The sequence below is a fragment of the Arthrobacter sp. 10L430 genome (genome assembly GCF_056395245.1).
This window is the reverse complement of the sequence record NZ_JBFTJD010000023.1, coordinates 1-57671: the sequence shown is the minus strand read 5'-3', so window position 1 is coordinate 57671 and position 57671 is coordinate 1. Positions and strand designations below refer to the sequence as shown.

Here is a 57671-nt window from a genome sequence, read left to right as displayed (position 1 = left end):
TGGGTGCGGGAGTGTGGCTGATCCTGGAAAGTTTAGGTACAAACATCCTAATGTCAGGACAAACTATTGACATCTGTGAGCCGAATCACGATGATCGGTGTAGAAGGCGTGGTGACCCCGCAACGTGGCGCCGGTCCCAGCCCCCAAATCAAAGGAGATTCATCGTGACCAAGTTTTCGTGGCGCAAGACGGCCGTGCTCGCCGCCGTTGTTCCCATGCTGGCTCTCAGCGCGTGTTCCAGCCAGGGCGGACGGGCTCCCGAAGCCAACAGCGCAGGCGGCGCAGGCCAAGTCGCAACCACGGACCGCATTAAGATCGCCCTTATCACCCACGCCGCGGCCGGCGACACGTTCTGGGACATTGTCCGCAAGGGCGCCGAGGAGGCGTCGGCGAAGGACAATGTTGAGCTTCTCTACACCAGCGATCCCGAGGCCGGACGGCAGGCCCAGCTTGTCCAGCAGGCCATCGACCAGAAGGTTGACGGCATCGCCGTCACCCTCGCCACGCCCGACGCACTGAAAGACGTCCTGAAGAAGGCAAGCGACGCCGGGATTCCGATCGTGAGCCTCAACGCTGGAGAGGGTGTCGCGGCGAAGCTCGGTGCCTTCACACACTTCGGCTCGAACGAGCAGCTCGCCGGTGAAGCGGTTGGCACCAGGCTCGCGGCGGAGGGCTTCAAGCACCCCGTCTGCGTGATCCAGCAGCAGGGCCACGTCGGCCTCGAAGCCCGTTGCGCCGGCGTCAAGGCGAAGGTTCCCGGAACGGAGATCCTCTACGTCGACGGCAAGGACATGACCGCTGTCCAGTCCACCGCGACTGCCAAGCTCCAGGCGTCCAAGGACGCCGACGTCATCATTGGTCTCGGCGCCCCCATCACCCTCACGCTCCTCAAGTCGGTTACGGACGCCGGCAGCTCCTCCAAGGTCGCAAGCTTTGATCTGAACGCGGATCTCGCCCAAAAGATCGTTGACGGCAACGTCCTGTTCACGGTGGACCAGCAGCCATGGTTGCAGGGCTACATGTCAGTTGACGCGCTCTGGCAGAACAAGCGCGGCGGCTTCAAGCTAGGCGGCGGCCAGTCGGTCCTCACCGGCCCGAGCCTCGTCGACAAATCAAATGCGGCCGACGTCCTGAAGTTCGCCAAGCAGGGTATCCGCTAACAGTCCGCTGGCCCGGGCCGGCCCACGCCGGCCCGGCAGCAAGGAGAAATATCATGACTATGACCCAGACAATTACCAAACCGACGGCACCAGACGAGCGCGTCGTCAAACGCAACCCGTTGCAGCAACTTCTCGGTCGACCCGAGTTCGGTGCCCTGGTGGGCGCCATCGTTCTGTTTGTTTTCTTCGCACTGGTCTCCCCGACCTTTACGCAGCCCAATGCCTTCGCTACTGTCCTCTACGGCAGTTCCACCATCGGCATCATGGCGGTGGGTGTGTCCTTGCTGATGATCGGCGGCGAGTTCGACCTTTCCACGGGCGTCGCCGTCATTACGTCCGCACTGACGGCGTCGATGTTCAGCTGGTACTTCAGCATGAACGTCTGGGTCGGCGTGATCCTGGCCCTGGTGGTATCGCTGAGCATCGGGTTCATCAACGGCTGGATCCTCATGAAGACCAAGCTCCCCAGCTTCATCGTCACCCTCGCCACGTTCCTGATGCTGACCGGGTTGAACCTGGGCCTGACCCGCCTGATCGGCGGCGGCGTGTCCTCGCCGTCCATCTCTACCATGGACGGTTATGCGTCGGCGCAGGCCATCTTCTCCTCGTCCGTGAATATCGGCGGCGTGGACGTGAAGAACACGGTCTTCATCTGGATCGCTCTGGTTGCTGTGGCGTCCTGGGTGCTGCTTCGCACCAAGGTGGGCAACTGGATCTTCGCCGTCGGCGGCGACGCCAACGCCGCCCGCGCCGTCGGCGTCCCCGTCAAGGCCACGAAGATCGGCCTCTTCATGGCGGTCGGGTTTTGCGGCTGGATCCTGGGCATGCACAACCTGTTCGCCTTTGACGCCGTCCAGTCCGGCGAGGGTGTGGGCAACGAATTCCTCTACATCATCGCCGCAGTTATCGGCGGCTGCCTGCTCACCGGTGGCTACGGCTCCGCCGTGGGCGGCGCGATCGGCGCCTTTATTTTCGGCATGGCCAACAAGGGCATCGTCTACGCCCAGTGGAACCCGGACTGGTTCAAGTTCTTCCTGGGCCTGATGCTTCTCCTGGCCACAATCGTGAACCTGATCGTCAAGCGCCGCGCAGATTCAAGTAAAGGCTGAATATCATGAACGCCAAGCAGATCGACCAGCAACAGCTCCTCAAAGACGAAAAGGATCCACTCACCCACACCCCGGTGCACCTGCTTTCCCTGGACAAGGTCGGCAAGCACTACGGCAACATCGTTGCCCTGACCGATGTCACCATGGCCGTGGACAACGGCCGCGTCACCTGCGTCCTGGGCGACAACGGCGCCGGCAAATCCACCCTGATCAAGATCATCGCAGGCCTGCACCGGCACGACGAAGGCGTGCTCCACATCATGGGCGAGGAACGGAAGTTCGATTCTCCCCGGGACGCGCTGGATGCCGGCATTGCCACCGTCTACCAGGACCTCGCCGTCGTTCCCCTGATGCCCATCTGGCGCAACTTCTTCCTCGGCTCGGAGCTGACGTCCGGTTTTGGCCCGTTCAAGAGCCTGGACGTCCAAAAGATGAAGGACATCACCAAAAAGGAACTTGCCGAGATGGGCATCGACCTGCGCGATGTGGAGCAGCCCATCGGCCAGCTCTCCGGCGGTGAACGGCAGTGCGTCGCGATCGCACGCGCCGTCTACTTCGGCGCCAAGGTCCTGATCCTGGACGAACCGACGGCCGCCCTGGGCGTGAAGCAGTCCGGCGTCGTCCTGCGCTACATCCTGCAGGCCCGCGACCGCGGACTGGGCGTCATCTTCATCACCCACAACCCCCACCATGCCTTCCCCGTCGGGGACCGGTTCCTGCTTCTCAAGCGCGGCAAATCAATCGGTTACTACGACAAGAAGGACATCACCCTCGACGAACTCACCGCCCAGATGGCCGGCGGCGCCGAACTCGCCGAACTCGCCCACGAGCTCGAACAGCTCGGCGGCCACGGCGACGTCGTCAAGGAAGTCCAGGCCGAAGTCGCCGGCACCGCAAGCCAGCTGCCGGCATGACCCCTGAAATCGGACTGACAACCAAGCAAAAGGAAAGCATGAAGGACATAACGCTCGGGCTCGTCGGCGTCGGCCGCATCGGGGTGATGCACGCCGGCAACATCGCGTCGCTGAACAGCGTGCTGCAGCCGCAGGGGATCAACGTCCGGCTCAGGCTGACGGATGTTGCCGCGGACCACGCGCGCACCATCGCCCAGGGTCTGGGCGCGGAGTTCCTGCCGTCTGTGGAGGAGCTGATCGGATCCGGGATCGACGGCCTGGTCATCGCCACCGGCACGGGCACGCACCCGGAGCTGATCAGGGCGGGCGTGGACGCCGGCATTCCGGTGTTCTGCGAGAAGCCGGTGGCCATGAACGTGGCGGATTCGCTGCCCGTCCTGGACTACATCCGGGCAAATCAGGGAACCGTCCAGATCGGCCACCAGCGGCGGTTCGACGCCGGCTATCTCGAGGCCAAGCGCGCCTTCGAGGCAGGCGAGCTTGGCTGGATCCACTCGCTGCGGGCCGTCACCTGTGACATGACGCCGCCGCCCGTGGAGTTCCTGGCGACCTCGGGCGGGTTGTTCCGCGACTGCTCAGTCCATGATTTTGACATTCTGCGCTGGCTCACCGGCCGGGAAATCGTGGAGGTCTATGCCAAGGGCTCCAACAACGGGGACCCTGCCATCGGGGCAGTGGGGGACGTGGACACCGCACTTGCCGTGGTGACGTTCGACGACGGCACGCTGGGTTCCGTAGGGGCCTCCCGCTACAACGGGGCCGGGCACGACGTACGCCTGGAAATCCAGGGTTCGGCCGGTTCCCTCATGGTGGGCCTTGACGAGAAATCAGCAGTGACCTCCGCGGAAGCCGGGATTGGGTTCCCGTCGGGAGCCTCCCACAAAACGTTCGCGGAGCGCTTCGACCAGGCCTACCGCTCCGAGCTGGAGGCCTTCGTGGAACTGGTGCTCGGCCGGCGGGAAAACCCCTGCACGCCGGAGGACGCCGTGGCGGCCTCCCGGGTTGCTGACGCCGCCCAGGAGTCGCTCGAAACCGGGCTGCCTGTGCGGCTGGCTGCCGCCGTGGCGCACTAAGGGCGGAGCTTCTCAGGGTGGTGCCGGAAACCTGCCGGGACCGTACAGCTAGCGGTTTTGCCGGCAGACGTCCACGAAGGCGCGGAACGGCGCCAGCCGCTGGACCTCTGGCAGTTCGACCGCCTCGGGATGCCACTGAACCGAGGCCACCCACCGCTCAGGGTCCTCAAGTGCCTCCACGGTGCCGTCCTCCGCCACCGCGGTCACCACCAGGCCTGGTGCCACCTGCGCCACGGCCTGGTGGTGGCCCGACGCGATCTTCACGCTGCTTGCACCTGCGGTGCCGGGGGCGGGATCTGTGACGGCGCCGTACAGGCACGCCACCTTGGAGCCCGGCGTCATCGCCACGTCGTGCCAAGCCCACAGTCCGCCGCCCTCGGCGGGGCTGTCGCGGTGCGGCACGGTGCCCGGTGCCATGTCCTGAATCAGCGTTCCGCCGTAAAGGACGTTGAGCAGCTGGTGGCCGCGGCAGATGCCCAGCAGGGGGAGCCCTGCGTCGATTGCCTGGCGCGCCACCGCAATGTCCAGCCTGTCCTGTTCCGGGTTGACGTCGTAGCAGGTGTCGCCCGGAACTTCGCCGTAAAGCCGCGGGTCGAGGTCGCCGCCGCCGGGGAGTACGACGCCGTCAAGCGCCTCAGGCGCGCCGGCGCGCCTGTCGCCGTCGAGCACGCCGCCCTCCACCAGATCGGGGGTCAGCAGCACCGGTTCGCCGCCGCCGTCGCGCACGAGGTCCACGATGTAATCGAAGAGGCCGTTGGCCTCTGCCACCCGGACGTCTGGATCGGCTGAACTGCTGAGCCGGACAGGGATGCCGATGCGCGGGCTGCCGGCAGGCGATGAATTCTGCATGCTCAAATTCTGCACCAATTTTTAGCGGCTAGGCTGGCCGGATGAACAACCGATATCTCGTGTCCAGGGACCGCTTCATCGCCGCCGCGCCGGCCCGGATCTTCGAGGTCCTGGCCACTCCGGCCCTGCATAGCGAAATCGACGGTTCGGGCACGGTGAGGGGCACCCAGCCCCGCGGCCCGGAACGGCTTGGGCCGGGGGTTAAGTTTGGTATGGAAATGAACGTCAAGGTGGACTACAAGATTCTGAATACCGTGACGGAATTCGAAGAAGGGCGCAGGATCGGCTGGCGCCACTTCTACGGGCATGTCTGGCGCTACCTGCTGGAGCCGGCCACGGACGACGCCGGAATCCCCGGCACGCTTGTCACAGAGCAGTGGGACGCACGCCAGGTCCGCGGCAAGTTCTTCCTCCGGCTGGCAGGGTACCTCCGGCGCCACCCCGACAATATCGAAAACACCCTCGCCAGGCTGGATACCTACGTTACGGACTCACACGCAGCCGGCCGACGCGCTGCCGGCTGACGCGTAGCCGGCTGACGTTCAGCCGGGGCATTTTCCGCGGTCCGCCGCCGTTTCTGTAGTGTTAGGCCCATCGAGGGCAGCATGCAAGGCGAAAGTGGGTCGTTCCAATGGGTCGCAGGACACTGGTTGACGACCTCGTCGACGGCCTGCTGGACGACATCCTTGACGGTAGGTTGAAGCCGCACGATGCGCTGCCCCCGGAGGCCGACATCGCCAAGGCCTACGACGTCAGCCGCCTGACGGTCCGCGAGGCGCTCAAGGCCCTCCGGGCGCAGAACATCCTTTACGTCAAGGCGGGCCGCGGAACCTTCGTGAATCCCGCGGACAACTGGACCGGCCTTGACGCGATCATCAAGGCGGCGTCATACGGCAACGCGGAGGACCAGGTCTCGAGGGGACTCATCGAAGTGCGGCGCATGGTGGAGACCGGCGCGGCCGCGCTCGCCGCCCGGCGCCACACACCGGAGCACGCCGAGGACATGCGCCGGTCGATTGCGGACATGAAGCGGTTTCACGAGTCCGGCGACCTTGATGGCTTTGTGACAGCTGACATCGCGTTCCATGACGTGGTGCTGAAGGCTTCGGGCAACCCGTTCGTGCGTGCCTTGCTCGCCCAGCTCGGCCAGTCCCTGTACCGCGCCCGCCGCGAGACTTCCGCGGTCGAAGAGATCCAGCGCCACGCCATCGCCTTTCACCAGCGCGTGCTGGACAGCATCCTCACCGGCGACTCCGAGCTTGCCCGCCGGGCGATGGACGAGCACATGGACCAGACGTTCGAGGACTACGAACGCTACGTCCACGGCACGAAATCCTGAGCCGAACCCACCGGCCTTGACGTAATGCGCGTCACCCTTCTATGCTTTTGCTCATGTTCTTCCGTCAGATGTCTGACATCAGATTCAAATAAGAATCAAAAAAACGCTCTGATCTGGAGCGGACAGAACCCCCATAAAAGCATCGGATTCCTCCGCGCGAAGCCGCCGGCCCGGAACCGTCAGATAGAAGGTCGATGATGACTTCATTAACCACAAAGTCCGGACTCGGCGAGCTTGGCGACCGCACACTCCGCAAAGTCCGCCGCCGCGTCATGCCCCTGATCGTTCTCCTGTACTTCGTTGCGTACCTTGACCGCAACAACGTGGGCTTCGCCAAGCTCACCATGAGTGAGGACATCGGCCTCACCTCTGCAGCCTACGGGCTGGGCGCAGGCATCTTCTTCCTCGGCTACGCGCTGCTCGAAATCCCGAGCAACGCCGGAATGTACCGGTTCGGAGCCCGCAAGTGGCTGGCCCGCATCCTCATCACGTGGGGCATCTTCGCCGCGGCCATGTGCCTCGTGAACGGTGAGACCACCTACTACATCATCCGGTTCCTGCTGGGCGCAGCTGAGGCAGGGTTCTTCCCCGCCATCCTGTTCTACCTGACCCTGTGGTTCCCCGCAGCTCAGCGCGTCACCGTGCTGGGCATCTTCATCCTCGCCCAGCCGGTCTCCAACGCCCTCGGCGCCCCGGTTTCCGGCCTGCTGCTCCAGATGGACGGAGTCCTCGGACTGCACGGCTGGCAGTGGCTCTACATCCTCGAAGGCATCCCGGCCATCCTCCTCGGCCTGCTCACCCCGATCCTCATGACTGACCGTCCGCGGGACGCCAAGTGGCTCAACAACGACGAGCGCGAATGGCTCGCCACCACCATGGACGCCGAACTGGCAGCCAAGTCCCAGGGCGGCAGCCATAACTTCCTGGCCGGCCTCAAGGACAAGCGCACCCTGGTCTACTCTGCCCTGTATTTCGGCCTGGTCTGCGGCATCTACGGCCTGGGCCTCTGGATGCCCACCATCGTTGCCGCGCTGGGCAAGTTCTCCACAGCGGAGGTCGGGTTCATCGTCCTCATTCCGTACGCCATCGCAGCGGTGTTCGTGTACTTCTGGAGCAAGCGTGCAGACAAGACCGGCAAGCGGGCCTGGCACAGCGCGGTCAGCATGGTGCTCGCCGGCGTGGGCCTGCTGGCCGCAGGCTACCTGCTCCCGGTCAACCCGGTTCTGGCACTCATCGGCCTGACGGTCTCGGCCATGGGCATTTACGGCGCCATCGCCCCCTTCCTGTCCATGCCGTCCGCGGCGCTGACCGGTGCGGCAGCAGCCTCCGGCCTTGCCATGGTCAACTCCCTCGGCAACCTCGGCGGCTTCGTGGCCCCGTACGCAGTCGGCCTCCTCAAGGACGCCACCGGCAACAACCAGAGCGGTCTGTTGTTCCTGTCCTTCTGCCTCTGCGTCACGGCAGTGGCCACGTACTTCTATGCGCGGAAGCGCCCCGAAGGCGATGCCGCTCTGGACCCCGCCGTCGCGGCTGCAGCCAAAGCCACCACCTCCCGCTAAGAACCACCCAGCGAACCACCTGAAGGAATATCTGCAATGAACTCAACCACTGCTTTCCCCGCCGACCGCACAGTCGTGCTGACCGGTGCGGCCTCCGCCCGCGGCATCGGCCGCGCAGCTGCCGACCGCATGGCCAGCGAAGGCTGGTCCATCGCGATCCTGGACATCAACGCCGAAGACGCGAAGGCTGCAGCTGCAGAGATTGGCTCCAACCGTGCGGTGAAGGCCATCGGTGTCGGCGCGGACGTCTCCGACGCTGCCTCGGTGGACCGTGCGATCAGCGAAATCGAAGAGTCGCTGCCGCCGATCGTGGCTCTGGCCAACCTCGCGGGCATCAGCTCTCCGACGACGTTCATGGAAACCACCGTGGAGGAGTGGGACAAGGTTTTCGCGATCAACATGCGGGGAACGTTCATCGTCTCCCAGCGTGTCCTCAAGGGCATGATCGAGCGCAAGCTCGGACGCATCGTGAGCATTTCCTCGATCTCGGCGCAGCGCGGCGGCGGCACCTACTCCAAGGTTGCCTACAGCGCCTCCAAGGCCGGCATCATCGGATTCACCCGGGCGCTGGCCCGTGAGGTGGGCGAGTTTGGCGTGACCGTCAACGCCATCGCCCCCGGCCCCATCGACACCGACATCATGGGCGGCACGCTGTCCGATGAGCGCAAGGCGCAGATGTCCGAAGGCATCATGATGGGCCGCGTCGGCACAAGGGAAGAAGTTGCTGCACTCATCTCCTTCCTGCTGGGCCAGGACTCCGGCTACATCACCGCCGCCACCTATGACATCAACGGCGGTCTCCAGGTCTCCTGACCTGATCCCACCAGCAACACCGGTGAAGTGCCCCGCAGCCAGCTGCGGGGCACTTCCGCGTTCCAGCCCGCTTGGCTGGCTTCGCTGGCACGGCCCGCTTCGCTGGAACAGCCCGCTACGCTGGCACCATGAACCCCTCCGGCAGCCTGAACCCCAGCCCGCGGACCCTCGAGGTGGAGAGCGTCACCCGCTTTGACCAGCTCGTCAGCGCCGGAGCGAAGACCATGCATGGCTGGCACGCACAGTCCCTCGACCTGCGCGGCAGGGCTCCGGTCCTCGCCGCCATGGAGGCGGAAGGCGCCATCTTCCTGGGCTGCACGTTCGATCCCGGGGTGGAAGACTCGCTCCGCCGGCGCGGTGCCCTGATATTTCCCAAGCTGGCCGGCGTGCCGTTCGATGCCTACCGCGGTGAGCTGTACACGCCCCAGGAGCTCTACGCCGGCATCCTGGACGTGCCGTACGAGGAAACGCCGGATGCCCTCGTGTACCAGTGGAGTATCCGCCCCGGCCAGCGCCGGCACCTCGATGCCACCCTGGCGGCTGCCCTGCATGACCACGCGATCGGCGACGCCCTGGAGGAGCTGGCCCGCTCCGTCCTGCGCGGGGGACGCGCCATCGTCGGGGTCATGGGCGGCCACGCGTCGCAGCGGGGAAGCGCGGGATTTGCCGAGGCCGCAACGCTGGGCAGGCTGCTGGCCCGCAGCGGCAGGATGGTGGCCACGGGCGGCGGCCCTGGGGCGATGGAGGCAGCAAACCTGGGCGCCTACCTCAGCGAGGCACCAGACCAGGATTTCCGGGATGTTCTCACCGAACTGGCTTCCGTCCCCGGCTTCCGGCCCTCGGTGTCAGCGTGGGCACGGGCCGCGGCGGCCGTCGTCACGCGTTTCCCTCACGGAACGTCGTCGCTGGGCATCCCCACCTGGTTTTATGGCCACGAACCGCCCAACTTCTTCGCGACACGCATTGCCAAGTACTTCGCCAACGCGGTCCGCGAGGCCGTCCTCCTGGAGCTGTGCAAGGGCGGCATCGTGTTCCTGCCGGGCTCGGCCGGGACCATCCAGGAGATCTTCCAGGATGCATGCGAGAACTACTACGGTGCACCGGAAACCGTGACCCCCATGGTGCTGGTGGGACGGGAACACTGGGAGCGGCAGTATCCTGCCTGGCCCATGCTGCAGAGCCTGGCTCACGGGAGGGCGATGGAGCAGCGGATCTTTTTGGTGGACAGCGTGGACGAGGCACTCGCGGTTTTGGGCGGCTGATGACTGGAGACGCCGGGTCCTGAAAGCCGAGCCCGCTTAGAGGTCCTTCCGGCACGGGGCCTTGCCAAGAGCCTGCAGTCCGTTGAGGTCCCCTGCCGCCAGACCGTCGGGCGCGCCGATCTCCGGGTACATCAGCTGGACGGGGTCATCCACGTGTTCAAGCCCCATGACGTGGCCGAGCTCGTGCAGGATGACGGCGGTGGCATATCCGGGACCGTCCGGACGGTTGAGTTCCGCGGCAATCTGCGGGGCGTCGAGCTCGAGGCTTCCGGTGACGAAGCTCTTGGGCCCGTCCCCATAGCTGTAGTGCGTGCTGCCCCCGGTGCCGATGATCTTGCCCTTGAGCTTGGGGGCCGCCCCCGGAGTGGTCCAGCTGATGAGCAGCGGAGCCCACCTCTCGCCGTAGGTCTCGGGCTGGAAGGGGGCGCGCGATTCCGAGGGCTGTTCGTCGGTGGCCCCGTCGTTAACGAAACGGATGCCCGTGGCCCGGGACACCGTCTCGATCGCCGCGGGGACCAGCCCGGCCGCGCCCTCCGGCGCCAGGCCGGCGTTCACTACGTAGTGCAGCGGCCGGCAGGGTGAATATCCAACCGGAGTGCCGTCGTCGTTGGTGGCCAGGAACTTATACGAATCGCTCGGTTCCGGCGGCACTGCCGGCGTTCCCAGCGGTGCTGCTGCCTCTTCGACGCCGGGAGGCGGTGCGCCTGCGGCCCGCTCACCCGTGCCAGGCTGCCCTGCCTGGCCGGCCCCCTGCGCCAGGCCGGGCCCCCCGGCCCGGTCCGTCTGACCAGGCTTGGGCTGGGCAGGATGTCCGTTGCCGGCCCCGAGCCGGAACTCCAGGAGGCTGGCAAAACGGGGGTCCCCGTAGGCGAAGCCCGCCGCCACGAATGCTGCACACCCGATGGCGGTTATCAGGACGAGGTTGCGGATGAACCTGCTGGCTGCGCTGGCGGTCCCGGAATGGCGCGGGTGCTTCCGGTGCCGCTGCCCGTAATCGGTGTCACGGCGTTCATCGTGAGGTGCGCGCAGGCCGGTGTCTTCTCCGCCCGGCTCTTCTTCCACTACTGCGTCTCCGCGGCGCGGAGAGCGCCGGCCAGCCGCACTAGGCGATCACGGCGCCGAACGCCATGCCCAACACGTAGGTGACTCCGGCTGCTCCCAGCCCGATGGCCAACTGGCGAAGACCGCGGGTCAGGGGAGAGGTGCCGGAAAGGAGGCCGACGACGCCGCCTGTCGCCAGCAGTGCCATGCCCACCAGCACGGCGGCCACCACGAGCGCGCCCACGCCGGTCATGCCGAACAGGAAGGGAATGACGGGGACGATCGCGCCGGAGGCGAAGAAGCAGAAACTGGACAGCGCGGCGCCCCAGGCGGTGCCCACGGCCTCGTGCTGATCCTCGGTCTCCGGGAGCTCGGGCTGGAGCGAGAGGCTCGGGTCGCAGTCGCAGCTGAAGAGGCCCATCCGCTCGGCCACCCGGTGTTCCGCGGCCTCGCGGGACATGCCCCGGGCCAGATAGACCAGCAGGAGCTCGTTGTGCTCAATATCCAGTTGCGGCGCCGCGGCGAGCGTCACCTGCGTGGGTCGCGTGGCGGCCAGAAGCTCACGCTGCGAACGGACGGAGACGAATTCTCCCGCGCCCATGGAGAACGCGCCGGCCAGCAGGCCGGCGATGCCGCTCAGCAGAACCACGCTGCTGGCCACGCCGGTGGCCGCCATGCCCATTACGAGCGACAGGTTGCTGACGAGGCCGTCGTTGGCGCCGAAAACGGCCGCCCGGAAGGTTCCGGCCAGCCGGTTGCGGCCCCGCGTGGCCAGGCCGCGCACCACTTCCTCATGAATCTGTTCGTCCGCCGCCATGGCCGGAGTGGCGGAGGGCTCCTTGGTGTAGGGGGAGCGGCCCTCGGCACGCTGGGCAAGGGCCAACACGAAAACGGACCCGAAGTGCCGGGCAAGGAGGCCCAGCAGCCGGCTGCGGGCGGAGGCGCGGCGCGGCTTGCCCGCGTGCTCGCCGAGGAGCTTGAGCCAGTGGGCTTCGTGGCGTCCCTCGGCCTCGGCTAGGGCCAGGAGGATGGCCCGTTCTTCGCCGGAGCGGCTCTGCGCGAGGTCCCGGTAGACGTCAGCCTCGGCGCGTTCGTCGGCCAGATACTGGCGCCAGCGTTTCACGTCCGCTGCGTTTGGGGTACCGGCGGGCGATGCGTGTGCGGCGGGGCTGGTTCCGCTGTGGCGGTCAGATTTTGCGTGCTGAGACACGGGAACTCCTGGGCTAGATGAGGCATGGTTCGGCCTCATTGCAACGCCCAGCTTACCCCGCAATTCCGCGGATTTTCGGCCGGTATTCCTCAGCCGGAAATTTAGGGACCCCGTAAATGCGCGGCTCCGAGAACGGTTTCCTAGCGCTCTGCCGCGGGGCCCTTGACCGTCTACAAGGGTGGTGATCTGATGAAAACGTGCCTCGTTGACGGAGGGCACGGAAGTCCAATCACACGGAGGTCTGCATCATGAACACCACCGGATCACGCCCCGAGCCCGACGCCCGCCACACCCTGGAATCCGATCCCGCCTACGATTTCGCCGAGGACGCGCCGGTCGACGAAGACTGGGATACCGAAGACGAGTTCATCGACTCCGAGGAAAGAGTTGTTCCCGTCGCGCCGGAAGCCGTTGACGACGACGAGCGGGTGGTGTCGCTGGATGCCGACGAATTCCGCGGGGACGAAGGCTACGAAGAATAACGTCACGCGGAATATCGTCACGCGCTTAGAGACGAACGCTTAAACCCCGACGGCGGTGACTTCCCCGCGGAGGGAAGGCACCGCCGTCGTGATTAATTCAGTTTGCCTAGTGCGCCGCGTGGCTGGCTACCGGGTGGGCCTCCAGGGACAGTTCCTCGGACACGGCTCCGGCGACGCGCTTGTCCCACGCTTCGCGGACCTCGGGATCCGTGGGTGGCGTGAGTACGGATATCACCAAGTACACTGCCAGCGAGGCCCCGAGGCCCCAGTAGATGGGATCGTTGGCGTAGACGCCGTCCTCGCTCGGGATGATTCCCGTGGCGTACATGATCAGCAGGCCCAGGGTCAGGACCGAGCCCACGGCCATGGACCAGGCGGCGGCGATGCCGGTGCCGCGCTTCCAGACCAGGCCGCCGAGGATGGCTACCAGCAGGCCGCCCACCAGGATGTCATAGGCGATGGTCAGGGCCACCACGACGTCCTGGGCTGCCATGGAGATCAGCACCGCCACGATGCCCAGGCCAAGGACCCAGTAACGGTTGGCCTTGACGTCGTGCTCGGGGTTTTCGGTGTCGTCGGTGTTGATCGTCTTGCCGAACCAGCTGGCCACGAACGGCACAACGTCGGCGCGGGCCACCGTTGCAGCGGCGATGAGGGCGCCGGAGGCGGTGGACATCATGGCGGCGACGGCTGCGGCCATGACGAGGCCGCCGATGCCGATCGGCAGGATGTGGGTGGCAACCTCGGCGTAGACAACGTCCTTGCCGAGATTGGCGACGTCGATGTCGGGCAGGGCCACACGGGCGGCCAGGCCGATCAACGCGCCGGCGACGCCGTACAGGATGCAATAGACACCTGCGGTGGCGCCGCCCCAGCGGGCCACGGTGGGGGTCTTGGCGGTGAAGACGCGCTGCCAGATGTCCTGGCCGATCAGCAGGCCAAGTGTGTACACCACGAAGTACGTGATGATGGTCTGCACGCCGATGCCGTCGAGCTGGAAGAAGCTCGCGTCAACGCGGGCACGGATGCCGTCGAGGCCGCCCGCGGCGTTAAGGACGAACGGGAGCATGAGGAAGAAGATGCCCACCGTCTTGATGATGAACTGCACCTGGTCGGCGAGGGTGATGGACCACATGCCGCCGATGGTGGAGTACACCAGCACAATGGCGCCGCCGACGGCGATGGCGAGCCAGCGCTCCCAGCCGAACAGGACCACGAAGATGGTGGCGTAGGCGCCCGTGGAGGTGGCGCAGAGCATCAGGGTGTAAGCCAGCATGACGATGCCGGAGGTCTGGGTGGCGCGCTGGCCGTAGCGCAGGCTCAGCATCTGGGAGACCGTGTAGATCTTCAGCCGCTGGAGGGTCCCGGCAAAGAGCAGGCTCAGCAGGAGCACACCCGCGCCGATTGCGACGACAAGCCACATGCCGGAGATGCCGAACTTGTAGCCGAGGCCCACGCCGCCCACCGTTGAGGCGCCGCCGAGCACGACGGCGGCCATGGTTCCGGTGTAAAGGAGCGGGCCCAGCCTGCGGCCGGCCACCAGGTAGTCACTGTTGTTCTTGGTGCGGGACTTGCCCCACCAGCCGAAGGCCAGCATCGCGGCGAGGTACACCACCACGATGGCAATATTGACGAAGTTTGCGTCCATGATTCTTGGGGCTCCTTGGAGCTCTGGCAGCTTTACGGTAATCCGGAGCGCAGTTGGGGTACGCGGTTTGGGCTGCTCTAAAGGGGAAAACTGAAGGGATCGAGCTCTGTTGCTTCGCATGCAACAGTTGTTGCCAATAAGCGTAGGGTGTGATCGGAGTAACAGTCAAGACGCAATCTTCTGTGACGCGGTTCCCGGGCCGTCGGATCGGCGGGGTGCCGCTAGTATGGCTCCAAAGATGGGGCCGAGCGGCCGGCCGTGAAAGGTTCGTAAATGAAGGCACTTCCAGTTGAGCCGAGCAATGTTCCGGTTGCCATCGGTTCAAGAATCCGTGCCGCCCGACAGTCGCAGCGGCTCACGATTGAACAGGTGGCGGATGCCACCGGGCTGACCAAGGGCTTCCTGAGCCGGGTCGAGCGGGACCTCACCTCGCCCTCTGTCGCCTCGCTGGTGACCCTGTGCCAGGTCCTCTCCATTTCCATTGGCGACCTGTTTGCCGCGCCTGAAACCCACCTCACAAAGCGCGACGCCGGCCCCCGCATTTCGCTGGGCGGCGAAGGGATCGTTGAGCGGCTGCTGACCGCTCGGTCGGAGCGGCGCGTTCAAATCATCCAGGCCGTCATTGAGCCGCTGGGCCGCGGCGAGTCCGAGCTCTACGCCGTTGATTGCGACGTCGATGTGCTCCACGTCATTAAGGGCACCATCAAGCTCATCCTCACCAATGAGGAGTATGAGCTCAATACCGGGGATACCGTCACGTTTCCGGGGCGCGAACCCCACACCTGGGTCAATCCCACAAACGACGCCGTCGAGGTCCTCTGGGTCCTGGTTCCCGCCGCCAGCCGCTAGGAGCGTGGCGCGGGTCCGATGCTTGATGCGGACCGCTGGCTGAGGCGGTCTGCTGCCGCCTGCTCCAGCGGTGCCTGCCGGCGGCGTGGTGAGATGTACGTCACATTCCGGACATCTCCCGTACACGCGTAATTCACACCCGGAGCCCTCCTGTTACATGCCCGCAAAGCAGAATGCTGCCAGCGGAAACACGGGTTTTGTAGTCTCGGCCCGGGGAATTCGAAACAGTCTGGCTATCGACCGGTCACGGTCTCGCAGGTCTCGCCACATGCACGCCTCCGGGCGGCAAATCCGAGGAAGGCTCCCGCGATGGATCATCTTTTTCTCTCTGTTAGGCTCGAAACAGACCCGCTTGCCCTGGATCCTGGCGCGACCGCCTGGATGCTGGCGGCCTCGGCGCTGGTGCTCCTGATGACACCCGGCCTGGCCTTCTTCTATGGCGGCCTGGTGCGGATGAAGTCCGTCCTGAACATCATGATGATGAGCTTTGGCGCCATGGGCGTGGTGGCCGTCGTCTGGGCGCTCTGGGGCTATGGGCTGGCGTTCGGCCCTGACACGTTGGGCGGCTGGGTCGGTGACCCGTTCGCCAACTTCGGCCTCGCCGGCCTGACAACTACGATCGGAACCAAGGCGGCCGGCCTTCCTGACATGGTGTTTATCGGCTTCCAGGCCACTTTTGCGATCATCACCGTCGCCCTGATCAGCGGCGCCGTGGCCGAACGGGTCCGGTTTGGGCCCTGGCTCCTGTTCTCGGCGCTCTGGGTGACCCTTGTTTATTCGCCGATTGCCCACTGGGTGTGGGGCGGCGGTATCTTCGGTGCGGAGGGCATCATCGGCAGCAAGATCGCGGCCCTGGACTTTGCCGGCGGCACCGTGGTCCACATGAATGCGGGCATGGCCGGCCTCATGCTGGCGGTGGTCCTCGGCAAGCGACTCGGCTTCATGAGGGACCCGAACATCCGTCCCCACAACCTCCCGTTTGTCATGCTCGGTGCGGGTCTGCTGTGGTTCGGCTGGTTCGGCTTCAATGCAGGATCCGAGCTGACGGCCGATGCCACTGCAGGCCTTGCCTGGACCAACACGCTGCTGGCAACCAGTGCCGCGCTCCTCGGCTGGCTGCTCGTGGAACGGCTCCGCGACGGACATGCCACCTCTCTCGGGGCTGCCTCGGGCGCCGTTGCCGGGCTGGTGGCGATCACGCCGGCCTGCGGCTTCGTGGACCCGATGGCCTCCATTGCCATCGGTGCCGTGGCCGGCGGAGTGTGTGCCCTTGCTGTGGCTCTCAAGTTCAGGGTTGGGCTGGACGATTCCCTGGACGTCGTGGCCGTGCACTTCATCGGCGGGCTCTGGGGGACGCTGTCGCTCGGGTTCTTCGCCGTTCCGTCGTCTAAGACCGGGGGTGGACTGTTCTATGGCGGCGGACTCGCGCAGTTCTGGCCACAAATACTGACCGCGCTGATCGTCACCGCCTGGACAGCGGTCATGACCACGCTGATCGGGCTTGCCATCCACAAGACGATGGGGATGCGCGTTACCGATGCGGACGAACGTTCCGGCATCGACGTCACGGAGCACGCGGAGACAGCCTACGAACTGGCCATGGTGGGCGGCAGCTTCCACCCGGGTGAACACCGCGTCGCCGGCGCAGCTTCCTCGCCCGGAGGCACCATGGCCGCTGATCCGGTCCGGGAAGCCGAGGCTGTCCGCGGCGGTGTCCCGCAGTGAAGCTCGTGACGGCCATTGTCCGTCCGGACAGAATCGGCGCCGTACGCGATGCCCTTGAGCGCTTCGGGGTAAACGGCATGACCGTCAGCCAGGCGAATGGCTACGGCCAGCAGCGAGGCCATGTTGAGGTGTACCGCGGGGCTGAATACACCTCGGATCTCGTGCCGAAAATCCGCGTCGAGGTCTTGGTAACCGAGGATGCCGCCGACGCGGTGGTGGCCGCCATCATGTCCGGGGCGCGGACGGGGCGGTTCGGCGACGGCAAAATCTGGACCCTTGCGGTGCGCGACGCCGTCCGGGTGCGAACCGGGGAGCGGGGGGAAGCGGCCATCCGTTGAGGGGCGGGTGGCGCGCGCTGTAGGGGCAAGTTGTAAACATATGATGCGCATTAGGCAACTTCGAGTGTATGATGGCTGTCACACCCACCTTTCATCCTCGAAGGAGAGGCGTTCCTTTGGAAGAGCTGCGCATCGAAGCCAACGGCAACCTTGGCCCCATCGATTCATCCCGTATTCCTCGCTACGCAGGAGCGGCCACGTATGCCCGGCTGCCCCGTTTGGACCAGGTACCCAAGGCGGACATCACGGTGGTCGGGGTCCCCTTCGACTCCGGAGTTTCCTACCGCCCAGGCGCCCGCTTCGGCGCCAACCACGTCCGCGAGGCCAGCCGTCTGCTGCGCCCGTACAACCCGGCCTGGGATGTCAGCCCGTTTGAGAACTGCCAGGTGGCTGACGCCGGCGACATGGCCGTCAATCCGTTCAACATCAACGAGGCCATCGAGACTATCCAGCAGAACGCCCTGGACCTGACTTCGTCCGGCAGCAAACTCCTGACCCTCGGCGGTGACCACACCATCGCCCTGCCGCTGCTGCGCGCCGCCGCCGAACGCGCCGGCGGCCCCGTCGCCATGCTGCACTTCGACGCACACCTGGACACCTGGGACACCTACTTCGGCGCTGAATACACCCACGGCACTCCGTTCCGCCGGGCAGTGGAGGAAGGCATTCTCGACACCGAGGCCATCAGCCACATCGGTACCCGCGGCCCGCTGTACGGCAAGAAGGATCTCGACGACGACCACCGCTTCGGGTTCGGAATCGTCACCTCCGCAGACGTCTACTATCAGGGCGTGCTCGAGACAGTGGCCAAGGTCCGGGACCGCATCGGCAACCGCCCGCTGTACATTTCCGTGGACATCGACGTCCTTGACCCAGCCCACGCGCCCGGCACCGGAACCCCCGAGGCTGGCGGCATCACCAGCCGGGAGCTGCTGGAGATCATCCGCGGCTTCCGCGGCATGAACCTCGTGGGAGCCGACGTCGTTGAGGTCGCCCCCGCGTACGACCACGCGGAAATCACCGGCGTCGCGGCCAGCCATGTCGCCTACGAACTGGTGACCCTGATGGCCGACAATGCCGTTGAGGGAAACCGCTTCGGAACAGATAACGGCTACGCCGCCCAGGCGCTGGGCCAGGAAGCGCGGCGTCCGGCCGGGTTCTCCGCCCCCGGGGCAGACAATCGGGCCAGCGAGCGCATCGAAATCTCTGAGGCTGCCGGGGCGGTCAAGTGATCGACTTCGATCCCGGCACGGCAGCCCCCACCAAAGGAACCGGCGTCCGCAACGGCGGGGATCTCGTCGTCGAGACCCTCGAAGCGCTGGGTGCGAAGACGGTCTTTGGCATTCCCGGCCAGCATGCGCTGGGCCTGTTCGATGCGATGGGCCGCGGGAACCTGCAGTTCGTGTCCTCTCGCGTGGAAAATAACAGTGCCTTTGCCGCAGACGGCTATTCGCGTGCAACCGGCGAGGTCGGCGTACTGTTCCTGTCCACGGGTCCCGGCGCGCTGACGTCCCTGGCCGGCCTGCAGGAGGCCTATGCCACCGGCGTGCCGATGGTGGTCATTGCCAGCCAGATCCCGCTGGAGGGACTGGGGGCGCGCCGCAAGGGGATGCTGCACCAGCTCGATGACCAGAAGGCCTCGGCCGCGAACGTCACCAAGAGCCAGCGGCTGATCCAGCACGCCTCCGGGATTCCCTCCGCCATCCAGGACGCGTGGACCGAGGCGATCTCCTCACCGCAGGGTCCCGTCTGGCTTGAGGTCCCGCAGAACGTGCTGCTCGACCCCATCATGGTGCCTCCCGTCGAGGACGCGCTCGCCGAAGCGGCGGATAATCCGCCGCGCGTCGAACTGGTCCGCGAAGCAGTGAAATGGCTGTCGACGGCGGAACGTCCGGCCATCATCGCCGGCGGCGGCACACGACGGGGCCGGGCGGAGAAATCCCTGCTCTCCCTCGCGGAGAAGCTGCGCGCCCCCGTGATCTGTACTCCCGGCGGCAACGGGGCCTTCCCCTGGAGCCATGAGCTGTCGCTGCAGTCCTGGATCGAGGACAGGCACATGACGGACCTTCTCGAGGACGCGGACGTCCTGATCGTCGTCGGTTCCTCGCTCGGTGAGGTCACGTCCAACTACTTCACCTTTGAGCCGCGCGGCCGGATCATCCAGATCGACGCCGAACCGCGCGTGCTGGAGTCCAACCGGCCCGGGCTCGGCATCAGGGCCGACGCCGGACAGGCCCTCGCGGCCCTCGACGAGGCCCTTACGGAGCCGCACGGCGAGCGCGCCAGCTGGCACGGGACCTCGCCGGAGGACCTGGTCCGGGAGTCCCTGGCCAAGGTCAAGGGGCGGCTGGAATCCCAGGACCTCGGCAAGGAACTGAAGTTCATGGCTGACATCCGCGAGGCCGTCCCAGCGGCCATGCAGACGTTTTGGGACATGACCATCTCGGCCTACTGGGGCTGGAGCTGCTGGGACGCCCGGGAAGGGCAGTTCCATTCAGCGCAGGGCGCCGGCGGGCTGGGCTACGGGTTCCCAGCTGCGATCGGTGGGGCCGTGGGCCTGGAAACCGTGGGCACATCCGGCGGTTCGGCGCGGGTCCTGGCGGTATCGGGTGACGGTTCGGCCATGTACTCTATCTCGGAGTTGGCCACGGCCAAGCAGCACAACGTCCCGGTCACCTGGCTGATCGTGGACGACGGCGGCTACGGCATCCTCCGCGAGTACATGGTGGGCGCATTCGGCAAGGCCACGGCCACCGAACTCGCACGCCCCGACTTCGTGAAGCTCGCCGAGTCCTTCGGCGTGCCGGCCACGCGGGTGGCCCCGGAGAATGTGGGGGACGCGCTGAAGGCGGGCTTCGCCGCGGACGGCCCGAACGTCGTCGTCGTCGAAACCCTGCTTAAGATGTTTGGCCCGACCCACCTGGCCCTGTAACTCCGTACCCCCTCACACAGCGCGAACGGATAGTTGAGGCCCATTTCCTAACGGATTTGTGGCCTCAACTATCCGTTCGCGCTGCTGCATTTAAGGCACGGCCGCCTCGCCATTTAAGGAACGGCCGCCTCGCCCTCAAGCTGCTTAGTTTCCCAAAGCAACTATTCTAAGTTATAGTTGCTTCAGGCAAACAAGTAGGAGTTGTCCAATCATGGCAGTTGAGCCGAACACCGCGGCCGAGCTCGTGCGGCAGATCTTCGACCTCCAGCGGGCGGTCCGGTGCGTTGCGGTTGCAAACGCGCGCGGAACCGACACCGGCGTCGCGCTGCAGGGCGTGCTGCGGTTCGTGGGGGAGAAGGAATCACGCGCCACGCATCTGGCCGCGCGGCTGGGTGTCAGCGCCCCCGTCCTGAGCCGGCACATCGCCGAACTCGAGGATCTTGGCCTGGTGCACCGGAGGCCGGACCCGGAAGACGGCAGGGCCCAGCTCGTGGCCCTGACCAACGCCGGACGCGTCAAGCTTCTCGAAATCGAGGAGCACCGCACTGCCACCCTGCAGGAATACCTGCGGGAGTGGAGCCAGCAGGACGCCGCGGAGACGGCGAAAGTTCTCCGGAATCTTGCGGAATCCCTTCGGGAATCCGCCCGGGCAATGGCGGCCGGACCCATCACTACGACTTCCACCCTTTAGGAGCAGATACATGGCAAGCCACGCTGCCGCCACCGGCACGGCCCCGTCGCGCGCTTCGGCCCACCCGCCGCAGGCCGCAATGACCCACCGGCAGATCATGGAGGCCCTGACCGGGCTTCTGGCCGCCTTCTTCACCGCGATCCTCAGCAGCACCATCGTTGCGAACGCGCTGCCCACCATCATGTCCGAGCTCAAGGGCACGCAGACGGACTTTGCCTGGGTGATCACGGCCGCGCTTCTGGCCAATGCCGCCACCACGCCCATCTGGGGCAAGCTCGCCGACCTGTTCGACAAAAAGCTCCTGGTCCAGCTCAGCATCGTGATCTTCGTGGCCGGCTCAGTGATGGCGGGCCTCTCGGAAACCATCCCGCTGCTGCTCACCGCGCGCGTCGTCCAGGGCATCGCCATGGGTGGCCTGACAGCCCTGGCCCAGGCCATCATCGGCTCCATGATTCCGCCCCGTGACCGTGGCAAGTACTCCGGTTACATGGGCGCCGTCATGGCCGTCGGCACGGCCGGCGGCCCACTGCTCGGCGGGTTCATCGTCGACAGCCCGCTGGGCTGGCGCTGGACGTTTTTCGTCTGCGTGCCGCTGGCCGTCGTCGCCCTGATACTGCTGCAGATCACCCTGAAGATCCCGCACATCAAGCGTCCCGCGAAGATCGACTGGCTCGGGTCCATCCTCCTGACCTCCGGCGTCAGCCTCCTGCTGATCTGGGTATCGTTCGCGGGCAACCCGGACTACTACGACTGGTGGTCCTGGCAGTCTGCGCTCATGGTGGGCGGTGGCGTGCTGCTCCTGGCTCTGCTGGTGTTCGTGGAATCCAAGGTTGCCCAGCCCATCATCCCGCTCAAGATCATCTCCGACCGCACTACGGCCCTGGCCATCCTCGCCTCGGTCGCCGTGGGAGTGGCCATGTTCGGCTCCTCCACCTTCCTCGGCCAATATTTCCAGGTGGCACGCGGCGCCACGCCCACCGAGGCCGGCCTGCTCACCCTTCCCATGATCGCCGGCAACCTGATCGGTTCGGTGGTCTCGGGGCTGCTCATTAGCCGCACCGGCCTGTGGAAGCGCTACCTGATCGCCGGCTCCATTCTGCTGATCGGCGGACTGGGCCTGGGCGGGACGATGGACCACACCACGGAACTGTGGCAGGCCGGAATCTTCACGGCCATCCTCGGACTGGGCCTCGGCATGCTGATGCAGAACCTCGTTCTGGCTGTGCAAAACACTGTCAGCGCCCGTGACATCGGCACGGCGAGTGCGTCCGTGGCCTTCTTCCGCTCGGTCGGCGGCGCAATAGGTGTCTCTGTCCTCGGCGCCATCCTCGGCAACCGTGTCAAGGAACTCGCCGCCCAGGGCTTTGCCGAAGCCGGAATCCGGGCGAACGGCGGTTCTTCCGGGGCGAGCCTTGACCTGGCCGACATGCCCGCCCCGGTGCGCGGCATCATGAGGGCGGCGTACGGCGATGCCACCGCGGAAATCTTCCTGATCGCCGGCGGCATCGCGGTTGTGGCCCTCATTGCTGTGCTGTTCATCAAGGAGCAGCCGCTGCGACGCACCGTTGACATCCGGCCAGAGACGGCTGCCACCGATCAGGCCAGCGCTGAGCAGACGGCCCCTGCCGGGGAAGCCGTCACCGTGGAGGGTTCAGGCGCTTCGGACGGTGGAGCCCCTTCGAATGGCGGGGCCCCTTCGAGTGGTGCAGTTCCGGCCGACGATGATCTGGACCGTGAGTTCGTGGAGGTACTCAACCGCCAGCTCGCCAACGAGGGCGCCAGTCTTGGCAACCCAGGCCTTACCGGTCCCCGTGAATCCGGGCGGCAAGCCGCAGTGCCAGGACTGCGTTCCCTGGACGAGCCGCCGATGCGGGCCAGGACCATGCTCGCCGACATGCGGACGAGGCCCGAGGACATGGTTCCACTGATCCAGCAAACCCAAAAGCTGCTTGCGGAGCAGCAGCTTCAGCTCGCCACGGCCCTCAACTCCGTTGTCCAGCAGGCCGAGCAGCAGCGGATCATCGCCGAAGAACAGGCCAAAGTGAGCGAGCAGCTGACGTCGCTTCGCAAGCAACTGGCCAAGGAGCGCAAGCTCCAGCGTGCCGCTGCGCATTACATCGCGTCGCACGGCAAACACGCCAGCGAATAGGAAGCGGACCGGCGGACGCCCGCCGTGCTTTGAGGAGTAAAAGCAGGAGCCTGAGCCGGAGCATCAAAGCAGGAAGCCCGACGGCGGCGGCCACCTCCTGGGGAGCTGACCGGCCCGCTCGTCCCACCTCCGCAAACAAAGCGAGCTCGCTGGGGAAGGTACTCCGCAGGGATGATCTTGACCGTCGATGTTTCGCTGGGGCAACGGATTTCGTAGAGTGGGAAGGCTAAGGATGTCAGCCCCGGCTGCTATTACTTCTCTTAAACAATTCGCGCTCTCTCCCTAAGGATCCGTGAGCATGCTCGTCACCCTCATACGGCGCTTTTCCAAGCCGTATCTGCCGTACATCGTGGCTGTCATCGCCTTTCAGCTTGCGTCCACCATCGCCGCCCTCTACCTGCCGAGCCTGAACGCCCGGATCATCGACGAGGGTGTTTCCCGCGGCGACACCGACTTCATCTGGCGCACCGGCGGCATGATGCTCCTCGTCGCGTTCGTCCAGGTAGGCGCCGCCATCGCCGGGGTGTACTTCGGCTCCAAGACGGCCATGGCGATTGGCCGTGACCTGCGCCGTGGCGTGTTCCGCAAAGTGACGAGCTTTTCGGCCAAGGACGTCAACACGTTCGGGGCACCCACACTGATCACCCGGGGCACCAATGACGTCCAGCAGGTGCAGATGCTGGTGCTGATGGGCCTGAACTTCATGGTGTCCACCCCGATTATGTGCATCGGCGGCATCGTCATGGCGCTGCGGGAGGACATCAACCTGTCCTGGCTCGTCTGGGTCTCCGTGCCGGTTCTCATCGTGGTGGTGGGCTACATCGTGGTCCGCCTGATGCCGCTTTTCCGCTCCATGCAGACGAAGATCGACCGCATCAACGGCGTACTCCGCGAGCAGATCATCGGCATCCGTGTGGTGCGGGCCTTCGTCCGAGAGCCGTATGAGACCGAGCGATTCGGCCAGGCGAATAAGGAACTCACGGACGTTTCACTGAAGATCGGTGCCCTGTTCGTCCTGATGTTCCCGGCGATCGGCATGATCCTGCACCTGTCCACCGCCGCGGTGCTCTGGTTCGGCGGCCAGCGTGTGGACTCCGGGGACATGCAGGTTGGCTCCTTGACGGCCTTCCTGCAGTACCTGCTCCAGATCCTCATGGCGGTCATGATGGGCACGTTCATGGCCATGATGATTCCGCGGGCCTCTGTCTGCGCGGACCGCATTGGCGAGGTTCTCGACGTCGAGCCTTCCATCCACGACCCTGAGCGCCCGCAGACACCGGCGAAGCTCGAAGGCGTGGTGGAATACCGCAACGTCACCTTCGCCTACCCGGGAGCGGAAGCCCCCGTTCTCAGCAACATCAGTTTCACCGCGCGGCCGGGGGAGACCCTTGCCATCATCGGCTCCACCGGCGCCGGCAAGTCGTCCCTGCTGTCGCTGCTGCCCCGGCTCTATGACGTGGCCGACGGGGAAGTGCTGCTCGACGGCGTCCACGTCAGCAACCTGGACCGGGCGGAAATCACCAAACGCGTGGCACTCGTGCCCCAGCGCCCCTACCTGTTCTCCGGAACCATCGAGCACAACCTGCGCTTCGGCAAGACCGAGGCAACCGATGAGGAACTGTGGGACGCGCTGCGCGTGGCGCAGGGCGACGGCTTCGTCCGCGAAAAGAAGAGCGGGCTGGGATCCCGGATCTCCCAGGGCGGCACCAACGTCTCGGGTGGACAGCGGCAGCGCCTCTGCATCGCCAGGGCGCTGGTGACGAAACCCAAGGTGTACCTTTTCGACGACTCCTTCTCGGCCTTGGACGTTGCGACGGATGCGCGGCTGCGCGCAGCCCTGAAGCGGACCACCGCCGACGCCACAGTCATCATCGTGGCGCAGCGGATCTCCACCATCACGGACGCCGACCAGATTCTGGTGCTGGACAACGGCAGGATCGTGGACCGCGGAACGCATGAGGAACTGCTGGAAACCTCGCCCACGTACCAGGAAATTGTTGAGTCCCAGCTGAGCGTGGAGGAAGTGGCATGAGCGCCGACAAGAAGACCCTGCGCGACTGCAAAAAACCGGCAGGGACACTGACGGAGGAAACGGCGGCCGATCCCGCAGCTCTCGCAGACGACGACTTCGTCGAGGAGGAGTACAAGCCTTCGGAGGCGGACGGCGGCATGTTCGGCGCCATGCCGGCGAAGAAAGCCCAGAACTTCTGGCCCTCTGCCAAGCGGCTCCTGGGGCTGCTCAAGCCCGAGGCCGCGGGCATCTACATCGTGGTGGCCATGGTCATCGTGTCCGTGGTTCTCAACGTCATCGCGCCCAAAATTCTCGGCCAGGCCATGGACGTCATCTTCGGCGGCGTGGTGGGCAAGCAGCTCCCGGCGGGCGTCAGCAAGGAGCAGTTCGTCAGCGGCCTGCGGGCGCAGGGCCAGGACAACTTCGCCGACATGATCGCGAAGATGGAGCTGGTTCCCGGCGCGGGCATCGACTTCCAGAAACTGACGGTCCTGATCTCCGCGGTGCTGCTCATGTACTTCGTGGCCAACATCTTCCTGTGGCTTCAGGGCTATGTGCTGAACCGCATCGTCATGAAGGTCATCCGCCAGTTGCGCGACGACACCGAGAAGAAGCTCAACCGGCTGCCGCTGAACTACTTTGACACCCGCCAGCGCGGCGACGTCCTCTCCCGCGTGACGAATGACGTCGACAACGTCCAGCAGGCGCTCCAACAGGCGTTTGCGCAGCTGATCAGCTCGGTCCTGACCGTCGTTGGCATCGTCATCATGATGTTCATCGTCTCCTGGCAACTGGCCCTGATCGCCCTGATCGCGCTGCCGCTGTCCGGCGTGGCGGCCGGTGTGATCGGCGCGCGCAGCCAAAAGCTGTTCGCCGCGCAGTGGAAGAACACCGGGGAACTGAACGGCCAGATCGAGGAGTCCTTCTCCGGCCACGACCTGGTGCGGGTCTTTGGCCGTGACGCCGACATGCTGGAGCGCTTCGAAGAACGGAACGAGGCCCTGTACAAGGCCAGCTTCGGCGCGCAGTTCGTCTCGGGGATCATCTTCCCCGTCATGCAGTTCGTCTCCTACCTCAGCTACGTGGGCATCGCCGTCGTGGGCGGCCTCCGCGTGGCCTCCGGCAGCATGAGCCTTGGCGACGCGACGGCCTTTATCCAGTACTCGCGCGAGTTCACCCAGCCGCTGGGCCAGATGGCGGGCATGGCCAACATGCTGCAGTCCGGCGTGGCATCGGCCGAGCGCGTGTTCGAGTTCCTGGACGCGGACGAGCAGGATGCCGAGACGGCCACCCGGCACCTGCCTGCCAAGACGGACGGCCATGTGGAATTCCGCGACGTCACCTTCAGCTACACGGAGGACAAGCCGCTCATCGAAAACCTGTCCTTCACGGCCGAGCCGGGACACACCGTGGCCATCGTCGGACCCACCGGAGCGGGCAAGACCACCCTGGTCAACCTCGTGATGCGCTTCTACGAGCTCAACGCCGGCTCCATCACCCTGGACGGTGTGGATGTCACGCAGCTGAGCCGGGCCGAGCTCCGTTCCAAGGTGGGGATGGTGCTGCAGGATGCCTGGCTGTTCGGCGGCTCCATTTACGACAACATCAAGTACGGCAAGCTGGACGCCACCGAGGACCAGATCATGGCAGCGGCCAAGGCCACGTTCGTGGACCGGTTCGTGCGTGCGCTTCCGGACGGCTATGACACGGTTATCGACGAGGAAGGCAACAACGTCAGCGCCGGCGAAAAGCAGCTGATCACCATCGCCCGGGCATTCGTCGCCAACCCGTCGCTGCTGATCCTGGACGAGGCCACGAGCTCGGTTGATACCCGCACCGAACTCCTGGTCCAGAAGGCGATGGCCGCGCTGCGGACGGACCGGACCAGCTTCGTGATCGCCCACCGCCTCTCCACCATCCGCGACGCCGACACCATTCTGGTGATGGAGAACGGCAAGATTGTGGAGCAGGGCAACCACCAGACCCTGCTGGCTGCCGAAGGAGCGTACTACCGGCTGTACATGTCGCAGTTCGCGGGAGCCGATGTCGAGGAAACCCCCGTGGATGATTCGACGGCGGTGCACAGCTGACCGCGCACGGGTCGGCAGGCCACACCGATCCCCGGCGCATCGAAGTGCTCGTGCCGATGCGCTGGGGTGACATGGACGCCTACGGGCACATCAACAACGTGCAGGTCGTCCGCATGCTGGAGGAGGCCCGCATCGCCGCCTTCGGCCCGCCGCGGGGCGCCGGTCTGCCAGGGATGGAACCGCACGTCTCCCTGTTCAACGATGTCGCTGAGGGCACCATGGCGCTCGTGGTGGACCACCGCATCAGGTACGTGAGGACCCTCGAGTACCGCAATGTTCCCGCCGTCGTCCAGCTGTGGATCGGTGCCGTCAAGGGCGCCAGTTTCGACATCCACTACCTTGTGCAGGACCCCGTTACTCGCGAGGATTGTGTGAAGGCGTCAAGCCACCTCGCCTTCGTCGACGAAGCCACCGGACGGGTCCTGCGGCTGACTCCGGAGCAGAAGCAGCGGCTGGAGCCCTTCACCGAACGCAAGGAGGCATAACGTGAAAAAGAAGAAGAAGGCCTGGAAGGACCTGCCGCCCGCCGCACGCATTGCAACGGTCATCCTGGGTGCCGCGCAGCTGGCATTCCTCGCCGCCGCCCAGCGCGATATCTCCCGCCGTCCGGCCGACCAGATCCGCGGCTCAAAGACCCTCTGGCGGGTGGTCACCCTGGTCAATTTCATCGGCCCCGGAAGCTACTTTGCATTTGGCCGGAAGAGGCTGCCGCTGCCTACCGGCAAGTAGGTTCGCCGGACGGCATGGTGCTGGCGTTCAGCTTTAGCCTGTAAATTTGAAGGCATGACCCCCAACCCGAAGCCTGCCATGCACCGTGCCCTCGGCATCTCCAAAGAGATCGAAGACGCAGCGTGGTTTGTTCTTGGGGCCGGACTCCAGGGCAGGCCGTCTGCGCTGGACCGGCGCACCCAGACGTGGACTTCCGACGCCGCCGCGGAACTGCTGGAGCGACTGGAACGGGGCGTCGTGGACGCCAAGGCGCCCATGATGACCAATCTGCGGCACAGCCTCGCGGATGCCTCCCGGGCTGCGAAGCAGCTTGCCGTGGAGCTGCTGTTCCTGCAGTCGCTGCCCCTGGCGCACGAGGTCAAGTCCCTCAAGGTCAAGCGGGCCCGCGTGGCCGAAGCCGCGTCCTGGCTCGAACCCCCGCTCGAGCTTCCCGACGAGCTGTACCGGGGCATGACCGACCACGGCGTCATCCGGGACCGGACCGCGGAGTTCAACTGGACCATCTGGGACCACCTGAAGTGGCTTTGCCGGTTCGTGCAGCACGTCGACCAGCAGTCCACTTCAGCCATCAGCAGGGCTCTGAAGGACCCCTTGGCCTTCCACCTGCTGGCAGCGGGCACGCCGGAGGATCAGCCGGCCATCCGCCGCAGCGTTGAATACCTCACCTGGCCCGGCTACTTCGAACCCGTTGTGGCGGATGTTGAGCGCCGGGAGATCCGCGACGCCTTCGCCTCCCTGGTGGGCGGGGCCAAGGGCGACAGCGACGAGGAGATCACCGCAGACATCCGCCGCATCCGCCTGCACCTGGATGAGCAGGCAGGCCAGCGCATCGACTGGTATTCCCGCCAGCTCGTGAGCCAGTGGCGCAAGGTCGGCGATCCGGGCCGCCGTGCCTGGCTGCTGCGGACCCACTCCGACAACGCCGAACTGCTCGCAGCCTGGCGGGGCGAGGAAAAAGTGACGCTCGACGTCGAGCACCTCCGCCTGCTGGACGCCGGCGTCACCGCCGGACTGGTCCAACATGCTGTGGACGAGGACTACAAGCACCTCGGCTACGTGGAGCGGGAGGACACCAAGACGGCGGTTTTCGCCTTCCTGACCGTGATGAAGCCGGGGGACCTGGCGCTCTACCAGAACGCCGGTGCCGTCCGGATCGGCGTCGTGCTGGGGGAGCCGGACCACAACGGGGACAACCGGCGGATGCGCCGCAAGGTCCGCTGGTTCGACGAAGCCCACGCCACGGCCGACCTGCCGCGCCACGTCCAGCGCCAGCTCGCCACGCCGGGCATCGTCGTCGATGTCACCCGCGTGGTGCAGGCGCTGCAGGCGCTTGTCCCTGCTGAAGCGGAAGCAGGGCCCGACGGCGATACGGAACCTGCCGCCGTCGTCGTCCCCGTCCAGGAGGGGTTCCGTCCGCTGACGCGCGAGTTCGCGGACTCGCTCCACATGGATCTGGAACCGCTGCAGGAGATCGCCGAACTGCTGGAGGAGAACCGGCAGCTGGTGCTCTACGGCCCGCCGGGAACGGGCAAGACGTACCTCGCGAAGCACCTCGCGGCCGAGCTCGCCCAGGACAGCACCGACGAGCGCGTGAAGCTGGTCCAGTTCCACCCGTCCTACGCCTACGAGGATTTCTTCGAGGGCTACCGGCCGGACAAGACGGACGAGGGGCAGGTGTCCTTCAAGCTCGTAGCCGGGCCACTGCGCCGGCTCGCCGAAGAAGCGGCCAAACCCGGCAACGAGTCGAAGCCGTACTTCCTGATCATCGACGAGATGAACCGCGCCAACCTGGCCAAAGTGTTCGGCGAGCTGTACTTCCTGCTGGAGTACCGCGACGACCGCATCTACCTGCAGTACAGCCCCAACGAGCCGTTCACGCTCCCGGACAACCTGTACATCATCGGCACCATGAACACCGCGGACCGTTCCATCGCCATGATGGATGCCGCCATCCGCCGCCGTTTCGCCTTCATCGAACTGCACCCGAACACCGAGCCGGTGAGGGGGTCGCTGCTGCGGTTCCTGGAGGCGCGGCAGCTGGACACCACGCCTGCGCGTTTGCTGGACGCACTGAACGGAGCCATCGACGAGTGGGAGCGCGACCTCATGATCGGCCCCTCGTACTTCATGAAGAAGACGGCCCAGACTCCCTCCGGTCTGCGCCGGATCTGGAAATACGAGCTCATGCCGCTGCTCGAGGAGCATTACCACGGGCAGCTGAACCGCGCGCAGCTGGAGGAACGCTTCGGGCTGGACCAGCTGCTGGGACGCCTTGCGGCTCGCTAGCTCGGCCGGATACCGCGCCAGGCCAAGCGGCGGCCCCGGCCCCGCGGGTGTCAGCCCAGGCGCACGCATCAAACCCGGACATTCCGGCCCGGCTTTCCGGCACATCGTGCTGGAAGAACTGTCCTGCGGCGTGGTGGAGAAGCTGGACCCAGCCAGCGCGGCCTTCCTGAACGCCAGCGGACTGGCAAAGGCCTCACCCATGGGGATGAGCCTGTACCGGATCGAGCCCGTAGGCATGGTGGGATCCGTGCGGACGCCGCTGGTCCAGCTCGACGTACGGCCGAAGGACCGGCTGGGGCTGAGCCGGCTGCTGTTTCTGCTCAGTTACGCCGGTGACCAGGGTTTCCGCGACGATCCCGTGACCGCTGACGAGCACACCGAGCTGTGGAGTGCGTTGGCAGCGTCCCTGGCACAGCTGGCCGAGCGCGCCCTGCAGCGCGGCGTGCTCCAGGGCTACCTCACAGTCGACGAGTCCCTCCGGACGGTCAAGGGCCGGATCCGCATCTCGGACCAGATCTCGCGCCGGCCGGGCATGCTTGTGCCGCTGGAAGTGTCCTACGACGAGTTCACCGAGGACATCGCGGAGAACCGGATCCTCCGTGCCGCCCTCGAGCGCATGTCCCGCGTTCCAGGCGTGCGGCCGGACGTGCTGAGCCGCCTGCGGCAGCTCAAGGGAAAGCTCGACGCCGCCACTCGCCTTCAGTCCGGCGCTCCGCTGCCGCCGTGGCGGCCCAACAGGATGAATGCCCGGTACCACACGGTGCTCCGCCTCGCCGAGGTGATCCTGCGCAACGCCTCGGCCGAAGCAGGGGAGGGACAGCAGCAGACGGCGTCGTTCGTGGTGGACATGGACCAGGTCTTTGAGGACTTTGTGGGTGCCGCCCTACGGCAGGCCATGGCTGCCTTTCCCGGTGAAATGCGGCTGCAGTACAACGCGATGCTCAACGAGGCCGTCCGGGATTCAGACCGGCTGACTGTCAGGCCCGACGCCGTGCACCTGCTGGGCGGACGGCCCGTGGTGGTCTACGACGCGCAATACAGGGCGCGCACGGATCGCGGGGCATCACTGACTGCGGACCATTTCCAAATGCTGGCGTACTGCACGGCGTTGCAGGTGCCCACTGCGTGGCTGATCTATGCCGGTGCGGGGGAGGTAAAGCTTAGGCGGATCCTCAACACCGACATCGACATCGTGGAGTTTCCGCTGGATCTGTCGCGGCCGCCGTCGGAAATCCTGGCCGCGGTGACCGATCTCGCCGAGCAGTCCTGGGGAGAAGTTGTACGGCAGGCGAGGACGGGCATGTAGCTGCGTCGACCGGCCTCCGGGCGCCCTCTGGAGCCCGGTTCAGCTACGCCGGGTCTGCTTCCGGGTCTTCGAGGTCGCCGAACAGGGACTGCAGGTGCTCGAGCAGGGCCTTTTCGGGGCAACCAACGTTCTGCGCCAAAAGCCCCCGCAAACGGGTTCTGATACCGGCGCCCTCCGGGGACGGATCTTCCAGAATTGACGAGATGATGGCCATGGACTGGCGGCGCAAGGGGCCGAGCTCCGGGTCTTTTGTCGGCTGGTTGAACTGCGGCCATTCGGTGAGCTGCTCGGTGTAGGACCGCGGTCCTGCCGGCATCAATCTCTGAGTCATTTCGCTCTCCCGGGCCGTCTGGTGGTTCACGTTCTGGTACTTGAAGGAGTCAAACTTCTTGTCCGCAAAACTCAATGCTCTGACATTGGATACTACGCCAACCCCCGGGGCTCCTCGCCCAACGGATGGAACAGCATGTAGAAACTCTAGCTCAAGACAGACAAGTCTGTCTCCCACCTGGGCTAGGATATTAACAAATGGAAGATTCATCCAGCTCCGCTTCATCGAGCGCCGGGATTACTCCTTCCGGAGGGCTTCAGCCCGCCCTGCATGCCGAGGAACCAGGCACGCCACCGCAGGCCCTTAAGACTGCTGTCGGGATCCGGGAACGGATCGTGGATGCGGCCTATGATCTCTTCGCCCACAGAGGCGTCAGGGACGTGGGCATCAACGAACTCATCAGCCGCTCGGGTGTTGCCAAAGCCACTTTCTACCGCCACTTCGCCTCGAAAGACGATGTTGTGCTGGCCTTCCTTGAGCAGCGTGACCGCAAGTGGACTGTCAATGCCATCGTGGGCGAAGCGCGGCGCCGGGCAGACACGCCCGAACAGCAGCTCCTCGCCATCTTCGACGTCTTCTCCGACTGGTTCCGCCGCACGGACTTCGAGGCGTGCTCCTTCATCAACGTGCTGCTCGAGATGGGTTCCACCCATCCGCTGGGCCGCGCGAGCATTGACTACCTCGCAAAGATCCGCGGGCACGTAAAGCAGCTTGCGGACGAAGCCGGCCTGCAGCGCACCGAGGACTTCTCCAGGTCGTGGCACATCCTGATGAAGGGGTCCATCATTTCCGCCGCTGAAGGCGACCTTGAAGCAGGCCAGCGCGCACGCCAGCTCGCCGGATGGCTGATCGATCACCACCGGGCTTGAGCGTCAGGCCTGAGTGTCAGGCCGGGAGAGCAAACGTAAACGTGGTGCCTGCCCCCACCTCGCTGCTCAGCGAGACGCTGCCGCCGTGGGCCTCCACGATGGCCTTGCTGATGGAGAGCCCCAGCCCCACACCGGGGATTGCGGAGTTGCGGACTGCTTCCGCACGGAAGAACTTGGCGAAGACCTCTTCCTGGTCCTGTTCGCTCATCCCCATCCCGGTATCGCTGACGCTGCACACCACGTGCCCGTCCTCGGAGCGCAGCGAGACCATGACTTCGCCCCCGTCCGGCGAGTACTTGATGGCGTTGGAGACCAGGTTGTCCAATACCTGTGAGATCCGGGCGGAGTCGACGTGCGCCTCCAGCCGCTCGGGGGCGTCGGCCAGCAGCTGGATGCCGGAGTCCGTGGCCCGCGGCAGGGCGGCGGTGACGCTCGCGCGTACAAGGTCGGCCACATCCACGGCCTGAGGGCGGACGATCAGTTGTCCATTTCTGCTGGAAAGGAGGTCCGAAACCAGTGTGAGGAGCCGTTCGGAGTTCCGACGGATGATCTCCAGGGGGCCGCGCTGGAAGTCCGGCAGAGCGCCGTCGTCGTCATCCAGCATCAGTTCCACGTACCCCAGGATCGACGTCAGTGGCGTGCGGAACTCGTGCGAGACGTTGGCGACGAAGTCGTCTTTGGCCGCCAGGGCGTTGACCAATTCGGTGACGTCGCTGAACACGATGACGGAACCGGCGAAGTTCCCCTCCTGGTCCTTCATCGGACGCGCGCTGGTCGTGATCGCCCGCTGCTCGCTGCCTGCTCCGAGCCAGACCAGATAGTCGGTGAATTCCTCGCCGAGCACGGCCCGCCGGACGGGCCGCTGCTCCGCCGGAACCGGAGTGGTCCGGTCAGGGCCAAACACCAGAAGCTGGGATTCGTTGGGATCGTCGTTGCTGGGGGGAGCGGCCAGCAGATGATGGGCGCGCTGCTTCCGGTTCATCAGGATGTCGTGCCCGTCGGCGTCCACGGCCAGCACGCCCAGATGCACCGTATCCAGCACGGTGTTGAGCAGCCGTTCCTGGCGCTTGCTGCCATCCAGCACGCCGCGCAACTGGCTATCTTTTGCCTCCAGATCCCGTTGCTGCCGGATCATGCTGAGAGTCATTACGGTCGCGGAAACGCCGATCCCCAGCATCATGACCGGGAGCAGGAGCGAGCGGGCCAGATCCTGCCCGGACAGATCACCCTTGATGACCAGCGGCAGCCAGATGATCGCCAGCGGGCCGAAGAAGGAAATGGCCACCGCCGTCTTGGGAAACACCCCGGAGGCGCACAACCAGATCACCGGGAAGACGGCCATCAGGCTGATTCCCGTCAGGCTGTCCTGGCCACCCTCCCTGCCAAGCGCAATCGAGACCAGGTCCAACAACGGAAGGACCAGGAAGCTCGGATACGGCAATCGGTCCCACGGAACGGCGTAGCAGAGAATCAGGATGGCGCCTTGGGACAACAGGAAACTGATGAAAAGCGGGTTCATGAGTGTTTCCGGGAAGAACGCCAGAATGAGGAAGGCCGTGAGCCCCGCCGTGACAGAAAGGGGCATCTGGCTCAAGGTCACCCGGCCCCGCAGGGAGTATTCATGGAAGGGTCGCTTGAAGAGCAGCATCCTGCCGGACGAATCCTTCCAGGTTGGGCTGCTCATGAGCGTTGGACCATCGGGACGTGGCAAGAGAGACGCATACATTCAGGATATCGGGGGAGCTATACTTCAGACGGGATGTAGCGGGCTGAGGGGGCTGCGATGGGTGATACACGCGTGGGGTTGGTCATTGAAGATGATCACGACATTCGCGAACTGGTGCGGGTCGTACTGACGCAGGCAGGCTTCGAGGTGACGGCCGCGAGCAGCGGAGCCGAAGGCGTTCTGGCCGCAAAGGAGCTGGATCCGGCGGTCATCACCCTGGACCTAGGCCTGCCCGACATCGACGGATTCGAAGTGGCCCGGCAGATCCGTCAGTTTTCCGACGCCTACATCGTGATGCTCACTGCCCGGGCGGAGGAGCTGGACACCCTGATCGGTTTGGAATCGGGTGCCGACGACTACCTCACCAAGCCTTTCCGGCCCAGGGAGCTGCGCGCCCGCGTCGCCGCCATGATGCGCCGCCCGCGTTCGACGTCGGAAGTCACCGACGATCTCAACGCGCCTTCAGGTGGGGCTGGCGACGACGCCAACAGCTACCGCCACAACGGGCTGAACATGAGCTATGACTCGCGGACCGTGGACGTGGATGGCCAGGAACTAAGTCTGACCCGGACTGAATTCGATCTGCTGCATGCCCTGCTCGAGGCTGGCCGCATGGTCCGCACCAAAGCGGATCTGGTGCGCCGCCTGCGGGACGAACCCTACGACGTCGGAAGTTACATCAGCGAGGCTGATGAGCGGTCCGTTGAAGTGCACATGGGAAACCTCCGCAAGAAACTCGGCGACTCCGCCCAGGACCCGCGGTGGCTCCAGACGGTCCGCGGCGTGGGCTACAGGCTAGCTCCGGACCGAAGCTGAGGCGGCGCTCCGCAGGCATCATGAATGGCCGGCGAGGAACTGCTCCAGCTGCTCCTCCAGGGCCGGCCGGTCTTTCAGTTCGCACTCCCATACTGTGAGCACCTCCCAACCCGCGCTTTCGAGCAGCCGGCGCTGATCGGCGTCGCGGTTCCTCGTCTTGGTTCTTTTGGTCTCCCAAAAGTCGGCATTGGCCTTGGGCGCATGCTGGCCAACCCTGCAGTCGTGGAAATGCCAGAAGCAGCCGTTGATGAAGATGACTTTCCGTCGGCCAGCGAAGACCAGGTCGGGATTTCCCGGGAGCTTGGTGCTGCCGGAGGCCCCGTGCAGGCGGTACCGGTAGCCCTTGGCGTGCAGGAGGCTGCGCACCAGCAACTCGGGTTTGGTGTTCTTGCCCCTGATCCGGGACATGTTCCAGCTGCGCTGCTCAGGAGTCAGCCGGTCCGCCATGATTCAAGTCTAGGCTTGCTGCAGCTTGCTAGATTTCCCGCTCGGGCTGTTCGCCGAACTGAAAATGCCGGCCGCTCACGGAGCCAGGATCGATCTCGACGTAGAAGTCCTTGAGCGTAGGGACCCAGGACGCCAGTCCCAGAGCCTCCGCTTCGGCAATTTCGGCGGACTTGTTCAGCACGCGCGCGGTGCCTCGGAGGACCACAGACCAGGCCTGGTCTGACAGGATGCCATCCGTTTCGAAGAGGACCCGGTCATTGATGGTCAGCTCGGCCAGCTTGTTGCCGGGGGCCGTGCGGAAGTAGAGCTTCCTGCGGCTGGTTACGTAGTTGACGGGAAAGATGTCCGGCTCGCCGGCCACGGTGACGACCAGCCGGCCGTGACTCGTACCCTCCAGGAGTTGCCAGCACTGCTCGTCGTCGAGGTTAAGGATGGGGTCGCCGTCGGCGTGGGTAAACATCATGGCTCCATTCTTCTACGCCATGTAGAAAAGCGATAGGGGTGTGGGGCAATTTTCCCAGTTGTCCGCGTGGATCCGCCATAGTCCTACCAATGTCCGGCCGCGGTGATTGCGTGGCGAGAGGTTCTGGCCCTGGTCCGGAGGCTTCACTGAACCTTGCCAATCCTTAACATCGTCGAAATAGCCCCGTGACCGAACCGTCGCTCGTCGTGACTAGCGTCAACAAAGACGAACCGCAGACGAAAGCGATGACTGATGACAAATGACCTGAGGGACACAGAACTGCTCGATCCCGCGGCGGCTGGCACCGCCGTCGGGCACGGCGTCAGCGGGACCACGACGGCGGGCAACGCTGACGCGATGAGCGCCACCAAGGAGAGCCTGGAGGACTACACCCTGAGGTTCGCGCCCCGTTCCTACCGCAAGTGGAGCGCGGGAGTGGTGGCAACGAGCGCCCTCGGCGGAATTGCGTACCTGGCTGACTTTTCCATTGGGGCGAACATCGGGATTGCCTACGGCACGGTGAACGCAATCTTCGGAATTATCGTGGCGGCAGTGATAATATTCGCCACAGGATTTCCGCTGGCTTATTACGCGGCACGGTACAACATCGACCTGGACCTCATTACGCGCGGCTCAGGATTTGGCTATTACGGCTCCGTGGTCACCAACGTGATCTTTGCGACGTTCACATTCATCTTCTTCGCTCTCGAGGGATCCATTATGGCCCAGGGCCTGGAATTGGGGCTGGGAATTCCGCAGTGGCTTGGCTATGCGGCGTCCACCCTCATCATCATTCCGCTGGTCATCTACGGCATGAATACCTTGGCCAAGCTTCAGGTGTGGACCACCCCGCTATGGCTGCTGCTCATGGTGGTCCCGGTGGGATATCTGCTGATTTCCCACCCCGGAAGCGTGGAGGAATTCTTTGCGTTCACCGGCGCATCCGGGGGAGAGGGCACCAGCCTGGCGTCAGTCATGCTCGCGGCCGGTGTCTGCTTGTCGCTGATGGCCCAGATCGCCGAACAGATCGATTACCTGCGCTTCATGCCGCCAAAGACAGCTGAAAACAATGGCGCCTGGTGGCGCGCGGTGATCCTGGCCGGACCGGGCTGGGTCATGTTCGGAGCCATCAAGCAGATTGTTGGCATGTTCATCGCCATCTACCTGATCGCCAAGCTCGATCCGGCCGCCTCCGCCACCGCGAACGAGCCGGTCCACCAGTTCCTCGGCGTCTACCAGGAGATGATGCCCGGGTGGCTGGCCATGACTCTGGCTGTGGTGCTGGTGGTCATTTCCCAGATCAAGATCAACGTCACCAACGCGTATTCCGGGTCGCTGGCTTGGACCAACAGTTTTACCCGCGTCACCAAGACGTACCCCGGCCGTATGGTCTTTGTGGCGGTGAACCTGCTCATCGCCCTGGTCCTGATGGAGGCGAACATGTTCGACTTCCTCAACACGATCCTCGGCTTCTAGGCCAACTGCGCCATGGCCTGGGTGGTCACGGTCGCATCGGACATTGCCGTCAACAAGTACCTGCTCAAGATTTCACCCAAGGTCCCGGAGTTCCGCCGCGGGATGCTTTACGCCGTAAACCCGGTGGGCTTCGTGTCCATGATGGTCTCGGCCGGTGTTTCGATTGCAGTGTTTTTCGGAGCATTTGGCGCCGCCATCCAGCCGTACTCGCCGATCTTCGCCGTGGGCTTGGCGCTGGTGCTGCCGCCCGTCATCGCCGTGCTGACCAAGGGGAGGTACTACCTTCGTCGGCGTGACGATGGAATCGACCTGCCAATGTTCGACGCCGATGGGAACCCCAGCGATGCCCGGCTCCTCTGCCACGTGACCGGCCTGGAGTTTGAGCGGCCTGACATGGTCCGCTCTGCCCTGGACGGGCCCGACGGCGAACCCCAGTATGTTTCTTCGCTCGCCTTGTCGACTGACAAGACAGGGGAGCTTGTGCTGCCGGCTCAGCAGTAGCGGGACTTCGGGCTCGACTGAGGGAAAACGGGCGGGGCGCCAGCGTGCGCCCCGCCCGTTTTCATGTGCTTTCCGGGGTTCATGACTTTTTGCCGAGGGCTGCTGATGGTAAAACCAGCTGGTTCGCGGGCTGTGGATAACTTTGAGCCTGAAAGTGTAGCCTCGGCTACCCTTTAACTATTGTTCGGACACAGTGGTCTTGAAACCTATCCGGGGGGATTAGCTGCGCATGACTTCTCGTACATCCATTTCGGGGCGCCTGCGCCTGTCCGCCATTTCCTTCCTAGCCGTCTCGGCCCTGGCTTTCAGCGGCTGCAGCAACGGCGATAGTCCGAAGAGCGGCGACCCGAGCGCCGGGCCAGCTTCTTCGGCCCCTCAGTCTGCGTCAGTCACCCCGAGTGCTTCGCCAACGCCGAAGCCCACTCCCGTCTATAAGCCAGCCGACGCAAAGGGCCGGGCGCAGAACGTGCCGGTGCCAGTCAAACCCCCGTTGGCGGACAAGAACTCCAAGGAAGGGCTGGAGGCGTTTGCGAAGTACTGGTATTCACTCCTGAATTACGCCTTTGAAACTGGCGACCTTGCCCCTGTGAAGGCTGTATCGGGTGCTTCGTGCGCCTTATGCGGCAAGATCTTTCCTGGTGTCGTTAAGTGGAATTCAAACGGTAAGTGGGTCGAGGGGGCGGCTATCAAAGTGCATGCGGCTCAGTCGAAATTCATTGAAACGCTTCCCGGGCAATTTCAAGTCGCCGTGCAGTCTCAGCAGGGGTCAGGCGTTCTTCGTAACGCCGATGGTTCAATTGGTCAGACCGTGGCCGACTCGGGAGTGCTGGGTGACCTCATCATCGCGGAGTATGCCCGAGGCAAATGGCGCGCACTTAACGTAGACCGACTCGGCGGTTGAACGGTGCCTGCCCGGGGAATGGTTCTCGTCAGTGTGATGCTTGGCGCGTTCGTTCTTTTGGCGCCGCCGAATATCGCGCAGGCGGATGAGGGAGGATCTGACCTGTCTTGGACAGCCGACGGCATAGGCGTTTGGCGATACGACTCTACGACTGGCGGCTGGGTGGACCTGCCCCAAGCGACTCCGGAAGACCCAAGCGTTTACAAGCTCGAGTATCTATGTCTCGATGACGAAGAGAACAACTTTGACATCGCCTGCCTCGCAGGAGCAGTAAAGTGCACCGAAGGAAAAGACGGACGGCCGGTCCGTTGGTATTCGGCGTTGAAGGATTTTCAACCCTTAATGTGGACCCCAATCCGTCCCGACAGGTGCGTCTACACAGAGGATCCCAGTGACGTCCTTGACAGGATCGCCGCGCAGATTCAACGCCAGTTTGAGCAACTTCCAGTGAATGCCGGCACTTCCCGAATCCAGCCGAGTCCCCACACTTTGAGAGGTGCAGAGACCAACTTTTACGCTGAAGCGTCCGAGCAGTCCTTCAACGTGAATATGCTCGGGCAAAAGGTGGCAATTGTCGCCAAGCCTGTCCAATACCGCTGGGACTACGGAGACGGGACCTCACTTGGCCCAACGACCACAATGGGCGGACCATTGCCGCAAGACCGCTGGGGTGAGAAGACTCGCCCGAGTCATGCCTACGCGGAAACGGGCGACTTCAGTGTCGTGCTGACTACTTACTTCCAGGGCACGTACTCCGTGAATGGTGGTCCGGCGCTCCCCATTCCCAACCAAGGCCAGTTCAGTGCAGCCCCGCAAACAGTGAGCGTCTGGCGCTCAGTGACCCGCAACTATGCCGACGATTGCATCACCAACCCCAGCGGCCAAGGCTGTCCGGGCGCTGCCGCCGGCAACAAGTAGGGATTGGGAAGAAAGAGGCTCCGACGACGACGGCGGCACCCGGCTTGGGGGGCCGCCTTTCGGTGTGTCCGGGGTGCTTCAGTTGACCGACTCCTGTGATGCGCCCCTCATCAGGAATACTTGCACACGCTTGGCAGTTGCATCGGGTGAACCCAATGCATTCTGAAAGGAACCACGCATGCTGTTTTCCCCTCTGAGCCTCGGCGAACTTGAACTCTCCAACCGTCTCGTGATGGCGCCCCTCACCCGCCTTCGCTCCGGCAAGGAAGGCGTACCCGGACCGCTCGTGGTGGAACATTACCGCCAGCGGGCTTCCCTTGGCCTGATCATCAGCGAAGGCACCTACCCCAGCCCGGCAGGACGGTCCTACCCGGGGCAGCCAGGGATCGTCACTCCTGAGCAGATCGCCGGATGGAAAAAGGTCACGGACGCCGTCCACGCTGAGGGCGGCCGGATGTTCGCCCAGATTATGCACGGCGGCCGTGTCTCCCACGAGGACATCACCGGCGGCCACCAGATCGTCGCTCCCAGCGCTGTTGCAATCGAGGGCGAGACCCGCACGTACACCGGCAAGCAGGCCTACCCCGTGCCGCATGAGCTTTCCACGGATGAGCTCCCGGTGGTGATGCAGGAAATCGTGACGGCGTCGCTCAACGCAATCGAAGCAGGGTTCGACGGCGTGGAGCTGCACTCCGCCAACGGTTACCTTCTGCATGAATTCCTCGCCCCGAACAGCAACGTGCGCACGGACAGCTACGGCGGCTCTCCTGAAAACCGGGCGCGATTCGTCATAGAGACCGTCAACGCCGTTGTCGAAGCGCTCGGAGCGAACCGCGTGGGAATCCGGATTTCGCCTCAGCACAACGTCCAAGGAATCGCTGAAACTGACGCTGACGATGTCCGCGCAACCTACGAAGTCCTGGTCGACACGATCGCACCGCTGAACCTCGCATACCTGAGCATCCTGCACGACGAACCCGCGGGGGAGCTGGTCCAGGACCTGCGCGCCCGCTTCAACGGCACGTTCCTGGTCAACACCGGCTTCGGTGTGGTTACCACCCGTGAGGAAGCAGTTTCCCTGGTCGCAGACGGCCATGCCGACGCCGTGGTGGTTGGCCGGCCGGCCATTGCCAACCCGGACCTCGCCCGCCGCTGGCGCGAAGGACTGCCACTGAACGAGCCCGACCAGAGCACGTTCTACGGCGAAGGCGCAGAGGGGTACACCGACTACCCGGTGTACCAGCCCGCCTAACAACCTGCTAGCAAACAGGAGAACCGCCCGGATACCCGGGCGGTTCTTCTGTTTTCATCGCTCTAAACCCGGCAAGCGAAGGGCCGCTCACGGTCGCAGATGCATCCCTATAGGATTTGATCATGCAAAAAGCGTCCAACGGCACCCGCGCCGGCAGCCGGTCCGGCGATCAGACCGGTGACCGCCGAGGAGGCCGGACTGTCAGCCGTCAGGTTCTGGCAGACCATGTTTACGAGGAACTCCTGGCCTCCCTCATGGACGGACGACTGGAACCCGGCGCCGCCGTCAGTATTGACGGAACCGCGCGCGAACTCGACGTTTCCCCCACTCCTGTCCGGGAAGCCCTGGCGCGGCTGGAGCACACGGGGATGGTCCGGAGAGTGGCGTTGAAAGGCTATCGCGTTGCCCCCGTCTTCACGCGGGAGGACTTCGCGGAGCTCATGGAGGCCCGGCTTGCGATCGAACCCGTCAATGCCCGGTTAGCGTGCAGCCGTCTCACACCCGAAAGGCTCGCGGAGCTGGAAAAAGCCGTGGCCGACCTGAAATCCGCCCCGCGTGGCCCGTCGTTTGCTGACTACAAGGACTACCTGGAAGCCGACGAGCGCTTTCACCAGCTGATCGCGAAACAGACCGGGAACCAATTCATGGTTGCCGCCTATGCAGCCCTGGGCGGGCAGGTCCAGCGGTTCCGGCTTTTCGGCGGCGTCGGCATTACCGACGCGGAGAACGCCATCGCCGAGCACCAGTCAGTGCTGGACGCACTCTCAACCGGTGATCCCGAAAAGGCCGAAGCCGCCATGGCTGATCATGTGCAGAAAGTCCGCGCGCGGGCGATCGCCGACGCCCCGGCAGACTAATCCCGTGTAGCTCGCAGTGCTCGCAGTAGGTGTCGTTTCGGCCTTCAACACGACACATACTGCGTGCTATTCGGATGAGGGTTTCTGAAAGCGTGGGGCTGCCCGGAAGTGGCCCTCTTCACAAACAGCGGCACTCCCTATAGGATCTTCGATTGTTCCCAGGGTAGGTAAATGTGATCTTGACAACCTTCCGCCGGATAGTAGATCCTATAGGAAACAGGATTCACGAAGGAGTGCAAAACGTGGCATATACAGCTGAGAACTGGCCCATCACCGCAGCCCTGCTGCAGTTCCCCGGCACTGACGCCCAGGGAACCCACATCAACGACGCCGACGCCTCCGCCTGGGCCGAGGTTCTTACCGAAGTCAAGGAAGCAGGCTTCGCCAACGCCGACCTCACCGACAGCTGGGTCCGTCCCGGCGATCTCAGCAAGGAACGCCTCGCGGAGTTCAAGCAGACCGCTGAGAGTGTGGGGATCGGCATGCCCGTCATCTCCGCCATCCGCCGCAGCGTCATCGAGGAGGGCAACTGGTCAGCCAACCTTGAGTACAGCCACCGCACCATCGACGCCGCCGCCGAGCTCGGCTGCGAAGTGGTTTCCTTCGGCCTGCACCAGGCAATCACCCCGGAGCAGCAGAAGCAGCTGTGGTTCTGGACCGTTGAAGGCTATAAGGATCCAGTAGGGGACAAGGAAGCCTGGAGCAACGCCGTCACGCGGTTCCGCGAACTTGGCCGCCACGCGGCAGAGGTAGGCGTTCTCCTCTCGCTCGAGATGTACGAAGACACCTACCTCGGCACCGCGGACTCTTCCGTGCAGCTGGTGCAAGACATCGGCCTGACCAACGTCGGGCTCAACCCGGACATCGGAAACCTGATCCGCCTGCACCGTCCCATCGAGGACTGGCGCGAATTGGTGGCCAAGACCATGCCGTACTCGAACTACTGGCACATGAAGAACTACATCCGTGACGAGGATGTGGCCCGCGACAGCTACGTTGCCATGCCGGCTCCGATGGAAAGCGGTCTCATCAACTACCGCGAGGCGTTCAAAGTTGCCATTGCGGCTGGCTATCAGGGCATCATCTGCACCGAGCACTACGGCGGCGACGGCCTGTCCGTCACGGCCAGCAACCAGGACTACCTTCGCCGCCACGTCCTCCCCAAGAAGGACGGCTACGCGCTTGGCACCAGCCAGGTGGCGCAGGGCCGGCTGCAGCCGGCCGCCGTCGAACTCGCCACTTCCTAAAGTCCCCGGAAGCCCGGTTCCCACCGGAACCGAACTTCCGACGGCGGCCGTCGGGCCCCGCTCGGACGGCCGCCTTCCCGGGGCCCTCCGGTGGGCACACTCGGCCGGATCGCATCAGAACTGATCAACCCAACTCGGATTCAATGAGGAACCATGACCCAGATCTTCGACAATCCCGCTGATTTCGCGGATGAGGCGCTGGACGGCTTTGTGGCTGCCAACCGCGGGTATGTTGCCCGCGTGGACGGCGGCGTCGTCCGCTCAACCGAAGTGCCCACCGGCCAGGTGGCCCTCGTGATCGGCGGCGGCTCCGGTCACTACCCTGCCTTCGCCGGACTCGTGGGACCGGGCCTGGCAGCGGCTTCGGCCTGCGGCAACATGTTCGCCTCGCCCGCCGCCGGGCAGGTCTACCGCGTGGCCAAAGCCGCGAACGCCGGCGGGGGAGTGCTCCTCAGCTACGGCAACTACGCAGGCGACGTCCTGCACTTCGGCCAGGCCCAGCTGCGGCTCAACGCGGAGGGCATCGAAACCCGCACCGTCCTGGTGACTGACGACATCGCCAGCGCCCCCGTGGACCAGATCGAGAAGCGCCGCGGCATCGCCGGCGACCTCACGGTGTTCAAGGTGGCCGGCGCGGCTGCCGAAACGGGCTTGAACCTGGACGAGGTGGAACGGCTGGCCATCAAGACCAACCACCGGACGCGCTCTCTGGGCGTCGCCTTCGACGGCTGCACCCTGCCCGGTGCCAGCGAACCGCTCTTCCACGTGCCCGCCGGCCAGATGTCGCTGGGCCTGGGAATCCACGGCGAGCCTGGCATCTCTGAGCACCCCATGCCCACGGCCTCCGAACTGGCCAAACTGCTGGTCTCACGGCTCCTGGCGGACAAGCCCGAGGACGCCGGCGACCGCGTGGTGGCCATCGTCAACGGCCTTGGCACCGTCAAGTACGACGAACTGTTCCTGCTGTTCGGCAAGATCGAGAAGCTTCTCAACGCCGCCGGCCTCACCGTGGTGGAGCCCGAGTGCGGCGAGCTGGTTACCAGCCTGGACATGTCCGGCCTGTCCCTGACCCTGCTCTGGCTGGACGATGAGATCGAGCAGTACTGGGCGGCTCCGGCCGACACCCCGGCATACCGCAAGGGCAACCTCGCACCGCGGGCCCGCCGCGAGCTGGCGGACGCGGAAGACACGATCGACGAAGAATCGGAAAAAGCTACCGCGGCGTCCGCTGACCTCGGCCGGCTGGCAGCCGCCGTGCTCGCGCAGGTGCGGGACGTCGTCGTCGAACATGAAGAGGAACTTGGCAACCTGGACGCCATCGCCGGCGACGGCGACCACGGCATCGGCATGCGCCGCGGCGTCGACGCGGCTCTGGCTGCAGGTGAGCAGAACGCGACAGCCGGGGCGTCCGTTGAGCGGGTGCTCACCCAGGCCGGGGAAGCGTGGAGTGAACGCGCCGGCGGAACCTCGGGCGCGCTGTGGGGGTCGGCGGTGATCGCCGCCGGCCTTGCGCTGGGCAACCGCGACTCCTACCTGGCCGGGGACGCCGCTGCCGCGGTGACCGCCTTCACCGATGCGATCACCGAACTCGGCAAAGCCGAACCGGGGGACAAGACCATGGTGGATGCCCTACTGCCGTTCCGGGACGCGTTCCGGAACGCGTCCGACGGCGGCGCCTCCGTGGGCAGTGCCCTCGCCACCGCCGCTTCCGCGGCTACCGAAGCCGCCCGGCTGACGGCGGACCTCCGCCCGCTCAAGGGCCGCGCCCGCCCGCTGGCTGAAAAGAGCCTGGGCCACCCCGATCCAGGTGCCGTCTCCTTTGGACTGATCGCCGAACGGATCGCCACCTACATCCAATCTGAACTGGCCGGTTCCGAAGCGGCCACGTCCGACATGGCCGCCGCGGCCGGAAATGGAGCACAAAAATGACTAACACCGCAGGCTGGCGCATTGTCATCGGCAACGATGAGGCCGGCGTCGAATACAAGGAAGCACTGAAGGCGCTGCTCGAGGCCGACAGCCGCGTGGCATCCGTGCTGGACATCGGCGTTGGGCCGAACGACTCCACCGCGTACCCGCACGTCGCCGTCAACGCCGCTCGCAAGGTGGCCGACGGCGAAGCCGACCGCGCGCTCCTCATCTGCGGAACAGGTCTGGGTGTGGCCATTGCGGCCAACAAGGTACCCGGAATCCGGGCCGTCACGGCGCACGACAGCTACTCGGTGGAACGCTCGGTGCTGAGCAACAACGCCCAGGTCCTCACCATGGGCCAGCGTGTGATCGGACTTGAGCTCGCCAAGAAGCTCGTAGGCGAGTGGCTCGAACACCGCTTCGACGAGAACTCATCCTCGGCGGCCAAGGTGGACGCCATCTGCTCTTACGAACCCGACTACACGAAGGCTGACTGACCATGACTGAAGTAACCAACAGCTCACGCAAGATCGCCGTCGTCGGCTCCGGGTACATGGGCGGCGGCATTGCCCAGGTCCTGGCGCTGGGCGGGGCCCGCGTTGCCCTGGCCGATGTGTCCGCAGAGGTGGCGCAGAAGAACTACGAGCGCCTGCTCACGGAGTCCGACCAGTTTGTGGCTGACGGCCTGTTTCCGCAAGGTTCCACCGAAATCCTGAAGCAGAACCTCTGGGCTGCGAAGGACATCGAAGAGGCCGTGGCCGACGCCGACTTCATCGAGGAGGCCGTGCCCGAGGTCATCGAGATCAAGCACCAGACCCTCGCCCGGATCAGCGCCGCAGCCCGTCCGGACGCGATCATTGGCTCCAACACCTCCACGATTTCCATCGCGGACCTCTCCGAGCCGGTCGCCCACCCGGAGCGCTTCCTGGGCGTGCACTTCTCCAACCCCTCGCCGTTCATCCCGGGCGTGGAGATCATCCCCCACGCCGGAACATCGGCCGAGACCGTGGGTGCTGTCCGCGACCTGGTGCATGCAGCCAACAAGCAGACCGCCGTGGTCAAGGACGTCACCGGCTTCGTGCTCAACCGTCTCCAGTACGCACTGTTCCACGAAGCCGCGCAGCTCGTGGAACAGGGAATTGCGACGGCGGAAGACGTGGACACTTTGGTCCGCACCACCTTTGGCTTCCGCCTGCCGTTCTTCGGACCGTTCGCCATCGCCGACATGGCCGGCCTGGACGTCTACAACTTCTGCTACAAGTCCCTGCAGACCGATTTCCCGGAGCGCTTTGCCACACCGAAGATCCTCACGGACCTCGTGGAAGCAGGAAAGCTCGGCACCAAGACCGGGGCGGGCTTCCTCAACGTCCCGGCCGAGCGCACCCCCGAGCTGATCGCCTACCGCAACAAGGCGTACGTCGCCATGCAGAAGCTCATCGAAGACCTGGGCCCGGCCCCGATCAACTAGTTCCTCCGGTTTTTCATAGGACCGGGCCCCCAACTTGCGGGCCCGGTCCGGCTGAGCCGCGCCCTCTTACCTGAACTCTTTAGGAGCACACCCATGAGTACTTTTCCGTCAGCGCGCACTGCCATTGTCACCGGCGCGGTCTCGGAGCGCGGCATCGGCCGCGCCACTGCCAACTACCTGGCGGAGCATGGCTGGAACATCGGCATCATCGACCTCGACGACGCCCTGTGCCAGTCCACCGCCAAGGAGATCGCCGGCAAGTACGGTGTGAAGGCCCACGGCGTCGGTGCCAACGTAGCCAGCGAAGAGTCGGTCCGTGCGGCGATCGACTCGATCGAGGCCGAGCTGCCGCAGATCGTGGCTCTCGCCAACGTGGCCGGGGTCAGCTCGCCCGTCCCGTACCTGCAACTCGACGCCGCCGAATGGGACCGCGTCCTGAACATCAACCTCAACGGAGTCCACTACGCCACGCGCCGCGTCGCCGAGTCCATGGCCAAGAACCGCATCGGGCGCATCGTGAACATCTCCTCCGTCTCCGCCCAGCGCGGCGGCGGCACGTTCTCCAAGTCGCCCTACTCCGTGGCCAAGGCCGGCGTCATCGGCCTGACCCGCGCCACCGCCCGCGAACTGGGGGAGTACGACATCACCGTGAACGCCATCTCCCCGGGCCCCATCGACACCGACATCATGGGCGGCACGCTCAGCCAGGAACGCAAGGACGAACTCACCAAGGACCTCGTGGTCAACCGCGTCGGATCCACCCGCGACATCGCAGCAGCCATCGCCTTCCTCATCAGCGAGGACGCCGGATACATCTCCGGCCAGACGCTGAATGTGGATGGCGGACTCTACATGCACTAGGAAGGACCACCATGGCCCAGAACAGCCGTTCCGCCCGCACCAGCCAGTACACCCAGCGCGGCCAGTCCACCCGCCGGTCTGCAGCCGCCGTCGTGGCCGCCCCTACGGGGTTCGCATCGTGGACCAAAGAGCGCAAGATCTACCTCGCCGTGGGCGTCCTCGCCTGCCTCATCGGGGTAGCGCTCATCGCGTTCTCGCTCTAAGCACGTCCAGCTGTAAGGCACCACCCTCAAAGGCACCACCAGTTTTGCCCGTCTGATTTGCTCACTGACTTACTCAACGAGGAGTTTGAATGACTGTCACACCAACAACATCCGCCACGAAGGAGCTGCTGGATTCGCCGGTCCTGAAATCGGCCATCTCCAAGGCGTCCTTCCGGCTCATGCCGATGCTGGTGATTCTCTACGTTGTCGCCTTCCTGGACCGCACCAACGTGGGCTTCGCCGAAGCAGCGCTGGGTGCGGACAAGGGCGTTACCGCCGGTGCGTACGCGCTCGGGGCCGGCATCTTCTTCATCGGCTACGCACTGTTCGAGATTCCGTCCAACCTGCTGCTGACGAAATTCGGCGCCAAGGTCTGGCTGGCCCGCATCGCCATCACGTGGGGCATCGTCTCCGCCTGCTTCGCCTTCGTCCAGGGCGAGACGTCGTTCATCATCCTGCGGTTCCTGCTGGGTGTCACCGAAGCCGGGCTCTTCCCCGGCGTCATCATGTTCCTCGCGGCGTGGTTCCCCAACAAGGTCCGTGTCAAGATGTTCGCCATCTTCTACCTGGCCCAGCCGTTCTCCCAGATGATGGGCGCACCGCTCTCCGGCTGGCTGATCAACATCGGCGACCAGGTTCCCGGCGTCCAGGGCTGGCAGGTCATGTTCTTCGTCGAGGGCACGCTCGCCGTTCTGGCCGGTATTGCCGCCTACTTCTTCCTGATCAACAGCCCGCAGGACGCCAAGTTCCTCAACACCGGCGAAAAGAAGGCCCTTCTGGACGTCATGGCCCTTGAGGACAACGTCAAGGAAGAATCCGGACCACGCGGCGTGCTGGCTGCTATGCGCAACGGCCGCGTCTGGTACTTCACCGTCATTTACTTCTGCCTGCAGATCGCCGTGTACGGCGTGACGTTCTACCTGCCGCAGCAGGTGGCGCAGCTGACCGGCCAGAAGGTGGGCTTCGCCGTCGGAATGATGGCTGCCATCCCGTGGTTCTTCGGCATCTTCGCCTGCTACTTCATTGGCAAGGCGGCCAACACGGTGATCCGCCGACGTGTCTGGGGCACCGGGCTTTTCATCTCCACCGGGCTTTGCATCTTCGGTTCGGCCTGGGCAGGAAGCAACCACCTTCCGGTGCTTGGCATTATGTTCATTTGCCTGGCGGTCTGCAGCTTCCTGTCGATCGGCCCCATCGCGTGGTCTTACCCGACGGCGTTCCTCACCGGAACCGCCGCCGCGGCCGGCATCGGTCTGATCAACTCGCTGGGCAACCTCGGCGGCTTCGTGGCCCCGATCCTGCGCACGTCGGTCAACCAGATCACCGCCTCGGACACGGGAACCATGGGCGTCTACGCGCTGGGTGTGTTGCCGTTCCTCGCCGCGGTGATGATGTACGGTACGCGCAAGTTCCAGAGCAAGGCTGACGACCTCCTCGAGAAGTAACTGGTGAAGTAACCAGAGAAGCAACTCGGCAAGCATCCAAGGAAAGCAGCAACCAGAATGACGCAGCCCAGCCCAGCCGGCCCCGCAGGCCGAACCGGGTCTGACACCATCTTCGTAGGTGTCAGCACCAAGATGTACCTGGGGTACCGGGACAGCCTGCGCTGGCTGGGCGAGCTGCGCCAGGAAGTGGACGCCCGTCCGGCCCTCGCGTCCGGACGGGTGGTCCCGTTTGTGATCCCGTCCTTTCCCATGCTCCCCGCAGCCGCCGACATCCTGGCCGGCTCGGCGGCCTTGCTCGGCGCACAGGACTGCGGCTGGGCGGACGGTCCGTGGACAGGCGAGGTCTCGCCGTCGCTCCTTGCCGAGCTCGGCGTAAGCCTCGTGGAGATCGGCCATGCCGAACGACGCCGGTATTTCGGTGAGGACGACGCCATGGTTGCGCTCAAAGTCAGGGCAGCGGACGACGCCGGCATCACGCCGCTGCTGTGCGTCGGCGAGGGGGCGGCGGGGCCTGCTTCGGGGACGAACGGAGGTCCCGGCGGCCTGGGATCCGTTTCCGACGACGAGCCCGGATCCGCCTCTGCCTCCGAATCCGCCGCCGCGTTCGTGTACCGGCAGATCCAGGCCGCGGCCGGCGGAGACTGGGATCTTGTTTCCCGCCTCGTCATCGCCTACGAACCCGTCTGGGCCATCGGCGCTGCCGAGCCTGCAGGCGCGGAGTACGTGACCGCCGTCGTGCGTTCGCTTCGCACTCTCCTTGCCGGCCACCGGCAGCAAAGCGGCAGGACGCTGAGCGACGTTCCAATAATCTACGGCGGTTCCGCGAAGCCCGGGCTGCTGCCCACACTCGATGGAGTCTCCGGCCTCTTCCTCGGGCGGTTCGCCCACGACGCCGCGAACTTCGGCAAGGTGCTGGACGAGGCGCTGGCACTCCCGGAGGCGCTGGACTCGTCGGAGACTCAGGCTCCGAAGACACGCTGACCCGCGGCAGTCCGGCCAGTCCCGGCAGGACAGCTGAGAACCGCACAGGGGGACGGCTTAGAGAAATGCCTCGCGGCCGGTCCCTTCGCTCAGCACCAGTTGGCCGTCCTCGATGGATACGAGGAGGCTCCGCGGCCGTCCGTGCAGCTTCTTCTCCGCGCTGAGGTTCCGGCTTGTCACTTCCACGCCCACCGTCGCGCCCTTCGCGGGGAGCTCCACGGAAACTTCCTCGGCCATGCCCAACAGCTCCCGGGTGGTGACGTCGCGGTCGTACCGGGCTTCCTTGCCGTTGACGGTGATGGCGACTTCGTCCGCATTGAAGCCGTCCTGAAGAATGATGAGCAATTCCTGCATGGTGCACCGCCTACCTGAAGGATTTCCGCTGCCTACAGTCACTACATCACTTAAGCCCAGCCGTGGGTAGAGCCGGTTGGTTGACCCGCATCCAGCCTGGCGCCGCCGCTACTTTCCCGCGGTTTCGCGTCCGAAGGTGATCATGTGAGGCAAAATGTTGTGGTGACCCAACTCCCGCAGCACCCTTCCGCGCCCGCCCCTGCACCCTCTTCAAACCCGCCCACCCCAATGCGGGCACGAACTCCTGAAGCTAACGTCTCGCCCGACGATCTGGCCAACCGCATCGCCGCCCAGATCGCCTCCGAGTTGGGTGTCAAGGCCTGGCAGGTGAAGGCAACCGTGGACCTGCTCGACGGCGGTTCAACCGTCCCGTTCATCGCCCGGTACCGCAAGGAAGCCACTGGCACCCTTGACGATACCCAGCTGCGCGAGCTCGACGAGCGCCTGCGCTACCTCCGCGAACTGGAGGACCGCCGTCGTGCTGTCCTGGAGGCGATCGCCGCCCAGGGCAAGCTGAGCCCGGAACTTGAGGCCGCCGTCGTCGCCGCGGACACGAAGTCCAGGCTGGAGGACATCTACCTGCCCTTCAAATCCAAGCGCCGCACCAAGGCGCAGATCGCGCGGGAGGCCGGACTGGAGCCGCTGGCCGATGCGCTGCTGAAACGCCCCGAACTGGATCCGGAACGGGAGGCCGCGAAATACCTGAACGCCGAGCACGCCGTCGACGACGCCTCAGCCGCGCTCGCTGGCGCTCGCGCCATCCTCGTGGAGCGGGTGGCGCAGGATCCCGATCTCGCCGAGACCCTGCGCGAGCGGTTGTGGACGCAGGGCCGGATGGTCTCGAGGGTCAAGAAGGGCAAGGAGACCGAAGGCCAGAAGTTTGCGGACTACTTCGAGTTCTCTCAGGCGCCCACCGGGATGCCGTCGCACCGCGTTCTCGCGCTGCTGCGCGGGGAGAAGGACGGCGTGCTGGAGCTCGACCTCACCGAGGCGGACCCGGCCGACGACGACGCGCTCGCTGCGGCGCGCGCCCGTTACGAGTCCGCCGTGGCCAGGTTCCTCGGGGTTGCGGACCGCGGCCGGCCCGCCGACGCCTGGCTCCTGCAGACGGCGCAGGTGGCATGGCGCTCGCGCGTACTCGCCCGGCTGACGGCGGACCTGCGCGGGCGGATGTTTGCCGCCGCTGAGGACGAGGCCGTCCGCGTCTTCGCCGCGAACCTGCGCGACGTGCTGCTCGCGGCGCCGGCCGGCAACCGCGCCACCCTGGGCCTGGACCCGGGGCTGCGGACCGGCGTGAAGGTGGCCGTCGTCGACGGGACCGGCAAGGTGGTGGCCACGGACACGGTGTATCCGCACGCACCGGCACGCAAGTGGGACGAAGCCCTGGCCACGCTCGAACGGCTGGCGCGGAAGCACGCCGTCGAACTCGTGGCGATCGGCAACGGCACGGCGTCCCGCGAGACGGACAAGCTTGGTGCCGAACTGCTCAAGAGACTGTCCGCCGCAGTGGCCGGGGCTTCCGGAACGGGTTCGGGTCCGCGGCCCGGTTCGGGTCCCGCGACGGGTTCCGGCGCTGCGACGGGTTCGGGTCCCGCGACCGGTTCGGGCGCTGCGACGGGTTCGGGCGCTGCGACCGGTGCAGTACCGAAGCCGCAGAAGCTGGTGGTGTCCGAGGCAGGGGCGTCGGTGTATTCGGCGTCAGCTCTGGCGGCGGCCGAACTGCCGGGCATGGACGTGTCCCTCCGCGGGGCGGTCTCGATTGCGCGCCGGCTTCAGGACCCGCTGGCTGAACTGGTGAAGATCGATCCGAAGTCGATCGGCGTCGGGCAGTACCAGCACGACGTCACGGCCGCCAAGCTGGACCGCAGCCTGGATGCCGTGGTGGAGGACTGCGTGAACGCGGTGGGCGTGGACGTGAATACCGCGTCGCCTGCGCTGTTGAGCCGGGTGGCGGGCGTCGGCCCGCTGCTGAGCGAGAACATCGTGGCCTACCGGAACGAGCATGGCCCTTTCGCGAAGCGCAGCGAGCTAAAGAAGGTCCCTCGGCTCGGCGCGAAGGCGTTCGAGCAGTGCGCCGGGTTCCTCCGGATCACCGGCGGAGCGGAGCCGCTGGATGCGTCCAGCGTTCACCCCGAGGCATACCCTGTGGCCCGGAAGATCATGGCGGCTGCCGGGGGTGCCGCATCCGGCAGGACCGGCGCGCTTTCCAATACTGGGCTGGCCGCAGCCGGGGCCTTGGGGCTTAGTGAGATCAACCCGCAGGAGTTCGTCGACGGCACATTCGGGCTGCCGACGGTCCGGGACATCATTGCCGAGCTGGACAAGCCGGGCCGCGATCCGCGTCCGGCGTTCAAGGCTGCCGCGTTCTCGGAGGGCATCGAGAAGATCTCGGACCTCAAGCCCGGCATGGTGCTCGAGGGAACGGTCACCAATGTTGCGGCATTCGGCGCGTTCGTGGACGTGGGAGTGCATCAGGACGGGCTGGTGCATGTTTCTGCTCTGGCCAACCGGTTCGTGTCCGACCCGCGGGAAGTGGTGAAATCGGGCCAGGTGGTCCGCGTGAAGGTGCTCGAAGCCGACCCGGAACGGAAGCGGATTTCGTTGACCTTGAGGCTCGACGACGAAGCGGCACCTTCCGGTGGTCGCGGCCCCGCAGGCCGAGGCACGGGTGGCTTGGACGATTCTGCTCGTCGGGATGCGATGGACCGCGGCTCGAATCAGCGAGGTGCCCGGAGTGCCCAGGGCGGGCAGGGCAGGCAAGGCGGACAAGGCAACCAGAGCGAGGGTGGTGCGCGCGACGCAGCGCGGCGTGCCACGTCAGGCGAACGCAAAGGCACTTCCGGCACAGCCAAGACCGGCACAGAAAAGCCAGGCACGGCGAAGCCCGCCACAGCGAAGCCCGCGCCCGCTAATACCGCGATGGCAGAAGCGCTCAGGAGGGCCGGGCTCGGAAAATAGTGCCAGAACCAGGAGTCTCGGCGCGGCGCCACCAGCCGGGAGACAACGCGTTGGGCGGCCAGGAAAGGGAGTCCGGGATTAGAGCCTGGTCCGTGTCGTGGGCGCGGTGTCCCCGGTAGCGCGGAAGCGGATGCCTACAGTAGCTGCATGAGTTTCACGAGGCCGGATCCGTTTACCACCCGTCCCACCCTCCAGGGCACCTTCGGGATGGCGGCGTCGACGCACTGGCTGGCCACGGCCACGGCACAGTCGGTGCTCGAACGGGGAGGCAACGCCTTCGACGCCGCCACCGCGGCAGCATTCGTGCTGCACGTGGTGGAACCCCACCTCAACGGCCCCGGCGGTGATATGGCCGGTGTGTTCAGCACGGCCGAGAACCCGGGCAGGCCCGTGGTGCTGATGGGGCAGGGCCCGGCGCCGGCAGGAGCCACCGTGCAGCATTACGCGGGCGAAGGACTGGAACTCGTGCCGGGCTCCGGTGCCCTGGCCGCCGCGGTTCCTGGCGCCGTCGACGCGTGGCTCTTGCTCCTGCGGGACCATGGGACGTGGGAACTGGCGGAGGTGCTGGACTTCGCGATCGCGTACGCGCGTGACGGGCACCCTGTCCTGGCCCGGGTTGGCGCTACCATCTCCGCCGTGTCGGAGCTGTTCCGCCGCCACTGGCCAACGTCCGCTGACCTGTGGATGCCGGAGGGACGGATCCCGGAAGAGGGCCAGCTGATCCGGAATCCCGCCCATGCCCGCACCTTGCAGAAGCTGGTTCAGGCCGGAGCAGGCATTGGCGAGGCCGTCGGTGAAGCCGATGCCCACACCCGCGAGGCGCGGATCGATGCTGCCCGGCGCGAATGGAGCGAGGGTTTCGTTGCCCGGATTGTCGCCAAGGCTGTGCAGACACCGCACCGCCACTCATCGGGCACCGATCACAGCGGCGTCCTGACCATGGCCGACATGGCCGGATTCCGCGCGAGCTACGAAGAGGCCACCGCTTTTGAATTCCGCGGCCACACGATCGCCAAGACCGGGGCCTGGGGCCAAGGCCCGGCGCTGCTGCAAACCCTGGCAATCCTTGAGGGATTGGACGACGAGTACCTCGATCCGTCCACCGAACTCGGGGCCCACACGATTCTTGAGGCCCAGAAGCTGGCGCTCGCCGACCGGGAGGCGTACTACGGCGATGCCGACGTGCCGCTGGACTACCTGCTCTCTGCTGAATACGCTGCTCGGCGACGGGAACTGATCACCGAGAACGCCTCCCACGAATTCCGACCGGGCCAGGTTCCGGGCCGGGAGCCGTACATCCCGGCGCTGCGTACTGAGTACGCGCCGCCGTCGCAGGGCAATGACGACGGCGGCTCTCGCCCCAACCGCGGTGCTGCCGCCTTCGGTGCCGCTGTCGGAGCCGGCGAGCCGACGGTTACTCCAACTGGGGAAACGCGCGGCGATACATGCCACATCGACGTCGTGGACCGCTGGGGAAACATGGTCTCCGCCACTCCGTCAGGCGGCTGGCTGCAGTCTTCGCCGGCAATTCCAGAACTTGGCTTTTGCCTGGGCACGCGGCTGCAGATGACGTGGCTTGAACCCGGAACGCCGTCCACGCTGGCTCCGGGCAAACGGCCGCGCACCACCCTAACGCCAACCCTGGTGCTGCGCGACGGCGTTGCGGTCACAGCGCTGGGTTCGCCAGGCGGAGACCAGCAGGACCAGTGGCAGCTTCTGTATCTGCTGAGGACGATAGTCGGTGGCTACTCGCCGCAGCAGGCGATCGACGCGCCGGCGTTCCATACGACGTCGATGCCTGGCTCGTTCTGGCCCCGCACGTGGGTACCTGGGGGAGCCGTCGTCGAGGACCGGCTCGGCGGCGAGCTAATAGCGGGACTTGAGCGAAGGGGGCACCGGATCACCCGCGCCGGTGACTGGACACTGGGACGGCTGTCCGCCGTCGAACGCGATCCGGCGACCGGGGTCCTGCGGGCCGCCGCTAATCCGCGCGGTGCGCAGGGTTATGCGGCGGGGCGGTAAATTCAAGGAGCGCGCGGACGATGGACCGGCAGCGGACACTCCACTCCTCGCGGGCATGGCGGGGTTTCGGGCCTACGGGCTTTCTGCAAGGGTAGGGACATGACTTACTTTCTGGAGTACACGGTTCCCGCTGGCCCCGACAACGCCGAATTCGAGTTCCCGCACGACGAAATACAGACCGGGACCACCATCCCGCTCTCGGAGACGGACGCTGAAATAGTGCACACTCCCGAACTCCCGGCGCGGACCGGAATCATCGGTGCAACCGTCCCGGAAGCCAAGTTGGAAGCCGAGCAGCTCATCAACCACAGCCGGGCCACCGAGGCGTCACTCTTCGAGGATCCTTCCAACTCACTTCAGGCAGGAATCGGTACGCTTGTTGCCACCTTCGTGGAAGGCCGTGGATGGCAGGACTCCTAATCTGCTCTGAAGTCCTGTCCGCACTGGCTCGCCGCCGTCACGCCAAAGGCCTCGGACGCCCGAACGTCGTGCCGACACCTGGGGAGAATAAGACAGACTCGGGTGTTCCAGAAACGGTTATGCCCGCGGCCGCAACGAGTTGGTCGTCCAGCGAGGTGAGGTTGGCCCGGTACAACGGCCAGGGGGTATGGGTGTTGGGCACATAAAAGGTGCGTCCGACTAAGCGCGTGTGAAGCCCGAAACGCGCAGTCAGATGGATGGCCAGCGGATCGGTTGTTTGTTTGCTCAGGTCAGGGGTAACTGCAAAGTCGGTCTTGGCACCGTGCCGGAATCTGCGGACTGAATATCCAATGGCGGGGTCCGGCCCTAGTCCCGGCTTGACGTGGGCGTGCGACCACACATACGGAATCCCGACTGCCCGCGCAGCTAACACCACGGCGAAGCGTGATGCATCCAAACTCAGGAAGACAACTCCCCGCCTTCCGCCTGGTTCGCGCGAGTACAGCCGGACGTTGACCTCGGTGAAATCTCCGAAGTACGGCACCGCCGGGCCGCGTCCGAGGCTCGCGCCCTGCATCCGGAACGCGACAAGTCCCACCCACGATGAACCGTCGAAGACATCCGGGAGCACGCCAGGGGGCATCTTCGCGGCGGCCGCTGCCTCGGGGATCCGCCAGTGCAAAAAGACGGCGTCCGTCCATCGCTGGGCCATGATGACGGGGAGAGGCAGGTCTGGCGGCTCTGGCCATTGGTCATGGCTCATTCTGGGACCGCAACACGAACAGTAATGCCTACTGCCCGCCTTCCCTTTTCGCCGCGGTGCGGCTCTGATGGACCCGACCCTGTTGCCGTCATGCGCAGAGCCTAACCGCGGCGGACAAGGTGAGGAAGGTGTCTGTCATTTGGGCGACGAAGCGGAAACCACGGAGATACACCACCGGGGTCATTCTCGAGGTCCGGCAGCAAAGACGCCGCAACGCCGGGGCTCCAGGGCGACCCGCGGTGGCCGATACCCGCGCCCTGGTGTTCAGTCGATCAGCGTCTGTCAGGCCAAACAGTTGCTTCGTGCGCTGACCGCATCGACGGGATGGCCACGTTGCAAGACAGTCCTTCCCCAGGGATCCCACGCCGGACCAGTGCTGACGCAGGGCAACGCGTGACCATCCAACTGTGCGGCTGTGCGGCTGTGCGGCTGTGCGCGGCGATCGCCTGCGCGCCCTGATATCGTCCGCCGGGATCGCTGCCCGTACGACCCGTGCCGGAGTGTCGTGTCCGGCCGCCGGCCTGCTTGTGGGGTCATCGTGGGTTCAGCCGCCGTTTTATGTTCGGTGGTGGTGGTTGCGTCGGGGTTTTTGGGTGGGGTCGATGTGGGGTGGGGGGATGAACCAGGGGATGCCGGTTTTGATGTGGATTTGCCATTGTTCTTTGTGGATGAGGTGGTGGTGGTGGGTGCAGAGGAGGACGCCGTTGTCGGTGTTGGTGGGTCCGCCGTGTGACCAGTAGGTGGTGTGGTGGGCTTCGCACCAGGGTGCGGGGATGGTGCAGGTGGGGAAGGCGCAGCCTTGGTCGCGGGCGGTGAGGGCTTTGCGGAGGTGGGGTGGGAAGATCCGGGTGGTGCGGCCGATGTCCAGGATGCGGCCTTGGCTGCCGAGGAGGATGGGGATGATGTCGGCGTCGCA

The 57671-nt window shown here is 65.3% G+C and carries 51 protein-coding genes and 1 pseudogene; 41 read left to right on the top strand and 11 right to left on the bottom strand.

Translation table 11 applies throughout. The features are described from left to right. Positions 1–164: 164 nt before the first annotated feature. Genes AC1DDG_RS17290 through AC1DDG_RS17275 form a run of 4 tightly spaced genes read left to right on the top strand, consistent with a single transcriptional unit; the run spans position 165 to position 4256 of the window. Positions 165–1160 carry a substrate-binding domain-containing protein gene (locus AC1DDG_RS17290; protein ID WP_476876998.1) on the top strand — a complete coding sequence of 332 codons (996 nt, stop codon included), beginning with the start codon at positions 165–167 and terminating at the stop codon, positions 1158–1160. A 53-nt stretch (positions 1161–1213) separates the two neighbouring features. Then, positions 1214–2269, top strand: coding sequence for an ABC transporter permease (locus AC1DDG_RS17285; protein WP_476876997.1), 1056 nt, complete (start codon positions 1214–1216; stop codon positions 2267–2269). Positions 2270–2274: 5 nt separating this feature from the next. Continuing rightward, on the top strand, positions 2275–3183 hold the full coding sequence (locus AC1DDG_RS17280; RefSeq protein WP_476876996.1) for an ATP-binding cassette domain-containing protein: 909 nt from the start codon (positions 2275–2277) through the stop codon (positions 3181–3183). Between the two features lie 38 nt (positions 3184–3221). After that, the gene (locus AC1DDG_RS17275) at positions 3222–4256 is read left to right on the top strand and encodes a Gfo/Idh/MocA family oxidoreductase (RefSeq protein ID WP_476876995.1); all 1035 of its coding nucleotides are present in this window, start codon (positions 3222–3224) and stop codon (positions 4254–4256) included. A 48-nt stretch (positions 4257–4304) separates the two neighbouring features. On the opposite strand, the gene AC1DDG_RS17270 is transcribed toward AC1DDG_RS17275, so the two are convergent. Then, entirely contained in the window at positions 4305–5105 is an 801-nt protein-coding gene (locus tag AC1DDG_RS17270) for a gamma-glutamyl-gamma-aminobutyrate hydrolase family protein (protein ID WP_476876994.1), read from the bottom strand. Between the two features lie 41 nt (positions 5106–5146). Between AC1DDG_RS17270 and AC1DDG_RS17265 the strand changes: the two genes are divergently transcribed. The 5 genes from AC1DDG_RS17265 (at position 5147) to AC1DDG_RS17245 (ending at position 10078) form a co-directional block, all read left to right on the top strand. After that, a complete protein-coding gene (locus tag AC1DDG_RS17265) occupies positions 5147–5629 on the top strand; it encodes an SRPBCC family protein (protein ID WP_476876993.1) in 483 nt (160 codons plus the stop codon). A 107-nt stretch (positions 5630–5736) separates the two neighbouring features. After that, a complete protein-coding gene (locus AC1DDG_RS17260; RefSeq protein WP_230117976.1) occupies positions 5737–6444 on the top strand; it encodes a FadR/GntR family transcriptional regulator in 708 nt (235 codons plus the stop codon). Positions 6445–6638: 194 nt separating this feature from the next. After that, positions 6639–8003 carry an MFS transporter gene (locus tag AC1DDG_RS17255; protein WP_476876992.1) on the top strand — a complete coding sequence of 455 codons (1365 nt, stop codon included), beginning with the start codon at positions 6639–6641 and terminating at the stop codon, positions 8001–8003. Positions 8004–8039: 36 nt separating this feature from the next. Continuing rightward, positions 8040–8816 carry an SDR family NAD(P)-dependent oxidoreductase gene (locus tag AC1DDG_RS17250; protein WP_476876991.1) on the top strand — a complete coding sequence of 259 codons (777 nt, stop codon included), beginning with the start codon at positions 8040–8042 and terminating at the stop codon, positions 8814–8816. Between the two features lie 128 nt (positions 8817–8944). Further along, positions 8945–10078 carry an LOG family protein gene (locus AC1DDG_RS17245; protein WP_476876990.1) on the top strand — a complete coding sequence of 378 codons (1134 nt, stop codon included), beginning with the start codon at positions 8945–8947 and terminating at the stop codon, positions 10076–10078. 36 nt (positions 10079–10114) lie between these two features. Here the strand turns inward: AC1DDG_RS17245 and AC1DDG_RS17240 are convergent, their stop codons facing one another. Together AC1DDG_RS17240 and AC1DDG_RS17235 are read right to left on the bottom strand one after the other, a co-directional pair. Further along, positions 10115–11140, bottom strand: coding sequence for a matrixin family metalloprotease (locus AC1DDG_RS17240; RefSeq protein ID WP_476876989.1), 1026 nt, complete (start codon positions 11138–11140; stop codon positions 10115–10117). 40 nt (positions 11141–11180) lie between these two features. Then, a complete protein-coding gene (locus AC1DDG_RS17235; RefSeq protein ID WP_476876988.1) occupies positions 11181–12329 on the bottom strand; it encodes a VIT1/CCC1 transporter family protein in 1149 nt (382 codons plus the stop codon). A gap of 248 nt (positions 12330–12577) precedes the next feature. Here AC1DDG_RS17235 and AC1DDG_RS17230 point away from each other — a divergent pair, with 248 nt between their 5' ends. Continuing rightward, a complete protein-coding gene (locus AC1DDG_RS17230; RefSeq protein ID WP_230117981.1) occupies positions 12578–12811 on the top strand; it encodes a hypothetical protein in 234 nt (77 codons plus the stop codon). A gap of 106 nt (positions 12812–12917) precedes the next feature. On the opposite strand, the gene AC1DDG_RS17225 is transcribed toward AC1DDG_RS17230, so the two are convergent. Continuing rightward, positions 12918–14459 carry a sodium:solute symporter family protein gene (locus AC1DDG_RS17225; protein WP_230117982.1) on the bottom strand — a complete coding sequence of 514 codons (1542 nt, stop codon included), beginning with the start codon at positions 14457–14459 and terminating at the stop codon, positions 12918–12920. Between the two features lie 273 nt (positions 14460–14732). Between AC1DDG_RS17225 and AC1DDG_RS17220 the strand changes: the two genes are divergently transcribed. The 13 genes from AC1DDG_RS17220 to AC1DDG_RS17160 all read left to right on the top strand — a co-directional run bounded on the left by AC1DDG_RS17220 (position 14733) and on the right by AC1DDG_RS17160 (position 31565). Next, a complete protein-coding gene (locus AC1DDG_RS17220) occupies positions 14733–15308 on the top strand; it encodes a helix-turn-helix domain-containing protein (protein WP_476876987.1) in 576 nt (191 codons plus the stop codon). Positions 15309–15689: 381 nt separating this feature from the next. Continuing rightward, entirely contained in the window at positions 15690–17033 is a 1344-nt protein-coding gene (locus AC1DDG_RS17215; RefSeq protein ID WP_476877014.1) for an ammonium transporter, read from the top strand. After that, positions 17030–17371 (top strand): P-II family nitrogen regulator, encoded by a 342-nt coding sequence (locus AC1DDG_RS17210; protein WP_476876986.1) that lies wholly within the window; start codon positions 17030–17032, stop codon positions 17369–17371. Before AC1DDG_RS17215 ends, AC1DDG_RS17210 begins: the two co-directional genes overlap by 4 nt. Positions 17372–17487: 116 nt before the next feature. Continuing rightward, positions 17488–18603: an agmatinase gene (speB, locus tag AC1DDG_RS17205; protein WP_476876985.1), complete on the top strand. Its 1116-nt coding sequence runs from the start codon at positions 17488–17490 to the stop codon at positions 18601–18603. Next, a complete protein-coding gene (locus AC1DDG_RS17200) occupies positions 18600–20303 on the top strand; it encodes a thiamine pyrophosphate-binding protein (RefSeq protein ID WP_476876984.1) in 1704 nt (567 codons plus the stop codon). The genes speB and AC1DDG_RS17200 overlap by 4 nt, the downstream gene beginning before the upstream one ends. Positions 20304–20514: 211 nt before the next feature. Continuing rightward, positions 20515–20994 (top strand): MarR family winged helix-turn-helix transcriptional regulator, encoded by a 480-nt coding sequence (locus tag AC1DDG_RS17195; protein WP_476876983.1) that lies wholly within the window; start codon positions 20515–20517, stop codon positions 20992–20994. Positions 20995–21073: 79 nt separating this feature from the next. Further along, a complete protein-coding gene (locus AC1DDG_RS17190) occupies positions 21074–23143 on the top strand; it encodes an MDR family MFS transporter (RefSeq protein WP_476877013.1) in 2070 nt (689 codons plus the stop codon). A 298-nt stretch (positions 23144–23441) separates the two neighbouring features. Continuing rightward, positions 23442–25175 carry an ABC transporter ATP-binding protein gene (locus tag AC1DDG_RS17185; RefSeq protein ID WP_476877012.1) on the top strand — a complete coding sequence of 578 codons (1734 nt, stop codon included), beginning with the start codon at positions 23442–23444 and terminating at the stop codon, positions 25173–25175. Between the two features lie 137 nt (positions 25176–25312). After that, positions 25313–27244, top strand: coding sequence for an ABC transporter ATP-binding protein (locus AC1DDG_RS17180; protein WP_476877011.1), 1932 nt, complete (start codon positions 25313–25315; stop codon positions 27242–27244). Between the two features lie 56 nt (positions 27245–27300). After that, a complete protein-coding gene (locus AC1DDG_RS17175; RefSeq protein ID WP_476877010.1) occupies positions 27301–27729 on the top strand; it encodes an acyl-CoA thioesterase in 429 nt (142 codons plus the stop codon). Between the two features lies 1 nt (position 27730). Next, positions 27731–27973, top strand: a complete 243-nt coding sequence (locus tag AC1DDG_RS17170) for a PLDc N-terminal domain-containing protein (protein ID WP_230120659.1) — start codon at positions 27731–27733, stop codon at positions 27971–27973. 54 nt (positions 27974–28027) lie between these two features. Further along, positions 28028–30259 carry an McrB family protein gene (locus AC1DDG_RS17165; RefSeq protein ID WP_476876982.1) on the top strand — a complete coding sequence of 744 codons (2232 nt, stop codon included), beginning with the start codon at positions 28028–28030 and terminating at the stop codon, positions 30257–30259. 109 nt (positions 30260–30368) lie between these two features. Next, on the top strand, positions 30369–31565 hold the full coding sequence (locus tag AC1DDG_RS17160) for a 5-methylcytosine restriction system specificity protein McrC (RefSeq protein WP_476877009.1): 1197 nt from the start codon (positions 30369–30371) through the stop codon (positions 31563–31565). 43 nt (positions 31566–31608) lie between these two features. Here AC1DDG_RS17160 and AC1DDG_RS17155 read toward each other — a convergent pair whose 3' ends face one another. Then, positions 31609–31896 (bottom strand): hypothetical protein, encoded by a 288-nt coding sequence (locus tag AC1DDG_RS17155; protein WP_476876981.1) that lies wholly within the window; start codon positions 31894–31896, stop codon positions 31609–31611. A gap of 197 nt (positions 31897–32093) precedes the next feature. Here AC1DDG_RS17155 and AC1DDG_RS17150 point away from each other — a divergent pair, with 197 nt between their 5' ends. Further along, positions 32094–32765 carry a TetR/AcrR family transcriptional regulator gene (locus AC1DDG_RS17150; protein ID WP_476876980.1) on the top strand — a complete coding sequence of 224 codons (672 nt, stop codon included), beginning with the start codon at positions 32094–32096 and terminating at the stop codon, positions 32763–32765. 16 nt (positions 32766–32781) lie between these two features. Here AC1DDG_RS17150 and AC1DDG_RS17145 read toward each other — a convergent pair whose 3' ends face one another. Then, on the bottom strand, positions 32782–34449 hold the full coding sequence (locus AC1DDG_RS17145; RefSeq protein ID WP_476876979.1) for a sensor histidine kinase: 1668 nt from the start codon (positions 34447–34449) through the stop codon (positions 32782–32784). Between the two features lie 99 nt (positions 34450–34548). Between AC1DDG_RS17145 and AC1DDG_RS17140 the strand changes: the two genes are divergently transcribed. Then, positions 34549–35307, top strand: coding sequence for a response regulator transcription factor (locus AC1DDG_RS17140; protein ID WP_476876978.1), 759 nt, complete (start codon positions 34549–34551; stop codon positions 35305–35307). Between the two features lie 18 nt (positions 35308–35325). Here the strand turns inward: AC1DDG_RS17140 and AC1DDG_RS17135 are convergent, their stop codons facing one another. Together AC1DDG_RS17135 and AC1DDG_RS17130 are read right to left on the bottom strand one after the other, a co-directional pair. Then, positions 35326–35754, bottom strand: a complete 429-nt coding sequence (locus AC1DDG_RS17135; protein ID WP_476876977.1) for a very short patch repair endonuclease — start codon at positions 35752–35754, stop codon at positions 35326–35328. A 28-nt stretch (positions 35755–35782) separates the two neighbouring features. Beyond that, positions 35783–36217: a pyridoxamine 5'-phosphate oxidase family protein gene (locus AC1DDG_RS17130; RefSeq protein WP_230120648.1), complete on the bottom strand. Its 435-nt coding sequence runs from the start codon at positions 36215–36217 to the stop codon at positions 35783–35785. A gap of 252 nt (positions 36218–36469) precedes the next feature. On the opposite strand from AC1DDG_RS17130, the pseudogene AC1DDG_RS17125 reads away from it, so the two are divergent. From AC1DDG_RS17125 to AC1DDG_RS17065, 13 genes and pseudogenes are all read left to right on the top strand, one after another. Beyond that, positions 36470–38194, top strand: a pseudogene (locus tag AC1DDG_RS17125) (purine-cytosine permease family protein). Between the two features lie 229 nt (positions 38195–38423). Next, the gene (locus tag AC1DDG_RS17120; RefSeq protein ID WP_476876976.1) at positions 38424–39095 is read left to right on the top strand and encodes a DUF6318 family protein; all 672 of its coding nucleotides are present in this window, start codon (positions 38424–38426) and stop codon (positions 39093–39095) included. An 18-nt stretch (positions 39096–39113) separates the two neighbouring features. Then, positions 39114–40013 carry a hypothetical protein gene (locus AC1DDG_RS17115; RefSeq protein WP_476876975.1) on the top strand — a complete coding sequence of 300 codons (900 nt, stop codon included), beginning with the start codon at positions 39114–39116 and terminating at the stop codon, positions 40011–40013. A gap of 178 nt (positions 40014–40191) precedes the next feature. Then, on the top strand, positions 40192–41265 hold the full coding sequence (locus AC1DDG_RS17110; protein WP_476876974.1) for an alkene reductase: 1074 nt from the start codon (positions 40192–40194) through the stop codon (positions 41263–41265). A gap of 122 nt (positions 41266–41387) precedes the next feature. Next, a complete protein-coding gene (locus tag AC1DDG_RS17105; protein WP_476876973.1) occupies positions 41388–42122 on the top strand; it encodes a GntR family transcriptional regulator in 735 nt (244 codons plus the stop codon). Between the two features lie 242 nt (positions 42123–42364). Then, positions 42365–43369, top strand: coding sequence for a sugar phosphate isomerase/epimerase family protein (locus tag AC1DDG_RS17100; protein WP_476876972.1), 1005 nt, complete (start codon positions 42365–42367; stop codon positions 43367–43369). Positions 43370–43522: 153 nt separating this feature from the next. Continuing rightward, positions 43523–45298: a dihydroxyacetone kinase subunit DhaL gene (gene dhaL, locus AC1DDG_RS17095; protein ID WP_476876971.1), complete on the top strand. Its 1776-nt coding sequence runs from the start codon at positions 43523–43525 to the stop codon at positions 45296–45298. Continuing rightward, a complete protein-coding gene (locus AC1DDG_RS17090; protein ID WP_230120635.1) occupies positions 45295–45777 on the top strand; it encodes a ribose-5-phosphate isomerase in 483 nt (160 codons plus the stop codon). The genes dhaL and AC1DDG_RS17090 overlap by 4 nt, the downstream gene beginning before the upstream one ends. A 2-nt stretch (positions 45778–45779) precedes the next feature. Next, the gene (locus AC1DDG_RS17085) at positions 45780–46748 is read left to right on the top strand and encodes a 3-hydroxyacyl-CoA dehydrogenase family protein (protein ID WP_476876970.1); all 969 of its coding nucleotides are present in this window, start codon (positions 45780–45782) and stop codon (positions 46746–46748) included. Between the two features lie 93 nt (positions 46749–46841). Beyond that, a complete protein-coding gene (locus tag AC1DDG_RS17080) occupies positions 46842–47609 on the top strand; it encodes an SDR family NAD(P)-dependent oxidoreductase (protein ID WP_476876969.1) in 768 nt (255 codons plus the stop codon). An 11-nt stretch (positions 47610–47620) separates the two neighbouring features. Next, entirely contained in the window at positions 47621–47812 is a 192-nt protein-coding gene (locus tag AC1DDG_RS17075) for a hypothetical protein (RefSeq protein WP_476876968.1), read from the top strand. 89 nt (positions 47813–47901) lie between these two features. Continuing rightward, entirely contained in the window at positions 47902–49257 is a 1356-nt protein-coding gene (locus AC1DDG_RS17070; RefSeq protein ID WP_476876967.1) for an MFS transporter, read from the top strand. 57 nt (positions 49258–49314) lie between these two features. Next, entirely contained in the window at positions 49315–50238 is a 924-nt protein-coding gene (locus tag AC1DDG_RS17065; protein ID WP_476876966.1) for a triose-phosphate isomerase family protein, read from the top strand. A gap of 57 nt (positions 50239–50295) precedes the next feature. On the opposite strand, the gene AC1DDG_RS17060 is transcribed toward AC1DDG_RS17065, so the two are convergent. Further along, a complete protein-coding gene (locus tag AC1DDG_RS17060) occupies positions 50296–50592 on the bottom strand; it encodes a hypothetical protein (RefSeq protein ID WP_230120623.1) in 297 nt (98 codons plus the stop codon). Between the two features lie 228 nt (positions 50593–50820). Here AC1DDG_RS17060 and AC1DDG_RS17055 point away from each other — a divergent pair, with 228 nt between their 5' ends. The 3 genes from AC1DDG_RS17055 to AC1DDG_RS17045 all read left to right on the top strand — a co-directional run bounded on the left by AC1DDG_RS17055 (position 50821) and on the right by AC1DDG_RS17045 (position 55992). Beyond that, complete coding sequence (locus AC1DDG_RS17055) at positions 50821–53550, top strand: Tex family protein (RefSeq protein WP_476877008.1); 2730 nt, start codon at positions 50821–50823, stop codon at positions 53548–53550. 147 nt (positions 53551–53697) lie between these two features. Beyond that, positions 53698–55572, top strand: coding sequence for a gamma-glutamyltransferase family protein (locus AC1DDG_RS17050; protein WP_476876965.1), 1875 nt, complete (start codon positions 53698–53700; stop codon positions 55570–55572). A 99-nt stretch (positions 55573–55671) separates the two neighbouring features. After that, on the top strand, positions 55672–55992 hold the full coding sequence (locus tag AC1DDG_RS17045; RefSeq protein ID WP_476876964.1) for a hypothetical protein: 321 nt from the start codon (positions 55672–55674) through the stop codon (positions 55990–55992). 37 nt (positions 55993–56029) lie between these two features. On the opposite strand, the gene AC1DDG_RS17040 is transcribed toward AC1DDG_RS17045, so the two are convergent. Both AC1DDG_RS17040 and AC1DDG_RS17035 read right to left on the bottom strand, forming a co-directional pair. Then, on the bottom strand, positions 56030–56755 hold the full coding sequence (locus tag AC1DDG_RS17040) for a YqjF family protein (protein ID WP_476876963.1): 726 nt from the start codon (positions 56753–56755) through the stop codon (positions 56030–56032). Between the two features lie 556 nt (positions 56756–57311). Continuing rightward, positions 57312–57671: HNH endonuclease signature motif containing protein (locus AC1DDG_RS17035; protein WP_476876962.1), on the bottom strand; the 360-nt coding region annotated here is incomplete at its 5' end.

Bases quoted from the DNA above. Each gene is read 5' to 3' on its own strand.
- AC1DDG_RS17275 (WP_476876995.1), top strand. From the start codon at position 3,222: ATGAAGGACATAACGCTCGGGCTCGTCGGCGTCGGCCGCATCGGGGTG.
- AC1DDG_RS17110 (WP_476876974.1), top strand. From the start codon at position 40,192: ATGCTGTTTTCCCCTCTGAGCCTCGGCGAACTTGAACTCTCCAACCGT.
- AC1DDG_RS17065 (WP_476876966.1), top strand. From the start codon at position 49,315: ATGACGCAGCCCAGCCCAGCCGGCCCCGCAGGCCGAACCGGGTCTGAC.
- AC1DDG_RS17215 (WP_476877014.1), top strand. From the start codon at position 15,690: ATGCTGGCGGCCTCGGCGCTGGTGCTCCTGATGACACCCGGCCTGGCC.
- AC1DDG_RS17130 (WP_230120648.1), bottom strand. From the start codon at position 36,217: ATGATGTTTACCCACGCCGACGGCGACCCCATCCTTAACCTCGACGAC.
- AC1DDG_RS17260 (WP_230117976.1), top strand. From the start codon at position 5,737: ATGGGTCGCAGGACACTGGTTGACGACCTCGTCGACGGCCTGCTGGAC.
- AC1DDG_RS17120 (WP_476876976.1), top strand. From the start codon at position 38,424: ATGACTTCTCGTACATCCATTTCGGGGCGCCTGCGCCTGTCCGCCATT.
- AC1DDG_RS17105 (WP_476876973.1), top strand. From the start codon at position 41,388: ATGCAAAAAGCGTCCAACGGCACCCGCGCCGGCAGCCGGTCCGGCGAT.
- dhaL (WP_476876971.1), top strand. From the start codon at position 43,523: ATGACCCAGATCTTCGACAATCCCGCTGATTTCGCGGATGAGGCGCTG.
- AC1DDG_RS17055 (WP_476877008.1), top strand. From the start codon at position 50,821: ATGCGGGCACGAACTCCTGAAGCTAACGTCTCGCCCGACGATCTGGCC.
- AC1DDG_RS17265 (WP_476876993.1), top strand. From the start codon at position 5,147: ATGAACAACCGATATCTCGTGTCCAGGGACCGCTTCATCGCCGCCGCG.
- AC1DDG_RS17180 (WP_476877011.1), top strand. From the start codon at position 25,313: ATGTTCGGCGCCATGCCGGCGAAGAAAGCCCAGAACTTCTGGCCCTCT.
- AC1DDG_RS17150 (WP_476876980.1), top strand. From the start codon at position 32,094: ATGGAAGATTCATCCAGCTCCGCTTCATCGAGCGCCGGGATTACTCCT.
- AC1DDG_RS17245 (WP_476876990.1), top strand. From the start codon at position 8,945: ATGAACCCCTCCGGCAGCCTGAACCCCAGCCCGCGGACCCTCGAGGTG.
- AC1DDG_RS17195 (WP_476876983.1), top strand. From the start codon at position 20,515: ATGGCAGTTGAGCCGAACACCGCGGCCGAGCTCGTGCGGCAGATCTTC.
- AC1DDG_RS17230 (WP_230117981.1), top strand. From the start codon at position 12,578: ATGAACACCACCGGATCACGCCCCGAGCCCGACGCCCGCCACACCCTG.
- AC1DDG_RS17190 (WP_476877013.1), top strand. From the start codon at position 21,074: ATGACCCACCGGCAGATCATGGAGGCCCTGACCGGGCTTCTGGCCGCC.
- AC1DDG_RS17185 (WP_476877012.1), top strand. From the start codon at position 23,442: ATGCTCGTCACCCTCATACGGCGCTTTTCCAAGCCGTATCTGCCGTAC.
- AC1DDG_RS17070 (WP_476876967.1), top strand. From the start codon at position 47,902: ATGACTGTCACACCAACAACATCCGCCACGAAGGAGCTGCTGGATTCG.
- AC1DDG_RS17075 (WP_476876968.1), top strand. From the start codon at position 47,621: ATGGCCCAGAACAGCCGTTCCGCCCGCACCAGCCAGTACACCCAGCGC.
- AC1DDG_RS17040 (WP_476876963.1), bottom strand. From the start codon at position 56,755: ATGAGCCATGACCAATGGCCAGAGCCGCCAGACCTGCCTCTCCCCGTC.
- AC1DDG_RS17280 (WP_476876996.1), top strand. From the start codon at position 2,275: ATGAACGCCAAGCAGATCGACCAGCAACAGCTCCTCAAAGACGAAAAG.
- AC1DDG_RS17115 (WP_476876975.1), top strand. From the start codon at position 39,114: ATGGTTCTCGTCAGTGTGATGCTTGGCGCGTTCGTTCTTTTGGCGCCG.
- AC1DDG_RS17270 (WP_476876994.1), bottom strand. From the start codon at position 5,105: ATGCAGAATTCATCGCCTGCCGGCAGCCCGCGCATCGGCATCCCTGTC.
- AC1DDG_RS17175 (WP_476877010.1), top strand. From the start codon at position 27,301: ATGCGCTGGGGTGACATGGACGCCTACGGGCACATCAACAACGTGCAG.
- AC1DDG_RS17140 (WP_476876978.1), top strand. From the start codon at position 34,549: ATGGGTGATACACGCGTGGGGTTGGTCATTGAAGATGATCACGACATT.
- AC1DDG_RS17165 (WP_476876982.1), top strand. From the start codon at position 28,028: ATGACCCCCAACCCGAAGCCTGCCATGCACCGTGCCCTCGGCATCTCC.
- AC1DDG_RS17285 (WP_476876997.1), top strand. From the start codon at position 1,214: ATGACTATGACCCAGACAATTACCAAACCGACGGCACCAGACGAGCGC.
- AC1DDG_RS17060 (WP_230120623.1), bottom strand. From the start codon at position 50,592: ATGCAGGAATTGCTCATCATTCTTCAGGACGGCTTCAATGCGGACGAA.
- AC1DDG_RS17085 (WP_476876970.1), top strand. From the start codon at position 45,780: ATGACTGAAGTAACCAACAGCTCACGCAAGATCGCCGTCGTCGGCTCC.
- AC1DDG_RS17255 (WP_476876992.1), top strand. From the start codon at position 6,639: ATGATGACTTCATTAACCACAAAGTCCGGACTCGGCGAGCTTGGCGAC.
- AC1DDG_RS17145 (WP_476876979.1), bottom strand. From the start codon at position 34,449: ATGAGCAGCCCAACCTGGAAGGATTCGTCCGGCAGGATGCTGCTCTTC.
- AC1DDG_RS17080 (WP_476876969.1), top strand. From the start codon at position 46,842: ATGAGTACTTTTCCGTCAGCGCGCACTGCCATTGTCACCGGCGCGGTC.
- AC1DDG_RS17250 (WP_476876991.1), top strand. From the start codon at position 8,040: ATGAACTCAACCACTGCTTTCCCCGCCGACCGCACAGTCGTGCTGACC.
- AC1DDG_RS17045 (WP_476876964.1), top strand. From the start codon at position 55,672: ATGACTTACTTTCTGGAGTACACGGTTCCCGCTGGCCCCGACAACGCC.
- AC1DDG_RS17155 (WP_476876981.1), bottom strand. From the start codon at position 31,896: ATGACTCAGAGATTGATGCCGGCAGGACCGCGGTCCTACACCGAGCAG.
- AC1DDG_RS17220 (WP_476876987.1), top strand. From the start codon at position 14,733: ATGAAGGCACTTCCAGTTGAGCCGAGCAATGTTCCGGTTGCCATCGGT.
- AC1DDG_RS17090 (WP_230120635.1), top strand. From the start codon at position 45,295: ATGACTAACACCGCAGGCTGGCGCATTGTCATCGGCAACGATGAGGCC.
- AC1DDG_RS17225 (WP_230117982.1), bottom strand. From the start codon at position 14,459: ATGGACGCAAACTTCGTCAATATTGCCATCGTGGTGGTGTACCTCGCC.
- AC1DDG_RS17050 (WP_476876965.1), top strand. From the start codon at position 53,698: ATGAGTTTCACGAGGCCGGATCCGTTTACCACCCGTCCCACCCTCCAG.
- AC1DDG_RS17135 (WP_476876977.1), bottom strand. From the start codon at position 35,754: ATGGCGGACCGGCTGACTCCTGAGCAGCGCAGCTGGAACATGTCCCGG.